Genomic DNA, 57671 nt, shown 5'->3' with positions numbered 1-57671 from the left:
CGGGGACGACCGCCGGTGGCACCAGCGTGACGATCACCGGCACCGCGCTGACGGGGGCGAGCGCGGTGACCTTCGGCGGCAACGCGGCGACCAGCTTCGTGGTCACCGGCGATACGCAGATTACGGCGGTAACCCCGGCGGGCGGCGCGGGTGCGACGTCGATCGCCGTCACCACGCCGGGCGGCACCGCCACGCTGGCGAACGGCTATAGCTATGTCGTGCTCAACCCGCCCGCCGTGACCACGCAGCCGGCTGGCCAGACGGTCGCGGTCGGTGCGACGGCCAGCTTCACCGCCGGCGCCTCGGGCAGTCCGTCGCCCAGCGTCCAGTGGCAGGTGTCGAGCGACAGCGGTGCCAGCTTCACCAACATCGCCGGCGCGACCGCCGCCACCTATACCACCCCCGCGACGACAGCGGGCGACAATGGCCGCCAGTACCGTGCGGTCTTCACCAACAGCCAGGGCAGCGCGACCAGCAGCGCCGCGACCCTCACCGTCATCCAGGCGCCGACCGCCAACGCGCAGAGCGTGACCGCCACCTTCAACACCGCGACCGCCGTGACGCTGACGGGCAGCGACCCGAACACGCCGGCCCGGACGCTGACCTATGCTATTATCGGCAGCCCGCCGACGCATGGCACGCTGAGCGGTGCTTTGCCCAACCTCACTTATACGCCGTCCGCCAATTATATCGGGGCGGACAGCTTCACCTTCACCGTCTCCAACGGTCTCGCGACCTCCAGCGCCGCGACGGTGACGATCACCGTGGCGGGGCCGCCTGCGCCGGCCGCGCCGGTGCTGACCAGCCCGGCCAACGGATCGACGCTCAATACGGCGACACCGGTCGTGACCGGCGTCACCGCGGGCGGCACGACCGTCCAGATCTTCATCGACGGCACGCTTAACGGTAACGCGACCGTTTCGGGCGGCAATTTCAGCTACCCCGTGGTGAGCGCGCTGGGCCAGGGATCGCACAGCGTCTATGCGGTCGCCTCGGCATCGGGGGTGGCGTCGCCGGCCTCGAGCAGCAATGTCTTCATCATCGACACGGTCGCGCCCGCCACGCCGATCATCACCGCGCCCGCCAATGGCGCGACGCTGGCCAATCGGCGGCCGGCGATCACCGGCACGGCGGAGAGCAATGCCAGCGTCGCGATCCGGATCAATGGGGCGGCGGCCGGAACGACCTCGGCGACGGCGGGCGGCACGTATAGCTATGCACCGACGGCCGATCTGCCGCTGGGGTCCAACACGGTGTCGGTCACCGCGACCGACGCGGCGGGCAATGTCTCGCCGAACGCGACCAACAGCTTCACCATCGTCGCGCTTCCCACGGTCAGCGGCGTGACCCCGGCCGAGGGCGGTACGGCGGGCGGCACGACGATCACCGTCACCGGCACCAACTTCACCAGCGGCAGCACCGTGACGGTCGGTGGTACGCCCGCGACCGGCGTGACGATCGCCAGCGCGACCAGCCTGACCGCCGTCACCCCGGCGGGCACTGCCGGCCCCGCGACGGTGCAGGTCACCAATGCCGCCGGCGTCGGCACCACGACCGGCAGCTTCACCTATGTCGGCGCACCGACCGCGAGTGCGCAGACCGTGTCGACCGCGTTCCAGACCGCGCGCGGCATCACCCTAGCGGGCACCGATTCCAACACGCCCGCGCGCGCGCTGAGCTATGCGATCACCGCCGCGCCGGCCCGGGGTACGCTCAGCGGCACCGCGCCGAACCTGACCTATACGCCGGCCGCCGGTGCGCGCGGCACCGACAGCTTCACCTACACCGCCAGCAATGGGGTCAGCACCTCCGCGCCCGCGACGGTAACCGTGACGATCGGTGACCCGACGCTGACCATCGCCGCGCCGCCCGCCAGCGGGACGGTGGGCACGGCCTATACCGCCACGCTCAGCACGACGGGCGGCACCGCGCCCTATCGCTATGCGGTGACGGCGGGTGCGCTGCCCGCCGGGCTGACGCTGGCGACGGGCGGTACGCTGTCGGGCACGCCGACGAGCGCGGGGGCGTTTGCCTTCACCGTTACCGCCGAGGACTCGACCGGCGGCAATCCGCCGGTGGCCCAGTCGCAGACCTTCACCATCACGATCGGGCGGGGGGCGCAGACCGTGCGCTTCACCTCGACCCCGCCGGCCGGCGCGATCGTCGGTGGCACCTATCTGGTCGCCGCGACCGCCAGCTCGGGGCTGACCCCGGTCATCGCCATCGATGCCGGCTCGCGCGCCATCTGCTCGATCACGGGCAACAGCGTGCGCTTCGACCAGGTCGGCACCTGCGTCGTCACCGCCAGCCAGGCGGGCGACACCAGCTTCGACCCCGCCACCCCGGTGCAGCAGAGCATCGCCATCGGCGCGCCGACGATCGCGCTCAGCCCCGCTACCTTGCCGACGCCGCAGGTCGGCATCGCCTATAGCCAGCGGCTCACCGCCAGCGGCGGCACCGCGCCTTACGCCTTCGCGGTGACGGCGGGCGCGCTGCCCACCGGGCTGACGCTGGCAAGCGACGGCACGCTCTCGGGCACGCCGAGCGCGGCCGGAAGCTTCACCTATACGATCACGGCGACCGACAGCGCGAGCGGCAGCGGCGCGCCCTTTGTCGGCCAGGCCAGCTATACGACCAGTGTCCAGCCGCCGGTGCTGACGCTGTCGCCCGCCGCGAACACGGCCACCGCGACCGCGCTGCCCGCCGCGACCGGCGGGACGGCGTACAGCCAGACGATCACCACCAGCGGCGGCATCGCGCCGTACGGCTACAGCGTCGTCGGCGGGGCGCTGCCGCCCGGGCTGACGCTGGCGAGCGGCGGGGTGATTTCGGGCACGCCGAGCGCGGCGGGGACGTTCACCTTCCGCGTCCGCGCGACCGACAGCGCGACGACGCCGTTCGGCGTCGAGGGGCTCTACGCCATCACCGTCGCCGCGCCGGCCATCGTCGTCACCCCGGCGACCCTGCCGTCCGCGACCGTCGGCCAGGCCTATGACCAGACCGTCACCGCCAGCGGTGCGGGGACCAGCTACAGCTATGCGGTGACCGCGGGCGCGCTGCCCCCCGGCGTCACGCTGGCCAGCGACGGCCGCCTGACGGGGACGCCGGGGGCGGGCGGCAGTTTCGCCTTCACGCTCACCGCGACGAACGCGGCGGGCTTTACGGGCGCGCGCGCCTATACGCTGAGCGTCACCGCCCCCACGCTGGCACTGTCGCCCGCGAGCCTGGCGACGGGGACGTCGGGCGTGGCCTATGGCCAGACGCTCTCGGCCTCGGGAGGGATCGCGCCTTACAGCTATGCGGTCACCACTGGCGCGCTGCCGGTGGGCGTCACCTTGGCGAGCAACGGCACGCTGGCGGGGACGCCGACGCAGTCGGGGAGCTTTACCTTCAGCGTCACCACGACGGACAGTTCGACCGGCTCGGGTCCGTACAGCGCGACGCGCAGCTATACGCTCAGCATCGCGGCACCGGCGTTGGCGCTCGATCCGGCGACATTGGCCAATGCGACGGTGGGTGCGGCGTATAGCCAGGCGCTGACCGCGAGTGGCGGAACGGCACCGTATAGTTATGCTGTCACGGCTGGTGCTTTGCCGGCGGGCGTGACGCTTGGCACCAATGGTACGCTGAGCGGTACGCCGACGGCTGGTGGCAGCTACAGCTTCACGGTTACCGCAACCGATGCGACCACGAGCGGCAATGGCGGGCCTTATACGGCCGCGCGTAGCTATACGCTGACGGTTGCAACCGCGACGGTTGCGTTGTCGCCAGCGAACCTTCCGGCGGGTACGTCGGGCGTGGCCTATGGCGAGACGCTGTCGGCGACCGGTGGCACCGCGCCTTATGCCTACACCGTGACCGCAGGCGCCTTGCCGGCGGGTGTGACCCTGTCGAGTAGCGGGACCTTGGCGGGGACGCCAACCCAGTCGGGGAGTTTCACCTTCAGCGTCACCGCAACGGACAGTTCGACCGGTTCGGGTCCATATAGCGCGACGCGCAGCTACACGCTGGTGATCGGTGCACCGGCGCTGACGCTGGCTCCGGCGACGCTGGCCAATGCGACGGTGGGTGCGGCGTATAGCCAGGCGCTGACCGCAAGCGGTGGCACAGCTCCGTACAGCTATGCCGTAACGGCAGGCGCATTGCCGGCAGGCGTGACGCTTGGCACCAACGGCACGTTGAGTGGGACGCCGACGGCCGGTGGCAGCTACAGCTTCACCGTGACCGCGAAGGATGCGACCACGACCGCCAATGGCGGGCCTTATACCGCTGCACGCAGCTACACGCTGACCGTCGCGACCGCGACGGTGGCGCTGTCGCCAACGAACCTGTCGGCGGGAACGTCCGGCGTGGCGTATAGTGAAACACTGTCGGCGACCGGTGGTACGGCGCCTTATGCTTACGCCGTGACGGCAGGGGCGTTGCCGGCGGGCGTGACTTTGTCGAGCAGCGGGACCCTGGCCGGCACGCCGACCCAGTCTGGCAGCTTCACCTTCAGCGTCACCGCGACCGACAGTTCGACGGGCTCGGGTCCGTACAGTGCGACGCGCAGCTACACGTTGGCGATTACGGCTCCGGCGCTGACGCTCGCGCCGTCGACGCTGGCGAATGCAACGGTGGGCTCGGCCTATAGCGAAACGCTGACCGCAAGCGGCGGGACCGCGCCGTACAGCTATGCCGTGACCGCAGGCGCGTTGCCGGCGGGCGTCACGCTTGGAACCAACGGCACGTTGAGTGGTACGCCGACTTCTGGTGGCAGCTACAGCTTCACCGTGACCGCAACGGATGCGACTACGAGCGCCAATGGCGGGCCCTACACCGCCTCGCGCAGCTATACGCTGACGGTTGCACGTGCGGCAGTGGTGCTGTCACCCGCCACGCTCCCGGCGGGGACGTCGGGCGTGGCATACAGCGAGGTACTGACGGCGACCGGTGGGACCGCGCCGTACGGCTATGCTGTAACGGCTGGCGGGCTGCCATCTGGGGTGACCTTGGCCAGCAATGGTACGCTAGCGGGGACGCCGACGCAGTCGGGGAACTTTACCTTCAGTATCACAGCGACCGACAGTTCGACCGGTTCGGGTCCGTATAACGCGACGCGCAGCTATACGCTGGTGATCGCGGCTCCAGCGCTGACGCTATCGCCATCGACATTGGCCAATGCGACGGTGGGGGCGGCCTATAGCCAGGCGCTCACCGCGAGCGGCGGGACCGCGCCCTACAGCTATGCCGTCACGGCCGGTGCGCTGCCGGCGGGCGTCACGCTTGGCATCAACGGTACGTTGAGCGGCACGCCCACCGCCGGCGGCAGCTACAGCTTCACCGTCACGGCGACCGACGCGACAGCGACTGGCAATGGTGGGCCTTATACGGCGAGCCGCAGCTATACGCTGAGTGTCGCGACCGCGACGGTGGCCTTTGGTCAGGCGAGCCTGCCGGCGGGCGTGTCGGACAAGGCCTTTAGCGAGATGCTGTCTGCCACCGGTGGCACCGCTCCTTACAGCTATGTGGTCACCGCTGGCGCGCTGCCGGCGGGTGTGACCTTGGCGAGCAATGGCACGCTGGCGGGGACGCCGACGCAGTCTGGCAGCTTCACCTTCAGCATCACCACGACCGACAGTTCGACGGGCTCGGGGCCCTATAGTGCGACTCACAGCTATACGCTGGTGATCGCAGCTCCGGCGCTGACGCTGGCCCCAACGACGCTCACCAATGCGACCGTGGGTGCGGCGTATAGTCAGGCGCTGACCGCGAGTGGCGGGACCGCACCGTACAGCTATGCCGTCACGGCCGGTGCGCTACCGGCAGGGGTGACGCTTGGTACCAACGGTACTCTGAGCGGCACGCCGACCGCTGGTGGCAGCTACAGCTTCACCGTTACGGCGACGGACGCGACCACGACTGCCAATGGCGGGCCTTACACCGCCGCACGCAGCTATACCCTGACGGTTGCGACCGCGACGGTGGCGCTGTCGCCGGCGAGCCTGCCGGCGGGAACGTCGGGCGTTGCCTATGGCGAAACGCTGTCGGCGACTGGTGGCACCGCGCCGTACAGCTATACCCTGACCGCCGGCGCCTTGCCGGCGGGTGTGACGCTGTCGAGCAGCGGGTCGCTTTCGGGGACGCCGACGCAGTCGGGTAGCTTTACCTTCAGCATCACCGCAACCGACAGTTCAACCGGCTCAGGGCCATATAGTGCGACCCGCAGCTACACGCTCAGCATCGCGGCGCCTGCGCTGGCGCTGGCACCGGCGTCACTGGCCAATGCGACGGTGGGGGCGGCCTATAGCCAGGCGCTCACCGCGAGCGGCGGGACCGCGCCCTACAGCTATGCCGTGACGGCGGGTGTGCTGCCGGCGGGCGTCACGCTTGGCACCAACGGTACGTTGAGCGGCACGCCGACCGCCGGTGGGAGCTACAGCTTCACCGTCACGGCGACCGACGCGACGACGAATGGCAATGGTGGGCCTTATACGGCGAGCCGCAGCTATACGCTGAGTGTCGCGACCGCGACGGTGGCCTTTGGTCAGGCGAGCCTGCCGGCGGGTGTGTCGGGCACGGCCTTTAGCGAGACGCTGTCTGCCACCGGTGGCACCGCGCCCTACAGCTATGCGGTCACCGCTGGCGCGCTGCCGGCGGGGGTGACCTTGGCGAGCAATGGCACGCTGGCGGGGACGCCGACGCAGTCGGGGAGCTTCACCTTCAGCATCACCACGACGGACAGTTCGACCGGCTCGGGTCCGTACAGCGCGACGCGCAGCTATACGCTCAGCATCGCGGCACCGGCGTTGGCGCTCGATCCGGCGACATTGGCCAATGCGACGGTGGGTGCGGCCTATAGCCAGGCGCTCACCGCGACTGGTGGGACGGCGCCCTATAGCTATGCCGTCACCGCAGGTGCGCTGCCGGCGGGCGTCACGCTTGGCACCAACGGCACGCTTAGCGGTACGCCGACCGCCGGTGGCAGCTATGGCTTCACCGTGACCGCGACCGATGCGACCGCGACCGGCAATGGCGGGCCTTATACCGCCGCGCGCGGCTATACCCTGGTCGTGGCGGGCGCGAGCGTGGCGGTCGGGCCGGCGAGCCTGCCCGATGGACGCTATGAGGCGGCCTATAGCCAGACGCTCACCGCATCGGGCGGCACCGCGCCCTATCGCTATGCGGTCACCGACGGCGCGTTGCCGGCGGGGGTGACGCTGGCGGCCGATGGCACGCTGAGCGGCACGCCGGGCGCGTTCGGGCGCTTCGCCTTCACCGTGACCGCGACCGACAGCTCGACGGGGGCGGGGCCCTATAGCGGGGCCAAGGCCTATAGCCTGGTCATCGCCGCACCCGACGTGCCGGTCGCGGCCAATGTCAGCCTGGCGGTCGGTTACAACGCGGCGGCCACGTCGGTTCCGCTGAAGGTGAGCGGCGGTGCGGCGACCGGTGTCGCCATCGCCACCGCGCCCGCGCACGGCACCGCGACGGTCAACGGCACCGCGATCAGCTATACGCCGGCGGCCGGCTATGCCGGGGCCGACAGCTTCACCTATACCGCGTCCAATGCGGGCGGCGCCTCGGCCCCCGCGACGGTCAGCATCACCGTCGCGCAGCCGAGCCTGGCGCTCACCCCGGCGACGCTGCCGGCGGGCCAGGAGGATGTCGCCTATAGCCAACAGCTGAGCACCAGCGGCGGCACCGCGCCCTATGCTTACGCGGTCACCGCCGGGCGGCTGCCGGCCGGGGTGACGCTGTCGACGGGCGGGTTGCTGGCGGGCACGCCGCAGGAGAGCGGGCGCTATACGGTCACCGTCACCGCGACCGACAGTTCGTCGGGCAACGGTCCCTTCACGGCGACCAATGCCTATACGCTGGAGATCGCGCTGCCCGCCCCGCCGGTCGCCCGGCCGGGTTCGGCCGCGACCGGCGCCGCCACCACGGCGCAGAACGGCGCGGTCGCGATCGATCTGTCGGCGCTGGTCACCGGCGACTATCGCCAGATCCGCATCACCACCCAGCCGCAGCACGGCACGGTATCGCTCGACGCGCGCCAGCAGGACGTGACCGAGACGAACCAGCGGATCACCGTCACCTATACGCCCGAGCCGGGCTATATCGGCGAGGACAGCTTCGGCTATGTCGCGATCGGCGCGGGCGGCACCTCCAACGAGGCGCGGGTCGCGGTGACGGTCAAGGGCAGCGCGCCCGTCGCGCCGGCGGTCAAGGCCAGCGTCACCAACGGCCAGACCCAGATCATCGACCTGACCGGTGGCGCGATCGGCGGGCCGTTCCTGGGGGCGAGCATCGTGTCGGTCACGCCGGCCGATGGGGTCGAGGCGACGCTGGTCGAGAGCGGCGGCACCGGCGATCGGCGCTACCAGCTGCGCATCACCCCGCGCGGCCGGTTCAGCGGCACGGCGACCGTCCGCTACACGCTGACCAACGCCTATGGCACCTCGGCGCCGGCCGCAGTCAGCGTCAGCGTGGTGCAGCGTGCCGACCCGTCGCAGGACGCGACCGTCACCGGCATCTCGGCCGCGCAGGCCGAGGCGACGCGCCGCTTCGCCCAGGCGCAGCTCGACAATTTCCAGCGCCGCAACGAGCAGTTGCACAATGGCGGTGCGGGCAGCGTCGGCCGGCCGATGGGGATCAGCATCGCGGGTGGCAACAGCTATGGTGCGCGTGATCCCAATGCCGGAATGGCGGCGACCGATCTGGCGATGCTGAAGTCGGACCATGCGACCGAAGTCATGGGCCGCGAGCGGGCGGCGGGCATGATGACCTATGACCGCGACGGCCGGGCCATGCCCGTGGCGGGGCTGGCGGGCGCGCGCAGCGACCGGGCGATGGGCCAGGCGATGCCGGGCGATCCGGCCGCGCGTGGCGGCACGGGCGAGGCCGGCGAGGCCGAGGCGATCGAGGGCACCGGCCGGTCGGTCGGGTCGACGGCGATCTGGTCGGGCGGTGCGATCGCGCTGGGCAGCGAGGATGCGGCGCGCGGGCGCGGCAAGCTGACCGTCTCGACCGGGGGGCTCAGCAGCGGCGTCGACGTGAAGCTGTCCGAAACGCTGACCGTCGGCATCGGCGGAGGCTATGGCGGCGAGCGGGCCAAGGTCGGCCAGGATAAGGGCCGGGTCGACAGCAATAGCTGGATGGGCGCGGTCTATGGCAGCGTCGCGCCGGCGGACGGGCTGTTCGTCGACGGTGTCGCGGGTGCCGGACGCCTGTCCTTCGATACGATCCGCAATGTGACGGGCAGCGACGCGGTCGCGCGCGGCCATCGTGGCGGGTCGATGCTGTTCGGCTCGCTGACCGGCGGGTTCGACCGGACCAGCGGCACGCATGCGCTGTCCGCCTATGGCCGGATCGACTATCTGTCGGCCGATCTGGACCGCTATGCGGAGACCGGGGCGGGCAATGCCAATCTGGTGTTCGACGGCCGCCGACTGACCTCGCTGTCGAGTGTGCTGGGCCTGCGCGGATCGTTCGTCACCGGGCGGTTCGTGCCCCGCGTGCGCGCCGAGTGGCGGCACGAGTTCAAGAATGGCGGTATCCAGGCGCTCGACTATGCCGATCTGGGCGGGTTCAACTATGCCATTCGCGGCGATGGCTGGACGCGCGACAATTATTCGATCGAGCTGGGCACCGACTATGTCTTCGACAATGGCTGGCGCATCGGCTTCGACCTGGGCGGCGCGCTGGGCCAGGGCAGCCGCTATGCGACCGAGCGGATTACCATCCGCAAGCAGTTCTGATCGGGGGAAGTATCAATCCTCCCCTGGAAGGGGAGGTGGCAGGCCGTCAGGCCTGACGGAGGGGTGTCGCCCTCTCGATAGCGGGACACCCCTCCGACGCGCTTCGCGCGCCACCTCCCCTTACAGGGGAGGAATGGGTTGGGGGCAGGGTTGCGCGTTCGCAAATGCCCCCGGACGGGGCAGGATCAGGGCGCGACCTGCACGATATAGGTGAACCAGCTCTCCGCCGCGTGATCGAACAGCTGGACCTGCTGCTCGGTGGTGCGGGCGGTGAAGTGGGTGCCGCTGCTGCGGTCATAGCCGCGGGCTTCGCCGTCCTCGATCGTCATGTTGATCGCCGCATCCGCCCCCAGGTCGCGCAGTTCGGGCAGGGTACCGCCGAATTTCGACGCGCGCTCGCCGTCATAGCCCTGGAGATGCGCGCCGCGCGCTTCGGCTGCGATGCGCAGATGCCGCTCGGCGTGATGGTCGTAAAGGCCGGCCACCTTGCGCCCGGTGAGGAGGGCATGGGCCGAGGCGGCGATGATCGCGCGGATATGGGGTTGCATGGATGCCCGCGTGGCACGGCGGGGGAGCGGGATCAACCGTCTCCGCTGGTGGACGGGCCTCGTAGGTCTCATCGGGATGGAGACGAAGCTACCCTCATTCCTCCCCTGCAAGGGGAGGGGGATCATCCGAAGGATGGTGGAGGGGTGTCACGCTCTCGATAGCGGGACACCCCTCCGTCAGGCCTGCGGCCTGCCACCTCCCCTTGCAGGGGAGGATAGATTGAATGCCACCCGGCCTTAGAAGTCGAAGCGGACCGAGGCGGCGATGGTGCGGCCGTTGATCGAACGCGCGCGGACCAGCTGGTTGGCCGGGATCGCGGCGTCTTCGGCTTCGGTGATGCCCTTGACGTTGAAGATGTTGTTGGCGTTCAGGTTGAAGCTGACATTGCTGGCGGCGCGCACCAGCAGGAAGCCGTTGACCTGGGTATAGGCGGGCATCTTCAGCTGGTTGACCGGCTGGGTATAGCTGGACGTCGTGCCGATCACGTTGGCGCCGAAGCTGACCGGGCCGAAGTCGAACTGCGGCGTCGCCTGATAGACGAAGGCGGCCTGACGCTGCGGGCGGTTGCCGTTCAGCGTCGCATCGGTCGCGTCGCTGGTGATCTTGGCATCGGTATAGGTGCCCGCCGCGCTCAGCGAGAAGGGACCCGCACGGAACCGGCCTTCCAGCTCGACACCGGTCGCCTCGTAACGGCGGCTGGTGAACTGCTGCTGCGAGAGCAGATAGTTGGTTTCCTCGGTCCGCGCGTTGAACACGGTGGCGAACAGGCCGACCGGGCCGGCCGAATATTTCAGGCCGCCCTCGGCCTGGCGCACGAAGTCATAGGGCTTGGCGCCATTGACCAGCCCGCCGGTCTGCAGGTTGATGGTCGGGCCGAACAGCAGGCGATCGGCATTGACGCGGCCGCCCCGGCTGTAGCGCGCGAACGCCGCCAGCGTCGGGCTCAGGCGATAATTGACACCCGCCGAATAGGACAGATAGCTGTAATCATAGTCGATGCCGGTGCGGTTGTTGGGCAGGAACGCCACGTTGCGCTCGGCCGCCGAGATGACGCCGTTGCCGTTGATGTCCTGCGCCCGGGTCGTCACCGCGCCGGGCAGGTCGCCCGCGATGCTGCCCTTGGCCGAGCCGAAGTCGTAGCGCAGGCTGCCGTCGATGTTCAGGCGGCCGATCTCGAAGCCCAGCTGCGCGAAGGGCGCGTTGGTCGTGTAGCGCATGTCATAGCTGCGGCGGCAGCAATTGCCGAAAAAGGCCGCCGAATAGAGCGTGCCGCCCGCCGTCTGCGACACGCCGGCCGCGTTGCGGATGTCGACCAGCACCGAGCGGCCATCGCCCTGCACGGTCTGGAAGAACGAGGTCCACAGCCAGTCGGTCTTCACGTCCTGGCGCGAATTATACATGCCCGCCGCGATCGACAGCTGGCCACCGCCCAGATCGACCTTGCCGTTGATGCGCAGATCATTGGTGATGTTGTTCAGGCTCTTGAGGTCGACATCGAACAGCACGACGCTGGCGAGCAGGCCGTTGCCGCCGAGCGCGCCCGGATTGGCGATACGCTGTCCCGAGAGCGGGCCGCTGGCGTAGAAGAGCTGCGCGCCCGCGCCGGCAAAGCCGTTGGCGGTGGTCTGCGCATCGCCGACCGAGGCGGGGAAGGGCGAGACGAAATCGCCCGAAATGTCCGAATAGCGGAACCGCTCGGTGACGTTCCAGCCATCGGCGATCTCATACTGCCCCTCGAAGCCGACCGACTTCACGTCCGGGTGCATGCCGTCGCCGATGTTGCGGCGCACGACATTGTTGTTGCCGTCGAGCGTCTGGACCGAGCGGATATAGCGGCTGTGCAGCGTGTCCTCGTTGATCGAGAAGCCGGGGATGTTGATATAGCTGGGGTCGCCGTTGCTGCCGGTCACGCGCACCGGGTTGGGCAGATAGGCGATGCTGCGATCGTCCAGATACTTGCCATAGACGCGGATATAGCCGCCCTCGAACTCGCGGGTGATGTTCGCCTTGATCTGGCCGCCGCGCATCGCGTCGTAGCCGACGTCGCGCGGGCCGTCGCCCAGCCGGTAGAAGCCGCTCAGCTCATAGCGGGTGTTGGCGTCGATGCGGCCGCCATAGGCGAAGTCGGCGCGATATTCGCGGTAGTCGATGCCCGACGACAGCTGGAACGAGCCGCCTTCCTGCTCGCCGGTCTTCGAGATGAAGTTGATGATGCCGCCCGGCGAGTTGCTGGCGAAGGTCGAGGCCGAGCCGCCACGCACCGACTCGATGCGCTCGAGCGACAGGTCGTTGCGGATGAAGATGTCGGCATTGCCGAAGATGATGTCGCCGAATTCCAGGACGGGCAGGCCGTCCTCCTGCAGCTGCAGGAACTTCGAGCCGCCCGACGCGACGGGCAGGCCGCGCACCGAGATATTGGCGTTGCCCTCGCCGCCCGAGGCCTCGACGCGCACGCCGGGCAGGTTGCGCAGGATCTCGGCGGTGTTGCGCGGCGGGATCTTGGTGGTGAGGTCGGCGTCGAGCGAGCTGACCGAGACCGAGGTGTCGAGGCGGTTGCGCCCCTGCGCCACGCCGGTGACGACGATATCCCCCGAAGCGGCGGCCTCGGACGCGTCGGCGGCCGGGGGCGACTCGGTGGTCTGGGGCGGGGCGACCTGCGCCTGGGCAGCGCTGGCGATCAGCAGCGCGGGGACGGAAGCGAGCAGATGAAAGCGCAGCGACATCACGAAACCTCTCCTGGACGGCCTCTCTTTGGATGGCCGGCAGGTTGCATATGGCCGTGTGCAAACCATTGCAATGGCAATCTGCAATCGTTTGTTATCGATCTTGTGCATCTCTGGCAGGGTGTTGCCCGTTCGCCACTATCTGTCGGCCGCTACCAATGGAGCGGCCACCAGTCGAAGGCGCCAAGGGTCGAGTGGCCGGTCCAGCGCCGGCACAGCCGGTCGAACGGGGCGATGGCGAAGCAGCCCAGCACGATGCCCGCGATGATGCCGGTCATGAACGGGCCGAAGCCCATGTCCGCGATCGTCGTGCCGGTGATCCGCGCGGTGATCGCCAGCGCAACGATGACGATGACGCCGAGCAGGATCATCCCGACCAGCAGGAAGAGGAGATAGAGCGGCGTCTGCCACCAGCGGCGCGCGGCGCGGCGCTCGCGGCGCTCGGTCTTGTGCGCGGTGCGCAGCCGCTGGCGCTGCGCCGGGGTCAGCCGATGCTGGAACCGCCAGCGGCGGATGGCGAGGAACAGGACGAGCATCAGTCCGGCGGTGGCGAAGGCGATGTAGAAGCCGGGCGGCTGGCGCGTGCCGACCGCCGCCATGAACAGTATCCAGAGCATCAGGACGAGGATGGTGCCATAGGAAGGCTGGGTCGCGTCGTCGGGATCGCGCGCGGGCGCGACCGGCCGGCGTCCGGCCAGCGCGCGGGCGGGCGCATCGGCGCGGTGACGCAGCGACAGGTGCAGCGCCAGCCCGATCAGCGCCAGTACGACCCCGAACAGCGCGGCGCGCGGGTTCGTGCCCCAGCCGGGCAGCAGCCGCGCGAGCAGCAGCCAGGCGAGCCAGCCGAAGACGGGCAGCGCCACCGCGTGCAGCAGCACGGCACGCACGCCCTCGCGCATGAAGCCGGCATGTTCGGCCTCGCTCAACGGCAAGGCGGGGCCATGGCCGTGGCGGCGGAACAGCCAGCCGTCCCGCGTGCCCTCGAACTGCGGTGGCAGGCCGGCGATCCGGTCGATGCCGATGCGGCGATGGGCGCTGCGATAGTCCAGGCGAAACGGCATGATGCTATCCTGTCAGTGAGCGGCCCTCGCGGCGGCCAGGCTTTCGCGGACGCGCGCCAGCGCGGCGGCTTCGGGATCGTGCTCGCCCATCGCCGCCCAGGAGCCGGTGACCGCGAAGACGCAGTGGCCATGGACGGTCGCGACCAGCGAGCGGGCGAGCGTGCCGAGCGCGGCGTCGATCGGCCGGTCGAGCGCGCGCGCCACTTCCGCCGCGACGATCCGCATCAGCCGGCCGCGCATCTCCTCCTGCGCGGGGCTCAGCGTCTCGCAGGCGGGGCGATGGTCATAGATCGCGGCCCAGCGGCGGGGATGCGCGCGGGCGAAGGCGAAATAGCCGTGCACCAGCGCGGCGATCCGGTCGCCATCCCCGCCGGTCTCGGCCGCACGCAGGCTGTCCGCCAGCGTCTCGGCCCAGTCGGCGAAGCTGCGCGTGTTGATCGCGGTGACCAGTCCGTCGACATTGCCGAAGACATTGTGGACGGTGCCGATGGTATAGCCGACCCGCTTGGCGACCTCCCGCGCGGAAAAGCCCGCAAAGCCGGTTTCGGCCATCAGGCCGGTGCCCGCTGCGATCATCAATTCGGTCAGTTCGTCGCGGCTATGGTCGGATCGTCTACCCATGGAATGGCGAGGCTTTCTGGAAAAGGGGGCGACGGCCGCCCGGAGCGAACGGCCGTCGAGGGTGTGTAAGCGGTCAGCGCACTCGGTGGAACAGGCGGCCGCGCGTCGGTGTCGCATCGCTGGCGGGCGTCATCGCCTCCAGCGTGGTCACGATCCCCGATCCGGTCCGCGTCATCCGGAACAGCCGGGTGCCCGAGGGGCCACGGCCGGGATCGGAGGGACGGAATTTGTAGAGCTTGATGATCACCGATCCCGGCTCGGGCGTGGCGGTGCACTTGATCTGCTGATAGGTCTGGAAGCCTTCGCTGTTCAGCCGGCAGCCCGTCGCGCCGGCGGCCGGCCCCAGCGTCAGCGTGCGGGTGACGAAGGCGGCGAACCCGTCGCTGCCATTGCCGCCGATCCGGCCGAGCGATTCTTCCCAGACATAGGTGCCGTGCCAGCTGGCGAGTCCCTGCGCCCGGGCGGGGGTGGCGGCGAGGGGGGCGAGCGTCGCGGCCAGCGCGGCGGTGGTGATGATCGACTTCAACATGACAAGTCTCCCATATGTCCAACGAGTAGAATGTTTCGCAGGCGGATTGGCTTCACCGTACCCAGAGCGGCATGCGGCCGGTCAGCGGTTGGATCGTATAGTCGCTGCCCCCGCGCGGCGACGGGCGCATCGCGATCCGGAAGCGTTGCTTGGCCGCGCAGGCATTGAGCGTCCAGATCTCTGTATGGCCGCCATCGGCGCGCTGGCTGTCGGGCACGATCCGCATGTCGGCCGAATAGATGAAGGAACAGCCGCCCGTCGTCTTGGAATAGCGCGCGATGTCGTTGAGGACATCGGCGGCCAGTTGCGGGCTGGCCATGGTGCGGCCGGTGGTGCGGATCTGATAGGCGGCCGCGGGCTGGCCGGCGACGCAGGCCGCTGCGACGATCGCGGTGGCGATCAGGGTCATGCGCTTCATGGTCGTTCTCCCATGCTTGGTTCCCGTCCCCGAAACGGTCCGGGTCGCGGCCGTCCATCGGCCACGGATCGATAAATAAGCATCGTTCAATTAATGACAAATGAACAGCGATCATTTATTCTCAAGTGGCGTTCGCGGCACGGCAATCGATACGATAGGGGAACGATCCCTCCGCCTCAGGCGTCATCTCCGGCAGACAAGGGAGAGACGGCGATGGCCTTTTGTAGCCAATGCGGCGCCGAACTGGCGCGGGATGCCCGTTTTTGCGGTCAGTGCGGCGCGGCGGTGTCGGGTACGACGGCCGGCGTGACCGCCGATCCGGTCGCGCCACCGCCAAGACCCAACCCCGTCGAGACCCAGTCCTTCGCGTCGCAGCCCGGCGCGAGAGGTGGACGCGGCTGGCTGCTCCCCGTGCTGCTGGTGATCGCGGTGCTGTCGATCGCCTATCTGCTGCTCGCCCCCGCCCGCACCCCGGCGCCGACGACGCGCACCGACACGCCCGAGGCGCAGGCAACCATTGCTGCGACCGAACCCGGTAGCGACGCCGCCCCGACTCGGACCGTCTCGGCCGCCAGTCTCGACTCGTCCTTCGTCAGCGATCCGCAGGGCGCGGCCGCGCGCTATGCCGGGCCGGTACGCGTGTCGGGCACGATCGCGACCATGGTCCAGCCGGGGCCGACCCCGTCGCTGTCGATGGAGGGGCGGACGCGCTTCAACTATGTCATCGTCAACTTCCCCGCCGGCTATCGCGAACGGCTGGCGCCGCTGGCCAAGGGGCAGGTCATCACCGTCGCGTGCGGCGGGGTCCGCGCGCTGGGCGGCACCACCATCCTGTCGGACTGCCGGCTCGACTGAGGCCCGGTCGCGACGGGGCGTGCGCATTGTCACCATGATCCGTCGGTGACATGGTGACCGCAGGGAGAATGCGATGGACCGGGTGCGCAAGGCTGGCTGGATCTATTTCCTCGGCTTCATGCTGGTCGTCGCGATCGGCTATGTGCCGGGTTTCCACGACGCGGACGGCAATTTGTTCGGGCTGTTCAAGCTCGACCTGTATGACGACAGCCTGCATTTCTTCTCCGGGCTGTGGGCCGGGATCGCCGCCTGGTGGTCATACGGCGCGGCGCGCACCTATTTCCGGCTGTTCGGGCCGCTCTACTTCGCCGACGGGGTGATGGGGCTGTTCCTGGGGAGCGGCTATCTGGACGGGGGCATCTTTCTCTACGGGCCGATCCGCCAGTCGCTCTATGCGCATGTCTTCGCCAACCTGCCGCATCTGGTGATCGGCGGGGTGGCGATCTGGATCGGCTATCGCTGGGCGCGTCGGCCGGCATGAGGCGGCGCTGGCGGGTCGCGCTGGCGCTGGGCGGCGCGCTCGCCGCGCTGGTGATCGTGCCAGTAGCGGGGATCGAGCTGGGATGCCGTGCGCCGCTGGCGGGGTTCGCGCCGCACGGCCCCTATCGGTCGGTCGCGGGGCCGGGGGCCGCCTCCGGCCCCGCCGCCCCGCGCGCGGAGGTGCGGACCTGGCTGACCTATCCCGAATGGCATATCGTCTATTCGGCTGACAGTTTGGGGCGCTGGCTGTCGGCGGGTCGGCCGCCCAGCGGTTATGGCTATGGCGGCGACATCGCCGGTTTCTGGCGCGGCTTCTGCGCGATCAACCGCGTCGCGCGCGGACAGCCCGGCGCGGGCGAGGCCAAGCTGATGATCTATACGATCGGCATCAGCTTCACCGTCGAGATGGCGGTCAAGGCGCTGTACGAGAACACTGCCGGGCGACTGTCCGAAGCGATCGGCGGCTGGACCAGCCCGCAGGACCGCTATGCCGCGGGCGTGCAGACGCGCTACGGCGCGTTCATCCACGAGGTGCCCTGGTATAAGTTCGCGTTCGGCGACGCGCTGCGCGGGCTGTGGCGGACGCCGGGCTGGGGCGCGCGGTCGATCGAGCGGCGCGGCGCACTGTCGGCGGAATATCTGGTCAAGGCCGGCTATGCCAGGGCGCTAGGCGCCGCCAGCGCGCGGAGCGGTCCGCCCGATGAGCGTTCTTTACGCTTCGTCGTGCGCGCGACCCCGGCCGAGGTGACGCGGATCGACCCCCGGCTGCGCCCCGTGCGGAGCGACAACGGCCTGACCGTGGTCGAGGCACCGCGCTATGCCCAGTTCACCGACCTGCTCGGCCGGCTGGCGACGGCGGACGTGCCGCTGGTCGAGATCGCCGGCAATGACGACATCTTCGTCACGCTGCTGGTCCCCGCCGGCACGCGGATGGCGGGGACGACGTTGCTCGATATGCCGATCGAGCGGGCGGGGTGGCGGCGCATCGGCACTTCGGTGCAGGTGCCTGCGCTCCCCGCCCTGATCCGCGACGCGCGCGCGTGCGGTGGCGTGGTCGAGCATGTCTATGACTATTAGGGCGGGGCTGAATACCGGCCTCCGCTTTTCCGCGCTGCTGGCGCTCGTGCTGGCGGGCTGGGCGCTGATCATGCTCGGCCTGCCCTTTGTCGGGCCGGCGGGGCGGCTGGTGGCGGTGGTCGGCGACGAGGGGCGTGCGGTTCGCGCCATCGCGGCGGCCGGGGGGCGGGTGGTCGAGGTGCGGCGCGGGGCGACGCTGGCGCGCGGCGACCGGGCGGGCTTCGTCGCCGCGCTCTATGCCGCCGGTGCGCCGCTGGTGATCGAGGGGCGGGTAGCGGCGGGCTGTTTGCCGGCCAGGGGTGCGTAGCGCGCATACCAGCTGTTGCTGAACAGCCCGTCCGGGTCCCATTGCCGCTTGGCCGCGAAGAAGGCACCGATCTCAGGGTAGGAGCGTACCAGCTGCTCAGGCGAATAATGCAGCTGATAGGGCAGGAAGAAGCGCCCGCCCTCCGCCAGCGTCAGGTCGATCAGCGCGCTCGTCAGCCGGCGCATCGCGGCGGTGCCGGCGTCGTCGGTCGGCTGGTTGAGATAGAGCACCACCGAGAAGGCGGGCGCGGGCGCATAGGACAGCGCATTGTCCTCATGCCCAACCGCGCGAATCGAGGCGTTGACCAGATTGGCCTTTTGGTCGCGCAATATGTCCCGCATGCCGTCGATGAAGGGGACGATCCGGTCGCGCGGCACGAAATATTCGTGGAGGATGTCGGTCTCGCCGGGCAGCTTGTTGAACAGATAGGCGACTGAATCGTGCATTGGGTCGTTGCGCGCGACCAGACAGGCCTCGCCCGATCCTTGCGCGGTGGCGCGGGTGATGGTGCACGCCTCCAGCCGGTGTTCGAGATGCTTCTCGCTCCACCATTTCATCGTCTTGAACAGATCGTTCTTCTTGGCGAGATTGACGGTCAGCCGGCGGACCTTGGTCGAGGGCACCTCGCCCAGCGGCGCGCGCGTCAGCGCCTGATCCTCGGGGAATTGGCGATATTGATAGACCAGTGCCTCGGTCAGCAGCGATCCCGGCGCGGTCGAGAGATGGACATAGGCGAGCCCCACCGACGGGTCGGCCGCGATCCGCTCGAAGGTGGCGGGAAAGGCGCGATAGTCGATCAGCGCGCGTTCCGAGCGGTAGATGGCGTTGGGCACGACATCGAGCGTCGCGGACAATATCACCCCGAACAGGCCATAGCCGCCGACGACATGGCGGAAGAGATCGGGATTCTCGGTGCGCGAGACGGTCACCACCCGCCCGTCGGCGAGCATCAGCCGGATGTTGCGCAGCGAGCCCATCACCGCGCCCGCCTGATGATCCATGCCATGCGCGTTGACCGAGATCGACCCGCCGACCGAGAAGATGTCGGTCGACTGCATCGCCTTGACCGCGAAATCGGGGTGGATCGCCTGCTGGATGGCGTGCCAGGTCGTGCCTGCGCCGACCGTGACGGTGCGCGCGTCGCGGTCGAGCGTGATGGCGTCCATGCCCCGCATGTCGAGCACGACCCCGCCGGCGCGAAACGCCTGCCCGCCCATCGAATGTTTCACGCCGGCGGCCGACACCGGCAATCCGGTGGCGCGCGCATAGGCCAGCGCCTGCGCCACCTCAGCCTCGCTGGTCGGGCGGACGACGCCCTTGACGGCGGTACGGCTGAGGCAGCTGGCGTCGTTGACGGTGCCGCCCCGCTGCGCCCATTGCGGTTCGGCGACCGAGGTGGGCGCATGGCCCGAGGGGGCGGGGAGCGGGGGCAGGACGTTGCCGCAATCCTTGATCCCGGCGGGATCGGCCATCAGCGGGGCGACATAGAGCGCCCCCGCACCACCCGCGAGCGCGATGGCGGAGACCCCGACCAACAGATACCGACCTCGTGACATGGATGATCCCGTCCGCTTGCCGCCTATTCCGATCCGCGACGCTAACAGATCACGTGTCCGGGAGCGAGGGCAGGACCGGCGCGGGTGAGTCGTTTCGCGTTAGCGCTAATTGTCGAACCTATTGATCCCCCGCCTAAAATTCTTTGATCATGCGGCAATGCGGGATGTTGCTGACTTGTAAGCGAATTTTGCGGAATGAAAACGGTCCGCTCAGAAGGGCATCAGATTCTTATTGTCAGTCTTAATAAGCGCGCTCAGGATGGGCGTAGCGGATGACGACAGGCTGACAAGGTCGCACCGCCACACTCGGAGAGGAGTTGAGCGATGGGCAGATTTCATGTCGTCCGCGCGGGCCTGGCGGCTTGCGCGTTGATGGGTTCGGCCGCGATCGGCCAGAATGTCGCCGTCAATAACGGATCGCTGTTCACCACCACGACCGGCGATGCGGTCCAGGCGCACGGCGCGGGCATCATCAAGGTCGGCAATTATTATTATATGCTCGGCGAGAACCGCGACGGCTGGTTGTTCAAGGCAGTGTCGATGTACCGCTCGACCGACCTGAAGAACTGGGAGTTCCGCCGCGACATCCTGACGCGCAATTCGGCAACCAGCCTGAACACCTCGAACATCGAACGGCCCAAGGTCATATATAACGCCGTGACCAGGAAATATGTGCTGTGGGCGCACAAGGAAAACGGCCAGGATTATGGCGAGGCGCGGGTCGTCGTCGCGACATCGGACACGGTCGACGGCAACTACACCTATCTCAGCGAGTTCCGGCCGTTGAATTACGAATCGCGCGACATGACGCTGTTCGCCGATACCGATGGCAATGCCTATCTGATCTCGGCCGCCGCCAGCAATTACGACCTGAACATCTACAAGCTCAATAGCAGCTATACCGGCATCGACTCGCTGGTCACCGTGCTGCAGGGCTATCACCGCGAGGCGCCCGCCGTCTTCAAGCGCAACGGCGTCTATTTCCTGATCACCTCGGCCGCGACCGGGTGGAACCCCAACCAGGCCGCCTATCAGACCGCCTCCAGCATGGCCGGGCCGTGGACGGCGCCGCAGGGTTTCGGCGATCCGCGCACCTATAATTCGCAGTCCACCTATGTGCAGCCGGTGCAGGGCAGCGGCGGCACCTCCTACCTGTATCTCGGCGATCGCTGGGGGCCGGCGACCGGGCAGCAGCCCAACGACTCCACCTATGTCTGGCTGCCGCTGACCTTCCCCAGCGCGACCTCGGTCGGCATGCCCACCTCGTCGCAGATCACGATCAACGCCAGCACCGGCGCGATCAGCAACGGCTATAGCGGCACGACGCTGGCGATGATGAAGGTCGCCTCGAGCGGGCTGTGCGCCAATGTCGCCAACCAGTCGCGCGATTACGAGGCCGGGATCATCCAGTGGGATTGCGACGGTGCGTCCAATGCCAAGGTGGAGCGGCGTCCGTCGGGCAACTACACCCAATATGTCTTCCAGCAGAGCAGGCTGTGCCTGGCGGAGGCGACCAATGGCAGCGACGTCGTGCAGACGACCTGCAATATCGGCACGCGCGCCGAATGGTCGGTGTCGGGCACCGCGATCGTCAATCGTGCCAGCGGGCGCTGCCTGAACGTGTCGGGGGACTCGCGCGATCGCGGCGGCAACCTGATCACCTGGCCGTGCAGCGGGGCGATCAACGAACGCTGGTCGTTCGTGTCATGACGGTGGCGCGTCGTTGGCCGTTGGCGCTGGGGGCGGCCGGGGTCGGCGTGGCGGCGCTGGCCGGGGGGCTGTGGCTGACCGGCGGGCCGGCGACGCCCCCCGGTCCGAGCGGAATCGCGGTGGTCGGGGGGGCGGCGCCCGCCGCCTCCGCGCCCGTGGTCGTCACCCGTGCGCCGGTGGTCGCGCCGGCTGCCCCGCCCGTCACCACGGCCGTGCGCAAGCCGCACGTCGCGAAGGCGCTGGCGCGTGCCGACTCCGACACGCAACACATCGCCGAACTGATGCAGCAACAGCCCCGCGACACACGCGGCGACGCAATCGAGGAGCGGGTGCGCACCGCGTTCAGCGGCCATTTCACCGGCCGCGTCCTGGGCGAGGTGAAGGTCGCCTGCACGATCACCTTGTGCGAGCTGTCGGGTACGGCGAACGGCGATCCCGAGGCGGCGCGGACCGCCTTCCGCGCGGCGGGGGTGCAACAGGCCTTCGCCGCGATCGGCTATTCGGGGGGCGAGGAGGTCGTCGCCGGCCATGACGGACAGACCGACTTCGTCTTCTACGTCAATCGCGAGGCGTAAGGGGGCTCCTACGTTCCGCCCGGATCAGCGCCGGGCGGAACAGTGGCGGGCGATGAAGTCGGCGTGTTCGGGCATATGCCCGGTCGCCGCCTGAGTCACCGCCGCGATCCGGCCGAGGCGCGCGCGGATCTCGTCCAGCGGCAGCCCCAGCGCCAGCGGATCATGGCCGCTGGCGACCAGCCCCTGTCCGTCCATCACCGCCAGCCAGCTGGTCTTGGTGAACAGCTCGTCCGCCTCGCGATAGACGCGCCCCGTGCGCGCATGGATCGCCAGCCGCTCGGCCAGCGTGTCGGGGATCGCCATGTCCGCCAACTCGCGCCAATAGGCGGTGTCGCGCCGCTCGGTCGCGTGGAAATGCAGGATCAGGAAGTCGCGGACGCTGTCGAACTCCGCCGCCATCAACCGGTTGTAGCGGCGCGTGTCCGCCGGCTCGAACGCCTGGGTTGGCAGCATCTCCAGCAGGCGCGCGATCCCCGCCTGGATCAGATGGATGCTGGTCGACTCGAGCGGTTCGAGAAAACCCCCGGCCAGCCCCAGTGCGACGCAATTGCCGATCCAGAAGCGGTCGCGCCGACCGGTGCGGAAGCGCAACGGGCGCGGATCGGCGAGCGGCGCGCCGTCGAGATGGCCGAGCAGCGTCGCGACCGCCTCGTCGTCGGACAGATGGCGGCTGGCATAGACCAGACCGTTGCCGGTGCGATGCTGTAGCGGGATGCGCCATTGCCAGCCCGCACCATGCGCGGTCGAGCGGGTGAAGGGCGTCGGCGGCCCGGCATTGGCGGTGGGCACCGCGACCGCGCGGTCATTGGGCAGCCAATGCCCCCAATCCTCGAACCCCGCGCCCATCGCGCCCTCGATCAACAGGCCGCGAAAGCCCGAGCAGTCGACGAACAGGTCCGCCGCGATCCGGCGGCCATCGGCGAGCACGACCGCCTCGATGAAGTCGCGTGGCCCGCCGCGCTCGACCGACACGACGCGGCCCTCCTCGCGCCGGACGCCGGCGGCCTCGGCATGGCCACGCAGGAAGCGGGCATAGAGCGCGGCGTCGAAGTGAAAGGCATAGCCGATATGCGCGAGCGGGGTGCCCCCCGGCTGGGGTCGCATGAACCGGCCGGCGCGCGCGGCGGCCGCGCAGATCGAATAGGCCTCGAGCGGCAGTGCCTCACCCGCCAGCCGCAGCCGCTGCCACATCGCCTCGAAGGGAATCGCGCCCTTGTCGATGCCATAGACGCCGAAGGGGTGGAAATAGCGGTGACCGGGGCGCAGCCAGTCGACGAACTCGATCCCCAGCTTGAACGTGCCTTGCGTCGCGCGGACGAAATCATCCTCGTCGATGCCGAGCAGCGCGGTGAAGGCCTGGATCGGCGGGATGGTCGCCTCGCCGACGCCGACGGTGCCGATCTCTTCGGACTCGACCAGCGTGATCGCGGGACCGTGCGGCCCCAGCACGCGGGCGAGCGCGGCGGCCGCCATCCAGCCGGCGGTGCCCCCGCCGACGATCGCGATCCGGCCGATGGGCGCGTCGTCGCTCATGCCGCCAGCCGGCATTGCAGGAACAGATTACCGGTCAGCCGCCCCGACCGGGGATCGTCGGGCCGCGTAGGCAGGCGGGTGATCCGCCCCGAATGGAGCAGGTTCGCGCGGTAGAGGATCAGCCGGTCGGGCCTGGCGGCAATCGCCGCGATCATCTCGAACGCGGCGTCGCCATCGGTGCAATAGCCGGGTGCTGGCGGCGGATCGCCGGCGCGCGCGGCGTGATAGGGGGCCAGGCGTTCGGCATCCAGCGTCTCGAAGTCGGTGGCGCGGTGGCGGAAAAAGGCGGTGCCGTCGTCGCTCTCGGACGACAGGAAATGGACGGTCGCGAATTGCAGCCGGTCGGCGGTATCGACATGCGGCACGCGCTGATCCGCGGTCAGCTCGGCGGGATCGGTGGTGACCAGCGAGAAATTGCCGCGTGCCCGGGCGGGGCGGACGGCCGCGCCGGTGAAGTGCGTCGCGATCAACGGCAGGACGCGGCGCACCATCGCATCGACATAGGCGAGCGGCGCGGGGCCGAGCAGACCGGGATAGGCGCTGCCCATTTCGGCAGCGGGCGCGAAGGCGGAGCGGGTCGCGGCGAAATCGCGCAAATGGTCGACCCATCCGGTCGCGCGGTCTAGGATCACCACCGGCTCGCGCTCATGCCCGATATGGCGGACGGTGGGGACGGCATCGGCCGCAAATTCCAGCGCGGGCGCGGTGGCCATGATCGTTCCTACCCCTGACGAAAAATTGCCGGCACGGTCCGATCAACAGACCATGCCGGCAGGCGGGGATCAATAGGTCGCGCGGATCGACAGGCCGAAGCGGCGGTCGTTCAGCTGATACTGAAGCGGCTGCCCCAGCGTGCCGATATACGTCACGTTCATGCGGTTGGTCAGGTTCACCGCATCGGCGGAAACCGCGATGTGGCTGTTCACATTGACGCTGACCGAGGCATCGAGCGACGCATAGGGCTTGGCATATTGCGGCTGGTTGGTGCCCGCGCCGAACGTCTGGTCGAGATAGCTCGACCGCCAGTTATAGGCGAGACGCGCGGTCAGCGGCCCCTTTTCGTACAGGCCGATCAGGTTGTAATTGTGCTTGGACAGCTTCTCCAGCGGCAGCTGGGTATTGCCCGATCCGGCGACCGCAAACGGGTTGGTGACGTTGGAGTCGACATAGGTGTAGTTCGCCTGCATGCCGAAGCCGCTGAGGATGCCCGGCAGGAAGTCGAAGAACTGCTGATAGCCGATCTCGGCACCCTTGACCGTGCCGCTGCCCGAGTTGAGCACGGTGTTGACGTCATAGGCACGGCCCTGAAAATTCTGGACGATCACGCCGCTGGCCAGGAAACCGTCGACCTTCTTGTAGAACAGGCCGCCGGTCAGCGAGCCGGTCGGTGCGAAATACCATTCCGCCGTCAGGTCGAAATTGTCCGACGCGATCGGCCGCAGGCGCGGATTGCCCGAATTGGCGCTGGGGCGGCCGGTGATCGGATTGATCTGATTGGGATTGTTCAGCGTCAGGTTGGTCGACAGCTGATCGAAGTTCGGCCGCGCCAGCCCCTTGGAATAGGCGAAGCGCATCTGGAATTCTTCGGTCAGCCGTGCGCGCAGGTTCACGCTGGGCAGCGCGCGGGTATAGCTGTTCTGGATCGCCAGCGGCGAGCTGGTGCCGTTGGAATTGAACTGCGTACCGAAGGAGGTCAGGTCGGTCTTGACCAGCCGCACGCCGACGCCGCCATCGAAGCGGACATCACCCGCCGCGAATTCATAATCGGCCGCACCCCAGACGGTATAGGTCTTCTCGGTCTGCGAATTGAGGTCGCCCGCGGTGAAGGCGTCCTTGGTCTTGGCACCGAACAGCGCGTAGAGCGCCTTGGTCTGCGCCCAGACCCCGTCGCCGGCGGGGAAGGCCGGATAGAGGAAGCCGCCGGTGACCGTGCGCCCGTCGAAGAAATTCTTGGACGGCCCCGGCATCGCCAGCTGCGGATTGCGGCTGAGCGGGATCAGCGGGGTGCCGTCCTTGGCCGAGCAGGAGGGATCGGGCCCGGTCGCATAGAGGCAGACGCCGTTCCAGGTGCCGCGCAGGTCGATCGAATTGTCCGAATAGCGCGCACCGCCGCGCAGCTTCTGGAGGAAACCGCCCTCCAGATCATATTCGATGTCATAGGCCAGCGCGAGCGTGTCGGCGTCGTTGCGCTGGAGCGCATCGGCGATGAACGGCGTGGTGTAGTTGGCCGGGTTGCTCAGCAGCGCCTTGTCGCGCACGTCCCATTGCGGCCGCTTGCCGCGCAGGTCGAAGTCGATGATCGAGGGATGCGGCGACCCGGTCGGCGTGTTCTGCCCGGCCGCGGTGAACAGCGACAGGACATGGCCGTTGCGGTCGGCGTTATAATAGCTCTTCAGATACTGCGCGTCGAAATGGACCTTGGCGCGGTCGGTCGCCTGCCATTCGGCGGCCAGGGTGAAGTTCTGGCTCTGGCTCCACAGCTGCTGGTCGAAGCGGCCGGTCTCGAAATTCTGCTGCCGCAGCGAGCCCGAGGTCGCATAGCCTTCCTTGTTGAAGGTGAAGGCCGCGCCGGGCAGCGGGTTGGACTCGCTGCCGCCATTGACCGTATAGTAATAGGCGCCGCGCCGGTTGAACCAGTATTTGGCGAGCTGATACTGGCCGGTGATCAGCAGATTGTCGGCCGCCTGCCACTGGATCGCGCTGGCGATACCCAGACGCCGGCGATCGCCGAGATCGTCATAGACCTGCAGACCCATCGGCGCGCGGGCATTGGCGGGGGCACCCGAGATGCTGCCGGCCGGGATCGGGTTCTGCGGGTTGGAGAGGATGCCGTCCTGGCGGTAATGCGCGGTCGAATAGACGGCGTTGAACAGCACGCCGACCTCACCGATGCCGGTGTCGAAGCGGTTGCTGTACAGGCCCGAGGCGGAATAACCGAACTTGTCAACGCGGTCGTAATAGTTGCCGCGCAGCGTGGCGCTGATCGTCTGGCCGGGCTGGTCGAAGGGCAGGCGGGTGCGTAGATTGACCGCGGCGCCGACGCCGCCCTCGATGATGTTGGCGGGCGCGTTCTTATAGACGTCGATACCGCCCAGCAGTTCGGGCGGAATCCCCTCCAGGTCGAAGGCGCGGCCACCCGACGCCGAATAGATGGCGCGGCCGTCGAGGAAGTTCTGCACCTGGGTCAGGCCGCGCACGGTGATGGCGGGCGAGGTGCGGTGGTCGAAGTCGGTCGCGCCTTCACCGTAGCGGCGCTGGATCTGGACGCCGGTGATGCGCTGCAACGCCTCGGTCGTATTGGCGTCGGGCAGCTTGCCGATGTCCTGCGCCTGCACCGAGTCGATGATCTGATTGGCGTTGCGCTTGAGCGCCTGCGCCGAGCGCAGCGACTCGCGCACGCCGGTGACGACGATGTCCTGATCCGAAACGCCCTGCTCGGCCACCTGCGTCGCGTTCAGCGCGCCGGTCGGCTGGCTGGGATCGCGGCCCTGCTCGACGCGAAGCTCGGCGCCGCGCTTCGGCGGCGTGACGGCGGTCTGTGCGTTGGCGATGTTATGAATGCCACCGGTCGCGATCGCAACGATGGACGCGCCGAACAGCCAGCGCGATGCAATATCTCGCATATATCCTCCCCCCAAAATGTCCGTCCGCTATCGTGCGGCTCATGCTCTACATGGCATAAGCCCAAATGCCTGACAAATGAATTTGGAGGAAAAGACCGTTATTTGCGTCTGTTTTGTAACATAATGATTTTGCTGAAATCTTTTTGTAACGACCGGTGCCTTAGTTGTTGTGCGCCACAGCATGAAAAATGGACCGGCGTGGTGAGGCGTTGCATTATCACGCCTATTATCAATGTCTTGAGTGACAGGTGGCGCGGACCGATCTTTAAAAGGTCAGTATGGATGACCATGCCGCGTCGATGCACAATTGTGCCACTTTGCACCGGCCGTAAACGAATTCGGAAGGCTCGGTCGGATGCTGAGATCAACCGGGATTCCTGACGCGCGCTGACGCCACATTCGGTGTGGTAAAGCCATGAAGTCGGACAAGTGGACGGGAGAGGTGAGCCCCTCCCGTCCCGTCGCTTCACTCCGCGTGGCGCAGCGATGCCGCGTCGAGATCGACCGCCAGTTCGCGCGGCCAGTGGCGCAGCGCACGGCATGTCGTGACGAAGCCCTTGGCCTGTTTCGCCTTGGCCAGCGTGACGAAGCCCTCGTCACGTTCCGTCACGCCGGCGGCCTCGAACAGCCGCTCGGCCGCGGCATTATGGCCGATGAACTTGGCATGGGCGAAGGCGTCGGCGACGAAGTCCTTGGCGGTGGCGTCCTTGGCGAGCATCGCCACGCCGGTCTCGGAGGGCAGGACCGCGACCGCGTCGTACAGCACCGAGGGGCCGCCATCGATCTTCTGCCGCGCGGCGACCTTCGTCCCGTCGTCCAGCGTCACGCCCCCGATCTTGGGCGCGACGACCTCCCACAGCGCGCCCTCGGCCTCCAGCGCCTTGGTCAGCGCCTGGAACAGCTCGGCGCTGCTGTCGTCGGTCAGCAATATGCCCATCTTGCGCCCCTTGAAGCTGTCCGGCCCGTTGGCGAGGATGCTGAGCTTGGCCGAGGGGGGCAGGTCGCGCGTCGGCTTGGCGGCCTGCGCCGGTTCGGGCAGGTCGAGGCCCAGCCCGTCGGCGACCGTCGCCGCGAGGCCCTCGTCGATCAGCCGCAGGTGCGAGACGGCGCGCGCGCGAATGTCGACCCGCTCGACCTTGGACAGCTCGAACACCAGCGCGTCGCCGATATGCTTCTGTTCGATGGGCTGCTGGCTGACGAAGAATTGCCGCGCCTGGCTGTAATGGTCGGCGAAGGTCTCGGCACGCAGCCGCTGCTTGGTGCCCTGCACCTCGGCGGGGAAGCTGCGATAGCCGATCGTCGGGTTCTCGCGCGGGCCGCCATCGGGGCCCCAGCTGTTCGGCTCGTAATTGGCGCGCCCCTTGGGGTTGTGCATCGCCATATGGCCGTCCTGCTGGAAGTTCATCACCGGGCAGCGCGGCGCATTGACCGGGATATGGGTGAAGTTCGGCCCGCCCAGCCGCTTCAGCTGGGTATCCAGATAGGAGAAGTTGCGCCCATGGAGCAGCGGATCGTCCGAAAAGTCGATGCCCGGCACGACATTCTGGGTGCAGAAGGCGACCTGTTCGGTGGCGGCGAAGAAATTGTCGACATTGCGGTTGAGGGTCAGCGTGCCGACGATGCGGACCGGCACCTCCTCCTCGGGGATCAGCTTGGTCGAATCGAGATGGTCGAAGGGCAGGCGGTCGGCGGTTTCCTGGTCGAACAGCTGGACGCCCAGATCCCATTGCGGGAAGTCGCCGCCCTCGATCGCGGTCCACAGGTCGCGGCGATGGAAATCGGGATCGGCGCCGTTGATCTTGACCGCCTCGTTCCACAGCACTGATTGCAGGCCCTGACGCGGCTTCCAGTGGAATTTGACGAAGGTCGACTTGCCCTCGGCATTGACCAGCCGGAAGCTGTGGACGCCGAAGCCCTCCATGGTGCGGAACGAGCGCGGGATCGTCCGATCGGACATCTGCCACATGACCATGTGCCACGCCTCGGGGCTGAGGCTCGCAAAGTCCCAGTAATTGTCGTGCGCCGACTGGGCCTGCGGAAAGGCGCGGTCGGGCTCCTGCTTCACCGCATGGACCAGATCGGGGAATTTGATCGGGTCCTGGATGAAGAAGACGGGGATGTTGTTGCCGACAATGTCCCAGTTACCCTGCCTGGTATAGAATTTGACCGCGAAGCCGCGCACGTCGCGCGCCAGGTCCATCGATCCCTTGTTGCCCGCCACCGTCGAGAAGCGGACGAACACCTCGGTCTGCTGCCCGACCGTGCTCAGCACATCGGCCTGGGTGTAATCGGACAGGCTGTCGGTCAGTTCGAACACGCCGTGCGCGCCGTAACCCCGCGCATGGACGACGCGCTCGGGGATGCGCTCATGGTCGAAGTGGAAGATCTTCTCGCGCAGGATGAAGTCTTCGAGCAGCGTGGGCCCACGCGCGCCCGCCTTCAGGCTGTTCTGGTCGTCGGCGATCGGCACGCCCTGCTGCGTGGTCATGGTGTTGGCCACGTCGTCGGTCGTCTGATGCGTCTCGCCGCCATGGCCCTGGGGTTCGGCATAATAAGTGGGCGCATCCGCGCCGGCGGGGACGAGCGGGGCGGTGGCGGGGGTCTCGCCCTTGGTCTTGCCCGCGCCGGTCTTGGTCTTGCTGGCCATCGTCATGCCTTCCGTCTGTGATGGGGGATCGCCCTTTCCAACGCGCGGGATCGCCATTCGTCCGGGGACTAAGTGCTTGATGTTCATCAAGGCGCAGGGTGCATGACTGGCCTAGACATGGGTCATTGATCGGCATTCCGAAGACCCACGGAGCGGAGAATGGCCCTGCCCGACGACGCGCCCACGGTCCTTTGCATACCCGCCCGCGACGAGGCGGCGATGCTGCCCGGCCTGTTGGCGGCGATCGCCGGCCAGTCGGTTCCGCTTACGACGCTGCGTGTCTGTATCTATCTCGACGATTGCCGTGACGGCAGCGCGCATCTGCTCGAACGGATCGGCCCCGACCTGCCTTTCCCGCTGATCGTGGCGCAAGGTCCGTGTGCGTCCGCACCCAATGCCGGGGCGGCGCGGCGCGCGGCGCTGGCCCTGGGGCTGGCGCTGCTGGAGGGGGGCGAGGGGATGGTCTTCACCACCGACGCCGACAGCCGGCCGCAGCGCGACTGGATCGCGGCGGGGCGCAAGGCCCTGGCCGTGGCGGACATCGTCGCCGGGCGCATCCTGCGCATCGATGCGGCGGCCGATCCGCTCCAGGGGCGGATCGAGGCCTATTACGACCGGCTCCACCGCTATCGCCGGATCGTCGATCCCGTGGCGTGGGAGGCGCGCGACACGCATCATTTCAGCGGGGGCGCTAATATCGCGCTCCGGGCGTCGGCCTATCGCGACGTCGGCGGCTTTCTGCCGCTGCCCTGCGGCGAGGATGCGCGATTGCTGGACGATGCCGCGCGGGCGGGGCTTCGCGTGCGCCGCGACGGGGCGATGCGGGTCGAGACGTCGTCGCGCCGGCAGGGGCGGATCGCGGGCGGGCTGGCGGGGCAGCTGCGCGCGCTGGACGAAGGCGCGGCCCCGATGATGGCCGATCCGCGCGGCGCCGCCTGGCAATGGCGGGCGCAGGCCGCCGCGCGGCGGGCGTTTGCGGCGATCGACCGCGTCGATGCGCGGGCCGCGCTGGGCCGGCGGCTGGGGCTGACGGCGGATCATGTGCTGGGCGTGGCGCGCGACTGTCCCAATGCGGAGGCCTTCGCGATGCGCGTGGTGCCCGCACCGCGCGATCATGCCGGGTCGGTGACGCTGGCCGAAGCGGAGGACGGGGTGTCGATATTGGAGCGCGAATGGTGCGAGATCGCGGCATGACCGACATGGCCACCGCCCTGCGCGATGCGATCGCCGCTGCGGGCTGGGCGCAGCATCCCCCCGGCGATCCACACACCGCCGAGGACTATATTGCGCTGCTCCGCCCGCTCTACGAGATCGGCCGCCGCGACCTGCCGCTCGCGCGGCTGGTCGAGGGGCATGTCGATGCGGTGCAGATCGTCCAGCGTTATGGGTCGGCCGCGCAGGTTGCCGCCTTGCGGACCGCATTAGCGAAGGGGGCGACGCTGGGCGTGTGGAATGCCGGGCTGGCGGGCGAGCCGTTGCGGCTGGAGGGCGGCTCTTTAAGCGGCGGCAAGAGCTATGCCTCGGGCGCGGGCGTGCTCAGCCATGCGCTGGTCACCGCCGATGGGCCGGCGGGGGTGCAATTGCTGCTGCTCGATCTGGCGCGGGTCGTGCCGGCGATCGATCGCGGCTGGTGGCGCGTGACGGGGATGCAGCGCTCAGAAACGCATCAGGTCCGCTGGCAGGGGGCCGAGGTTGCCGATGCCGACCGCATCGGCGCGCCCGACCTTTATGCCGGCGAGCCCTTTTTCAGCGGCGGGGCGCTGCGTTTCGTGGCCGTCCATGCCGGGGGTGTGGCGGGGATTTGCGACCTGACGCGCGCGCATCTCGTCGCGACGGGGCGCGCCGACGATCCCTTCCAAGCCGCGCGGCTGGCCGACCTGTTTGGGCTGGCGGAGATGGCGGCGGCCATCGTCCGGCGGACCGCAAGGGCTTGGGGCGAGGACCCGAATGACAGCGGCTATGCGGCGCGGGTGGCGGCGGCCCGACTGGCGGTGACCGATGCGGCCGAACGCGCCATCGTCATCGCGCGCGAGGCGGTGGGGCTGGCGGGGCAGTTCCTGACGCACCCGCTGTCGGCGATGCTCGCCGATCTGTCGGTCTATCTGCGCCAGCCCGTGCCCGATGCGCAGCGGCTGCGCGTCGGCGCGGCGGTGGGGCAGGGGCTGCTGGCCCCGTCGCTATGACCTGGGGCCTGCGGAGCGTTCGCCGGGCGGTGGTCGTCGCGCCGCATCCCGATGACGAGGTCATCGGCGCGGCCGCGCTGATCGGGCACCTGCGGCGACAGGGTGGCGACGTGCGCGTGATCGTGGTCAGCGACGGTGCCGCATCGCACCCGAACAGCATGGCGTGGCCGCGCCAGCGCCTTGTCGCCGCGCGCGAGCGGGAGAGCCTGCACGCGCTCCGCCGGCTGGGGGTAGTGCGGGGGCAGGTGACGTTCCTGCGCCTGCCCGATGGCGGGCTGTCGGCGGGATGCCGGGGGGCGTTGCACCGCGCGCTGCGCCGCTACCCCGCCATCGATCTGATCGTCGGGCCGGCGATCGACGACGCGCATCCCGATCACCGCGCGGTCGCCGAGGCGCTGCGGGACTATCGCTTTGCCGGGCGCCGCCTGACCTACCGCGTCTGGCCGCCCGAGCGGCCGATGGCGGCGCGGGGGACCCGCGTGACGATGCCGGGGGGTGCGGCGGCCAAGCGGTCGCTGATCCGCGTGCACCGGACGCAGCTGGGCGCGATCACCGACGATCCGCACGGCTTCGCCATCGCGCGGCACGAGCTGGCGGTCTTTGCCCACCCCGTCGAGCGCTTTGCCACGGTGAGGCGATGACGCCGATCGACCTCAGCGGCTTTGCCGAGAAATTCGCGGGCGATGACGATCCCTGGCGCACCTTTTCCAACCATGACGAGGCGGTGAAGCGCGCCGCCATCCTCCACGCGCTGGGGCCGGGGCCATGGGGGCGGGTGCTGGAGCTGGGCAGCGGCAACGGTTCGAACAGCCGCGCCGTCGCCCCGCGCGCGCGGTGGCTGGATGCGACCGAGGGCACGGTCGAGGGCACCCGGCTAACCGCGCGCGCGGTGGCCGGCTGGCCGCGTGCGCGGGCGATCACGCTGGCGCTGCCCGACCGCCTGCCGGGCCGCGTCTATGACGCGGTCGTCATCGCCGAGCTGCTCTATTATCTGCCGCCGCTGGCGATGGCGCAGGTCGCGCGCGCGGTCGCGCAGGCGCTGCGGCCCGGCGGGCGGCTGGTGCTGGCGCATCACCGCGTCGATTATTACGACTTCGCGCAACATGCCGCCGGCATCCATATGCGCTTCCTGCGGGCGACCGGCCGGCGCTGGCGGGTGGCGACGGTGCGTCGCCGTGCGCGCTGGCACGTCATCGTCGCGCAAGCGATCGACGATGGGGATTTTCATGGGCCTCAGAAGCGCCTAGAGCGCGCGCACCCCGGGGGACCGCTGATGCGCGGTTGAGAGGTGGGCAGCAGCCCATGACCCGCCGAACCTGATCCGGATCATACCGGCGTAGGGAGGGTTGGCGGCGCTCTTCCGTCCTCCCTCCATGAAAGTGGACAAGAGGACGATGCCGGTTGTGACCAAGCGTGATCAGCGGATGATCCGCCCTGCTGCCCTGTTGCTGTCGGCCGCCTGGGCGCTGCTGCCCCTGGCGGCTGAGGCGCAGACGGTGACGGATGCCCCGCCGGCGGACATCCGTGTGCTGGGTCAGCGCGATCCCGCCGGGCTGCTCCCCGACCAGACCGAGCCCAAGGCGGTCAGCGCCATCTCCGCCGACTTCATCGTCAAGCAGGCGCCGACCCTGAACGCCTTTCAGCTGGTCAATCTGCTGCCCGGCGCAACGGTGGCGTCCGCCGACCCGTACGGTCTGTCGACCAGTTCGAGCCTGACTCTGCGCGGGCTGGGGCAGGATGAGATCGGCGTGTTGATGGAGGGCGCGCCGCAGAACGACATCGGCTATTACTACGCCTATCCGTCGCAATTCGCCGATCCGGGCAACATCCGCCAGATCGCGCTGGCGCAAGGCTCGGTCGATCTGGACTCGCCGACGGTGGCGGGGGCGGGCGGATTGCTGTCGCTGACCCTCGACGATCCCAAGGCGACGACGCAGGTGCGCGGCGATCTGTCGCTGGGGTCGCACGCCCTGCGCCGCATGTTCGTGCGGGTCGATACGGGGACGCTCGGCGACAGCGGGGTGAAGGCGTTCCTGTCCTATTCGCATACCCAGGCGGATAACTGGCGTGGGCCGGGCTATGACCTGCGCCAGCATGTCGATGCCAAGCTGCTGCGCGAATGGGGGCAGGGCAACCGTGCCAGCCTGGCGCTGTCGTACAACGACGCCAATTCGTCGAGCTATCCCAGCCCGACTTTGCTTGAGTGGCAGGCGCAGGGGCGCGGGTTCAACTTCGATCCGCGCTACACGCCCGGCAGCAGCAGCTATTGGCGGCTGTACCGCGCTCCGTTCCGCAACCTCTATGCCTCCGCGCCGGTGCATGTGTCGCTGAGCGATCGGTTGACGCTCGACACCACCAGCTATCTGCAATTCGGCTATGGCAACTCGCCCTATGGCACCCAATTGGCGACCACCGGCAATTTCCTCGGCAATGAGGAGCTGACCGCGCCGATCGCTTTGCCGAACGCGGTCGACGGGGTGGCGACGGTGCTCGGCAATTATACCGGCGACCAGCGGCGGCTGGGGCAGGTCGTCAAGCTGACGCGGATGGCGGGCATCCACCGGATCACCGCCGGGCTGTGGTTCGATTACGGCATCGACCGCGTGACCCAGACCTATACGGCGGTCGGCCCCGACGGCCAGCCCGCCGATCGCTGGGGCTATCGCAGCCGGGCGATCCGCACCGCCGACGGGCGGCTGCTCGCCTATGAGAACCAGCGCACGATCACCGTCATCAAGAGCCTGTTTGTCGCGGACAGCATCGCGCTGACCCCGCAGCTGACCGTCGATCTGGGCATCAAGGGCATCAACATGCTCCGCAGCGGCCGCAACTATCTGCCCGGCCCGCAACAGGCGGTGCGGCGCGAGAGCAATATCGCGCTGCCGCGTGCGGCGGTGCGCTATGCGATCGACGACCGGCAGCAAATCTTCGCCAACATCACCACCAATTTCCGCACGCCCAACGAGTTCACGTTGTATGACAGCTATATCGGCGGGCAGGTCACGACGCGCGGCACCGATACGCTGAAGAACGAATATTCGGTGTCGCAGGAACTGGGCTATCGCTTCATCGGCAGCCGCCTGTCCGCCTCGGTGACCGGTTTCCATTACCGTTTCCGCAACCGCCAGCTCGCGACCGTGGTCGACAATGGCGGGGCGCTGGTCAACTCCACGCTGAATGCCGGCGGGCAATCCTCGTACGGCGTCGATGCCGAGATCGACTATCGTCCGGTGGCGGGCCTCAGCCTCTATGCCTCGGGCGAATATCTGCGCGCGCGGATCAGCGACGATCTGCCGGTCGGCAACGACCTACTCCCGACGCGCGGCAAGCGTGCCGTGTCCAGCCCGACCTGGCAGTTCGGCGCGGGCAGCATCTATGACGACGGGCGTCTGTTCGGCAGTATCGCGGGCAAATATGTCGGCCGCCAATATGCGACCTTCGTGAATGACGAGAGCATTCCCGGCTATGCCACGCTCGACCTGTCGATCGGGGTGCATCTGGCCGACTGGCTGGACGGCAAGCGCACCGATCTGCGGCTGAACGCGATCAACGTCACCGATCCGCATGTGCTGGCCGGCGTGCAGGCGGTGACCACCAATGCGCGCGATGTGGTCGGGCGTGGCGGTACGGTCATTACGGGCAATGCGCCGGCCTATTATATCGCGGGCGGGGCGGCGGTGGTCGCCACCCTGTCGCGCAGCTTCTGATCGTGCAGGGCGAAGGCCACCGCGTCCACGGCATGGGGCTGGCGCTGGAGGCGCCGACCTGGCCCGCGATCACGGACGGTGAGGCGGCGGCCGTGCTGGCGCATTTCCCGCTGGTCGCCCCGATCACCACCTTAAGCTGGCATTCGCCACGCCCCTTTTCCGCCGCCACGCTGATCGACACGGCGGACGGCGCGCTGCTGCTCAAGCGGCATCACCACCAGGTGCGCAGCGTCGCGGGGCTGGCGGCGGAGCATGGCTTCATCGCGCATCTCGCGACGGCCGGCCTGTCGGTGCCCGAGGTCCTGCGCACCGCCGAGGGGGCGAGCGCGGTGGGCCTGGGCGAGGGGACCTATGAGCTGCATCGCCGGTCGCCGGGCGCGGATCTGTACCGCGACCACCCGTCCTGGACTCCGTTCCAGTCGTACGATCACGCCCATGCGGCGGGTTATGCGCTGGCCAGGATGCACCAGGCCGCGCGCGGGTTCAACGCGCCGGCGCGCACCGCCCAGCCGCTGGTCGCCAGCTTCACCATCCTGCCCGCGCATGATCCGATGGCGGCTATGGATGCCTATATCGCCGCGCGGCCCGCACTGGCCGCGTTCCTGTCTGCGCGGAACTGGCGCAGCCCGTTGGCCGCGCTGTTCGCGGATGGGGCGAGCGGACTGGCCCCGCGTCTCGTCCGCCAGCCGTCGCTCTGGACGCATAACGACTGGCACCCGTCCAACCTGCTCTGGGCGGCGGACGGCGGGGTCGCGACGGTGTTCGACTTCGGGCTGGCCGACCGTACGTGCGCCGCGCACGACCTGGCCACCGCGATCGAGCGCACCGCCTTCGCCTGGCTGGAGCTGGGGACGAAGCCCGATCACGCCATCGCCGACCTGCGTGCGGCGCGTGCCTTGATCGCGGGCTATGCTTCGGCCGGGCCGCTGTCGCCCGACCTGATCGAGACGGCCATCCGCCTGCTGCCGCTGGTTCATATCGAGTTCGCGCTGTCCGAGATCGATTATTTCGCCGGGATCGTCGGCGACGAGGATGCCACGCTGCTGGCGTGGGAGGGCTATCTGCTGGGTCATGCCGACTGGTTCCTGTCGGGGGCGGGGCGGGGGTTTCTGGCGGACCTGCGCGAAGAGGCCGGCCGATGATGACGCCGCTGGAGATCGCGGCGGTCGCGATCAGCGTTCTGGCGATCTGGCTGACGGCGCGGCGCAACATGCTGTGCTGGCCGCTGAACCTCCTCGCCTGTGCGCTCTATTTCAAGCTGTTCCTCGATGTGCGGCTCTATGCCGACATGGCGTTGCAGGCGGTGTTTGCGCTTGGCATCCTTTATGGCTGGATCACATGGCAGCGCGACCGGGAAAGCACCGGCGCGGTGGTCGTCATGCCGCTGTCGCGCGGCGCAGGGCTGGGCGGACTGGCCATGGGCGGGCTGGCGGCGCTGGCGATCGGGTGGTTCACCAGCCGGCATACCGACGCGGCATTGCCCTGGCTCGATGCGACGCTCAGCAGCTTCAGCCTGGTCGCGCAATATTGGACCGCGCGCCGGCACCGCGAAAGCTGGCTGCTCTGGATCGCGGTCGACATCGTCTATGTCGGCATGTTCGTCGCCAAGGGATTGCTGCCCACCGCCGGGCTGTATGCGGTGATGATCGGGCTGGCGGTGATCGGCTATCGCGACTGGCGGCGCTGACCCTGTCCTTTCCTCCCCTGTAAGGGGAGGTGGCAGGCCGTAAGGCCTGACGGAGGGGTGTCACCGGTCGTGAGATGGGGCGACCTCGCCACCGGGACACCCCTCCACCATGCTGCGCATGGTCCCCCTCCCCTTGCAGGGGAGGAAAAGGGTGGGGCTACGCCTCGACCAACGGCATCAGGAAGTCGCGCATCAGGTCGGCGGTGCGACGCTGGCGCAGGATCAGGCGGTCGCGCTGGTCTTCGTCATCCTCCTCCAGCGTGTCGGCCTCGAACCGGGCGACCGCGACCGGGCCGTCGCGCCGATAGGATTGATCGGGGTCGGGATCGGTGAAGCGCACCCCCAGCCGGTCGAGGGCAAGCCGCACCACCGCGCCGTGCGGGCCGCTCAGCGCCGCCCGGAACGCGTCCCGTGCCGCGGCGAGGCCGCCGTCATGATGTTCCAGGCAATAGACGAGGTCGTGCGCGTCCTTCGGCTCGTGTCGCTGGTCATAGGCGAAGGCCTTCAGACAGGTGAAGCTGACGATGTCGGCGTGGCGGACCTCCTCGGTCGTGCGGCCTCCGCCGTTCAGCAGCTCGGCGGTGATCGCGGTGACGCGGTGATGGTCGAACACCATCGACGCGTGCGGGATGTTGATCGCGGTGACGTTGCCCTCGGTCGGCAGCTCGGTGACGCGGCCCCCGCTCAATGCGGGCGCGTCGGCGAGGAATTCGAGGATCATGACCGCGCCGCCCTCGATCGCCGCCTTCCAGCGCCAGGACTGTTTCTGGCCGCGATCATTCTCGGCGCGTTCGAACCCCATCGCGCGCAGATTGTCCTCCAGCGATCTGTACGCCTCGGTATCGGTCAGGATGGTGAAGTCGACGACGACATCGACATCGCCGGTCCCGGCATGGCGCGGCACCTGCGGCGGACGCGCGGTGACCAGATAGCGTGGTGCCAGCCCGCCGATCAGATAGACCGACTCCTTCCACGGCCCCAGCCCGCGCAGCAGCGTGACGAGCACGCGTTCGCACGCGTCGGTGACCTGGGCGGTATAGCCGTCAATGCTCCGGGGCTTGCTCATGCCCGCTCCAGCCGTTCGGCGCGCAGATGCGCCGCCATGTCCCTGGCGCGGCCCGACCCTTGTAGCAGGTCGAGATAGACCTGAAGCGCGGGTGCCAGCGTAATGCCGTCGATGCGGGGGCCGACGATCACGTCGCCGGGGCTACGGGTTTCGAGGACACCCAGATTCCAGCCCTCCTTGACCCGCCGCGCGTCCAGTTCGGCGAGCGCGGCGTCGTGCGCCGGGCCGGGTGCGATGCGGCAGCGAAGCTGTGAGATGCTCGACAGATGCGGGGCATAGGCCTGGGCCGCGACCTCGGACGTCACCGCATAAACGGCGTCAGCCTGGGTGCAGGCCGCGTCCAGCCGCCGTGCCAGCGCGCCGACATCGCCGACAGGCACATAATAGCGGGTAAGCGCGGGCGGCTTGCGCTCGGCGATCGCACTGGCCCAAGCGTCGATCACCGGTGCGGGATCGCGCAGCCGGCGCAATTTGGCGGGGCCGGCGCCCTCCACCTCGACCCATTCACGCCGCTCCATTTCGGACAGCGTCGCCGAGGCGGTGGCGGGCGAGACCCCGGTCGCCTCCGCCACGCCCTTGACGCCCAGCCATTCGGGGCGTCGCTCGACGACCTCCATGACCACGCGCGCGCGCTGGCCCTGGAAGATCCGGTCGAGATTCCTGGCGGCCGCAGGGGGCGGGGGGCGATCGATGAGAATGAAGGCGTGGTTCGCCGGGATGAAGAGCGAGCCGCCCAGATCGTAAAAGCCGATCCGCTCCTCACGCAGCAGATCGCGCGCGCCCGGCGAGATGCTGTTGGCCATGAAAAAGGGCACCAGTTCATGGACGTCGCTCGCGGGCAGCTGGGCGATATAGTGGCGCAGCTGATAGATGGCCTGACGCACATCGCGCGGATAGGCCTGACGCTTCGCCTCGACCACCAGCCGGAGAGGCCGGCCGTCGATCGTCACATCGACCAGCGCGTCGATCAGCGCCTGCGGACCGACGCGAACCTCGCGTTCATCGACCCAAACCTTCGCGCCCGGCAAAAGGCCGATCATGTCTGTCAGCCCATGAAACAGGAGCTGCTCTTCATTATCGTATTTCAGCATCTTTCCTGCTCAGCGAATAATGCATCCATATCGAATATTCGAATATATGGCCATATTTACTGAACAGAAATTATATGCCTCCGTCGCGCCTCTTTCCATTCCTCCCTGCAAGGGGAGGTGGCAGACCGAAGGCCTGACGGAGGGGTATCCCCCTCTCGATCGTCAGCCTGAACCACGACCGCTCGCACCCCCTCACCATGCTCCGCACACCCTCTCCCACAGACGCGGATAAGCATCCTTGCCGATATTGATGTCCGCCCGATTTGTGCGCAAGGCCGCTGGGCGCGCCGCGTCGGGGCGTCGGGTGACGGAGACAGGGGCGATGGGCGTCGCATTCACACGGTCGGCGACGGCATGGCTGCGCCAGCGGCTGCGTGCGAGCGAGGCGGTGCTCATCCTGCTGGCGGTCGTGATCGGGGGCGCGGCGGGGCTGTTGAGCGTGGTGCAGGGCGCGGTCGCGCATCTGATCCAGCATCTGCTGTTCGCCCTGCCCATCGGCCAGCGGCTGAGCGCGACGCCGGCGATCCCGGTCCTCGCGCTGCTCGCCCTGCCGCTGGGCGGGGGTGCGCTCGTCCTGTTCTCCTGGCTGACCAGGGCGCGGTCGCGGCACATGGTCGACGCGGTCGAGGCCAATGCGCTGCATGGCGGGCGCATGTCGTGGAGCGACAGCCTGGTCATTTCGGGCCAGACGATCCTGTCGAACGGTTTCGGCGCATCGGTGGGGCTGGAGGCGGCCTATGCGCAGCTGGGCGGGGTCGTCGCCTCGGTGGCGGGCGGGTGGTTCCGGCTGCGTCGCGCCGACCTGCGCATCCTGGTCGGCGCCGGCACGGGGGCCGCGATCGCCGGGGCGTTCGGCGCGCCGCTGACGGGCGCCTTCTATGCGTTCGAGATTGTCATCGGCGCCTATACCCCCGCCGCGATCGCGCCGGTGGCGGCGGCCTCCTTGTCCGGCGTGTTCGTCGCGCAGGCGCTGGGCGCGCCATCCTATCTGGTCGATGCCACGGTCGGCGAGCAGGTGCGCACCCATCATTATCTGCTCTACGCCGGGCTGGGCGCGCTGGCGGCGGGCATCGGCATCGTCCTGATGCGCGCGGTCGCCGAGGTCGAGACGCTCAGCCGACGCCTGCCGCTGCGCGCGTCGTGGCGGCCGATCCTGGGCGGCGTGCTGCTGATGCCGCTCGCCTGGCTGACGCCGCAGGTCCTGTCGGCGGGGCATGGCGCGCTGCACATGGACCTGGAATATGGCGTGCCGCTCAGCTTTCTGGCGGCGATCTTCGTGATGAAGAGCGCGGCGTCGATCGTCTCGCTGGGCTTCGGCTTTCGCGGCGGGCTGTTCTTCGCCTCGCTGTTCCTGGGCAGCCTGCTGGGCCAGCTTTATGCCGGCGGCCTGGGATGGATCGCCGGCCAGTCGCTGATCGCGCCCGACAATGCCGCGCTGGTCGGCATGGCGGCGCTGGCGGTCGCGGTGATCGGCGGGCCGATGACGATGGCGATGCTGGTGCTGGAAGCGACGCACGATTTTGCGCTGGCGGGCGCGACGATCGCGGCCGCGCTGGTCGCCTCGACCATCGTGCGCGAGACGTTCGGCTATTCCTTCTCCACCTGGCGGCTGCATCTGCGCGGCGAGACGATCAAGAGCGCGCGCGATGTCGGCTGGGTGCGCACGCTGACCGCCGGGCGGATGATGCGCAAAGTCGAGCGCGCCACGCCGGCCGCGATGACCGTCGCCGAATTCCGCCGATCCTTCCCGCTGGGCTCGACCAGCCGCATCGTGCTGGTCGACGACGAGGGCCGCTATGCCGGGATCGTCCAGACCGCCAGCGCCTTTGCCGAGGGTGCGACGCCGAGCGACCCGGTCGGCACGCTGGCGATCCACCGCGACCAGGCGCTGGCCCCCGATGCCGACATCAAGACGGTGATGGCGGCCTTCGACAAGGCGGGCGCGGACGAGATGGCGGTGGTCACGGGCGGCGGCCATGTCCTGGGCATCCTGTCCGAATCCTATGTCCGACGCCGCTATGCCGAGGAACTGGACAAGGCTCAGCAGGAGATGTTCGGCGAAGCCTGATCCCGCCAGCGCAGCCGGTCGATCAGCACGCGCAGCGCCGGGCTGACGCGGCGATCGGGATAATAGAGGTGGCATCCCGGATAGGGGGTGCAGTGGTCGGACAGCACCTGCACCAATCGGCCATCGGCGATCTCGTCGGCGACATCATGCTCCATCACATAGCCCAGCCCCGCGCCGGCACGCATCGCAGCGCCGGCCAGCACCTCGTCATTGACGATCAACTGCCCCGACACCCGCATGCGGACGTCACGCCCGTCGATGCAGAATTCCCAGGGCAGCAGCCCGCCGCCCCCGAGCAGCCGGTAGTTGATGCAGACATGATCGGCCAGATCGTCGGGCGTCCGCGGCATGCCGTGCTGCGCGAAATAGCCCGGCGTGCCGACCACCACGGTGCGCAGCGACGGGCCGACCGGCACCGCCACCATGTCACGCTGCACCGTCTCGCCCAGGCGAATGCCCGCATCGAACCCGCCGGCGATCAGGTCGATCAGGCGATCCTCGACGATCACCTCGACCGCGATATCGGGATGATCGCGCAGGAAATCGGGCAGGCGCGGGGCCAGGATGGTCCGCGCCGCATAGCCGAAGGTCGTCAGCCGGATCGTCCCCGACGGCGCGTCGCGCCAGTCGGCCAGTGCGGCCAGTGCGGCCGCCACCTGCGTCAATGCCGGGTCGACCGAACGCAACAGCAATTCGCCGGCCGCCGTCGGGGCCACCGAGCGCGTCGTGCGCGCGAGCAGCCGAACGCCCAGCCGCGTCTCCAGCGCCTTCATCGCGTGGCTCAGCGCCGAGGGCGAAAGGCCGAGTTCGGCCGCTGCGCGCGTGAAGCTGCGCACCCGTGCGACGGTCGCGAACGCCGCCAGATCGTCGAGGTCGCCACGCCGCATTGTTGCATCATGCTCACAAGCCTTTGCGGGCGGCAACCGCTAATCACGGGCGCGTGCGGTCCTTAATTCGGGTGTCGAACACGGGAGACACGAACCATGGACCTGACCCATTATCGCACGCTCGGCCGATCGGGCCTGGCCGTCAGCCCGCTGGCGCTGGGGACGATGACCTTCGGCGCGGGCCGCTGGGGTGCGGACGACGCCGCCTCACGCCGAATCTTCGACGCCTATGCCGATGCGGGCGGCAATTTCGTCGATACCGCCGATGTCTATTCGGGGGGCGAGAGCGAGGCGATGCTCGGCCGCTTCCTGCGCGACAGCGGCATGCGCGATCGCATGGTCGTCGCGACCAAATCGGGTTTCCCGCGCGGCGAGGGCAATCCGCTGGCGGGGGGCAATTCGGCGCGCAACATCCGCGACGGGCTGGAAGGCTCGTTGCGCCGGCTCGGCACCGGTCATATCGACATGTACTGGACGCATGTCTGGGACCGCACGACCCCGGTGGAGGAAGTGTTGCGCGCGTTGACCGACGCAGTGCGGCGCGGGGACATCCTCTATTACGGCTTTTCCAACGCTCCGGCCTGGTACACCGCGCAGGTCGCGACGCTGGCGCGCGCGCATGGCCTGCCCGAACCGGTCGGCCTGCAATACAGCTATTCGCTGATCGATCGCGGGGTCGAGCTGGACCTGGTGCCCGCCGGCCAGGCGCTGGGCATGGGGCTGGTGGCGTGGAGCCCGCTGGGCTTCGGGATGCTGACCGGCAAATATGGCCGCGAGAAGCTCGCCGATTTCGGCCCCGCCGGCAGCGTCCCGAACAAGGGCGGCGACACCGGCAACGGTGATAGCGACGGCCGCCTGAACGGCGACAATCCCTATGGCGGGATGTTGTTCACCGAGGCCAATTTCCACATCGTCGACGAACTGCGCGCGGTGGCGGGCGAACTGGACCGGCCGATGGCGCAGGTCGCCCTCGCCTGGGTCGTGTCGCGGCCGGGCGTCTCATCGGTGCTGATGGGTGCGAGCCGGGCCGAGCAGGTGATCGAGAACATGGCCTCGCTCGACATCGCGTTCTCGCCCGAGCAGCAGGCCCGGCTGGACGCGGCGGGCGCACCACCGATGCTCAATCCCTATTTCATCTTCCAGCTGCCGCGCGCGCAGATCTTCGGCGGCAGCCAGGTCGCGCCATGGACCGGCCGCTAGGGTGAAGCCGGCGTCCGCCCGCGCCGTCAGACGGCGCGGGCGCGTTCCTCGACGATCCGCTCCAGCATCGACAGCGGCATCGCGCCAGCCTCCAGCACGTCGTGGAAATGCTTCAGGTCGAAACGGTCGCCCGCGATCGCCTTGGCCCGTTCGCGCGCGCGCAGCCAGGCGGCGTGGCCGATCTTGTAGCTGCACGCCTGGCCCGGCGACACGCAATAGCGCTCGACCTCGCGCTGCGAGCGGCCGGGGGCGAAGCCGACCGTGTCGACGAGGTATTTGGTCGCCTGCGCATGCGTCCAGCGCTTGGTGTGGATGCCGGTGTCGACCACCAGCCGCGCCGCGCGGAACAGGAAGGATTGCAGATAGCCGGCGCGCTCGACCGGCGAGGCATAGCCGCCCAGTTCGTCGGCCAGCTGTTCGGCATAGAGCGCCCAGCCTTCGAGATAGGCGTTGAAGAAGGCGATCTTGCGCAAGGGATGGGTGGGGGCGCGCTGCGCGGTCGAGATCTGCAGGTGATGGCCCGGCACGCCCTCATGATAGGTCAGGCTGGGCAGCGTGTATTTGGGCCAGTCGTGCACGCTCTTCAGGTTGATCCAGTAGATTGCGGCGCGCGAGCCATCGAGCGGCGCGCGGAAATAATAGCCATTGGGCGCGCCGTCCTGAATCTCGGGCGCGACGCGGCGGATTTCGAGCGCGGCGTTGGGCGGGTTGCTGAACGCCTGCGGCAGCCGCGCCTGCATCGCCTGTGCACTGGCGTTGAGGCTCGCGAGCAGCTCGGCCCGGCCGGCATCGGTGTCGGCGAAGAGCTGTGCCGGCAGCCGGTTGAGCTGGTCGAGCCGCGCGCCGACGCTGCCTTGCGTCAGGCCCTGGCTGCGCAGGATCGGATCGAGCTGCGCGGTGAGCTCGGCCACCTGTTGCAGGCCCATGCGGTGGACCTCGTCGGGCGACAAGGTGGTCGTCGTCGCCTGCGCCAGCGCGGCGGCATAGAGCGCGTCGCCGCCCGGCAAGGCCCAAACGCCCGCCGCGCTGCGTGCCGAGGGGCGCAACGAGCGCAACAGCGCGATCTGGCGGTCGAGCGCGGGATAGACCTGATCGGCGACGATTTTTGTCGCGCGTGCCTGCCAGTCCCCGGCGATGTTCGCCGCGCTCGTCCGGCTGGTCAGCGCCTTGACCAGCTGGCTGTCGGCGGGGGCGGGCGCGCGCAGCTTGGCCATCTGGCCCAGCGCCAGGTCGAGCGAGAAGTCGGGGGCCAGCCGGCCCTTTGCCGCCTCGCGCCGCTGGACCTCGGTCTCATTGTCGAGCTGACGGCCCATCAGCGACAGGCGGTCGAGATAGGCCTGCGCATCGCCGGCGGTCTTGACCGGGTGGGTCGAGGCGAGGAAGTCGGGCAGCGAGAAATAGACGCCGTCCTGCTGCGAGATCGGATAGGGCCCCTGCGGCGAGGACAGGCCGAACTTTTCCGGGCCGATCATGTTCGACTGGATATTGTAGAGCACGACCTCGCGATCGATCCGCGCTTGGGGCGACAGCGTGGCGGGGTCGACCGCGCGGACCAGCGCCTGCGCCTTGCGGCTGCGCGCCAGATCCTTGGCGATCGCGCCATAGCTGTTGTCGCCCAGCTTGTGGCGGAGATCGGCGTTCTTGCCGGTGTCGAAGCCGAGCGAGGTGGCGAATTCGGGCGACTCGCGCACCGTCTCGGCCAGCACCTGATCGAACACCGCGTTCAGCCTCGCGTCGCCGGGGGCGGGTGCCGTCCCCGACGCCGCCTGCGCGAAGGCGGGAAGGGCGGGCAGCATGGTCGCGCCGGCGGTCGCCGCACTGGACAGGAGGAAGGTGCGACGATCCATGCTGATTTTTCCCCGATTATGGAAGGCTTTGCCCCACGCTAGGCGACAGCGGGGGCAAAGCGCAAGCCACCGATGGTCAGCGCAGGATGATGTCCGCGCCGTGCTTGTGGGCGCGGATTTCCTCCTCGGTCAGCCCGTTGATCTCGTGCGGGAAGATCAGCCAGTCGTTCGTCTCGTGGACGAAGAAGTCGGGCTTCAGGTCGGTGACATTGCGCGACGGCTTGTAATAGACGGTCGCGACCTTCACCTCGTTGGGGATGTTGTTGCGGCACCGCGCCTTCAACTCCTTGAGCAGCGCGCGGATCGAACGCCCGGAATCGAAGACATCGTCGATCAGCAGCAGCCGATCCTCGGGGTTGAGGACATCGACCAGATGACCCAGCCCATAGATGCGCACCTGCGGCTCCTGCTGGTCGATGCCGGTATAGGAAGCGGTGCGGATGGCGATATGATCGCTATGCACCCCGCGATATTCGAGCAGTTCCTGCACCGCGATCCCGACCGGCGCCCCTCCGCGCCAGATGCCGACGATATGGGTCGGGCGAAAACCGGCGTCGAAGACCAGATTGGCCAGACGGAAGGAATCCTCCAGCAGGCGGTCGGCGGAGAGGTAGATTTTGGTGGTCACGACATCGTCCATCACATTTGCGGGGCGGGGCGTACAGCCACGCGCACCCGGAGAGACGGACCGCTTTGCGCCCGCACTGTCGGGAGCGCAACCTTGGCGTGATGGGCGGGGTGGCGGGTGTCACGAAGGCCAAGTTTGAAACTGGCTATCATAACGCATGACATCGCAAGCCTTGAAACACGTAATATCTTATCGGATGCGCTGATGGGGAAGCGAGGGGTCATCTTCGAGCAGAATAAAGCCAGCATCTCCCGGGCTAGGATTTTGATCCATTCCGGGTGTTAATCTGGGCTATCATGCGGAAGAACCGCACTTATACGGCCCCGTCCGCATGGCGTTGTTCAAACGCCTATGCGCACCGGGGGAAAATACATATGTTAAGAATACGGCAATTTGCCATGTCGGGCAGCATATCCTTGGCCGTGCTGCTGGCGGCCTGCGGGGGCGGCGACAATGGGGGTGGCGGGGACATTCCGGTCGTGACCGCACCGACCCCGACACCCACGCCGACGGGCACACCCACGCCCACGGCGACCAATACCGCGCCGGTCGCCAATCCGGGCGCCAATCAGAACGTCTTGACCAAGACGTCGGTGACCCTGGACGCGAGCGCCAGCGTCGATGCCAATGGCGATCCGCTGACCTATAAATGGGTCCTGAAGTCGCGGCCATCGGGCAGCGCGGCGGTGCTGTCGTCGCTGACGGACGCGAAGCCGACATTCACGGCCGATGTCGCCGGTACCTATGTCGCCACGCTGATCGTCAATGACGGCAAGGTGGACAGCGCGCCGGTCGACGTCACCGTGACGGCCGCCGTTGCCAATGCCGCGCCCGTCGCCAATGCCGGCCCCGACCAGAAGGTCACCAACGGCGCCCGGGTCACGCTGGACGGCAGCGCGAGCAGCGATGCCAATGGCGATGCGCTCTCCTATGCCTGGACGATGGATGCCCGCCCTTCGGGAAGCACCGCCGCACTGTCCTCGACCACCGTCGTCAATCCGAGCTTTACGCCTGACGTCGCCGGCAATTACATCCTGTCGCTGATCGTCAGCGACGGCGCGCTGAAGAGCGTGGCCGACAGCGTGACGATCACGTCGAGCCGGGCGAACGCCGCGCCGGTGGCCAATGCGGGCAAGGACCAGAACGTGCCCACGCGGTCGAGCGTCACGCTGGACGGACGTGGCAGCAGCGACGCCAATGGCGATCCGCTGACCTATGAATGGACTTTGACCTCGAAGCCCGCCGGCAGCAATGCGTCCCTGTCGGCCAAGACGCAGGCGGTTACCAACTTCACCGCCGATGTGGCCGGCACCTATGTCGCGACGCTGATCGTCAACGACGGCACCGTCGACAGCGCACCCACGACCGTCGCGATCACGGCGGTCGCGCCCAATCTGTCGCTGTACCGGGTGGACAGCCTGGGCCGGGACGAGTTGCTGAAGCTGCCCTATACCACCTCCGCCTCGATCCAGACGTCGCAGACCTGTGCCGGCACCAGCTGCCCGACGACGGTCACGATCGACCGGTTCAGGATCATGGCCAATGGCGACCGCTTCACGATCCAGGATGTCACCGCGACCAACCTGACGACCGGCTCGCCCGTCGCCGCATCGTTCCGCGGCATCGGCAACGGCACGGTCATATCGAGCGGTCAGGCGATCGGCTTCAGCCTGGAGTCCGGGTTCACCCGGGGGCAGAGCGTCAACCTGCGCTATGAGTTCACGATCAAGGAAACGGGCGACAAATTCTCCTACACGGTCGAGCTCAAGACGAACTGAGAGCAGCGACGAACACCTCGATAAGGCGGGATTTTTCCCGCCTTATCTTTTGGCCGTGCCGCCCGCCGGCGCGGCCATTTTCCACCTCACGGCATCGGCAGCGCCGCCTGCTGGTCCTTGATCTTCCACTCCGCCGCGCGCAGCGCGACGTAATCGCGCAGCAACTGCACCCGGCGGGGGCGGAAGCTGGTCGTGCCGCGCATGAGCGTATCGATCCGCGCGACCTCGAAGGTGCGATAGCCCTGTCGCAACAGGCACCAGGCGACCAGCATCAGCGTCCTGGGGCTGTAGGACATGCCGAGCGGCAGGATCTCGCGTTCGCTGCGACGGTCGTGCGCGTCGCGATAGGTGATGCGGACGCTGAATTCGTCCCAGCAAGCCTGGCGCAACAGGTCCAGCGCGATCGTGATGGGCGCGCGCGGCTCGGTCGGTCGCCAGGACCGCATCGTCGCATGCGCCGCTTGCCGCGCCTGCCGGTCGGGCAGGGTGGCGACGATACGGGCGAGCGCGTTGCGGCCCGCGATCGTCAGCGCGGCATCGCCCAGATCGCCCAGGCTGGCGACGCCCAGCATCAGCGCCTCGATCTCCAGCCGCGAGAAGCTCTGCGGCGGCAGGGTCGGGTCCTCGGTCAGCGTATAGCCATAGCCCGCCGTGCCATCGACCAGCACGCCGCCTGCGCGCAGCGTCGCGATGTCGCGGTAGAGCTGGCGCGTCGAAATCTCGGTTTCCGCCGCCAGACGCGCGGCCGTCACCGGTTGCGGCAGGCGCCGCAACGTGTCGAGCAAGCGCATCAGTCGATCCGATCGTGCCATCCCTGCTGCCCGAAACTGTCAGGAGGCCCTTCGTAAGGTGCCCGCATCATTCCACGCAAGGAGCATCCCGATGCGCACGCTATATTATTCTCCCCAATCGCGGTCCGACACGGTCGTCGCGCTCGCCCGCATGCTGTCGGCGGACATCACCTATCGCGAGGTCAGCATCCCGCGTCAGGACGGGACGGGCCAGCGCGATCCGGCCAATCCGCATCCCGAGGGCAAGGTGCCCTATCTCACCGATGGCACGGATACGGTGCGTGAGCGGGGTGCGATCATGCTCTATCTGACCGACGCCTATCCCTCCGCCGGCCTCGGCCCGCTGCCGGGTGAGGCGGCGCGTGGCGCCTATCTGTCATGGCTATTCTATTATCAGGGCGTCATGGAGCCGCTGCTGATCCTGAACTGGGCCGGGGTGAGCCATCCGGCGATCACCGCCGGCTTGCGCGACTATGACACGATGATCGAGCGGCTCGCCGAGACGCTGCGGCGCGGCCCCTGGCTGCTCGGCGACCGGTTTTCGGCGGCCGACATGCTGTGCAGCTCGCCCTTCGCCTGGTTCGCCGACATGATGCCCGCCGAACCGGTGATCCGCGACTGGGTCGCCCGTTGCACGGCGCGGGTGGAGGCGGGGATGGCCTGATCGGGGCACCTCCCATGGTACCGTCAACCGGGGGGAAGCTGCCCCGCATGGGCGCGCGCCGTCCGATCCTCGGGCGACAGCGCCGCAAAGCGTCGGTCGAAGTCCGCCGCGATGTCGGCCAGGGTCACATCGGCCAGGCGGCGCAGCAGCAGAGCCTCCGCCTCTTGCAAGGCGTCCTCGAGCGAGCCGTTGACCGCCCGCTCCACCAGGCAGACGGGATCGGGATCGGCCGGTCCGAGCGCGAAAATGCGGTTCTCGCCCAGCGCGCGGTGGACGTCGAGCATCGTGATGCCGTCGAGCCCGCGCGTCAGCGACCAGCCGCCGCCATGGCCCTTGACCGAGCGGACATAGCCCGCATCGCGCAGCCCCGCCATCGTTCGGCGGATCACGACCGGGTTCGTCCCCAACATCGTGGCGGCGGCCTCCGACGTCAGGGGGCCCTCCATCCGGCCCATATGGATCAGCAGATGCAGCATTCGTGAAAGGCGTGCGTCCACTTTCAGTCTCCAACCGACGCTACGGCTTATCACGTCACATTTGATGTTGCAAAAGAGAGCGTGCGACATCATGTAACTATCACTGTTATATGAAGGGTGAGCGGATGTACGAAGTGATCGTGATCGGCGGGAGTTTCGCGGGCCTGTCCGCCGCCATGCAACTGGCGCGTGCGCGTCAGAAGGTTCTGGTCATCGACGCCGGGGCGCCGCGCAACCGTTTCGCGGACGAAGCGCATGGCTTTCTGGGGCAGGATGGACGGACGCCTGCCATCATCATGCGCGACGCCCGACGCCAGTTGCTGCGCTATCCTACGGTGGACATCCTGTCCGGTGAGGCGGTGGGCGCCAAGGCTGTGGACGGAGGCTTTACCGTCGATCTGTCGGGTGGCGACGAACGCCGGGCGCGGCGTCTGATCCTGGCAACGGGCGTCTCGGACGAACTGCCCGCGATCCCGGGCATGGCCGAGCGCTGGGGCGAGTCCGTGCTCCATTGCCCCTATTGCCATGGCTATGAGGTGCGCGACCTGCCGCTGGGCGTGATCGCGGCGCATCCCCTGTCGGCGCATCAGGCGTTGCTGATCCCCGACTGGGGACCGACCACCTATTTCACCCAAGGCCAGTTCGAGCCCGAGCCCGACGAGCTTGAGGCGTTCGCCTCGCGCGGGATCACCGTGGAGCGGACCCCAGTGGTCGAATTACTCGGCGCGGCGCCGATGCTGGAGGGCGTCCGCCTGGCGGATGGACGCGTCGTCGCGGTGGGCGCGGTCTTTACCGCACCCCGCACCAGACCCGCCACGGCGCTGGCGGCGATGCTGGGCTGTGCGCACGAGGACGGGCCGACAGGACCGTACGTCAAGGTCGACTCCTGGGGCGCGACATCGGTGCCCAGCGTGTGGGCGGCGGGGGATGCCGCGACGCCGATGCACAATGCCACACTTGCATCGGCGGCCGGCGTGCTGGCGGGCATCGGCGCCCATCAGGCGTCGGTGCGCGCCAGGGCGGCATGAAGGTGATGCAGGCGGTGTACGTGCACCGTTATCCTGGCCGCGTCGCATCGCGACAGCGCCGCGTGACCGACCATCGGTCAGGATGCCGGTCCACCACCATCCCTATTGATGACGGTGGGTCTTCTCGAAGCCCTCATTCGCCTTGGTCATCTTGGCGAGCTTGCGCAGATAGCTGCGGACATGGCGTTCGAACCGGACATCGTCATTCACGCCGGTGGCGGGATACTCGTCTTGCGCGATCAGTTCCTTGAGGCGGGCGGCGAAGGCGGCCTGATCATCCACACAGTCGGCGTTCTTCAGCGTGCGGCACGCCCATTCCTCGGCCGCCGCCTTGTCGAAATCGTCGCGGGCCTCATAGCCGGCGCGGTCCGCCGCGGCCTGATCCAGCCGCGATGCCGCGTAACGGCGTTCCAGCCATCGGCGGACGAGTGCCGCGTCCCAGGGTTTCAACGAATCCGCCATCATGTTTCCCGATCGGTACGCGACATTTAACGCTGCTGGCCGCCGGCCATAGGCGGCACCGGGTCGCTTTGCTACAGACCGGGGCCGTAGAGACAGATAGATTGCGCCATGGCCAGACGTTCGAAACATGACCCCTATGATCATCTTCCGCAGGAGGAGGAGGCCCCGGCCGCACCGGTGCCGTGCTGGCTATGCGGTCGGCCGACCGGCAAGATCATCGTCTGGCACCATCCCGTGCCCATGAGTCGCGGCGGCCGCGATGTCGTGCCGATGCATCCGATCTGTCAGCAGACCCTGACCGCCAATTTCACCAATTCCGAGTTGCAGCGACATGGCATGGACGTGTCGGGCCTGCTCGATAATCCCAATATCCGCAAATTCGTCGACTGGGTGGCGAAGAAGGACCCCGACTTCACCGCCGCGATCACCAAGAAGCAGCGCTGAGCGCTGCCGTCCGGTCACGGGGGCCGGACGGCAGGCCCCGACCGGGTCCGGTCAGCGAGCGCTGACCGTGCCGGGTGATGTCGGAACGGGCTGCTTCGGCTTGACGTAGCGGTCGAGCCAGTCGGTCATCTGCCAGAGCGTCTCCTCGGTCGATTCCAGCGCGCGATAGCCGTGCGGCTCGTTGGGCAGAACGACATAGCGGACGGTCGCGCCATTGCCCTTCAGCGCGGCGTACATACGCTCCGACTGGATCGGGAAAGTGCCGCTATTATCGTCGGCACCGCCATGGATCAGCAGGATGGGCGCCTTGATCCGGTCGGCATAGGTGAAGGGGCTCATCTCGGTATAGGTCGGCGTCGCCTGCCAATAGGTGCGCTGTTCGGCTTGGAAACCGAACGGTGTCAGCGTGCGGTTGTACGCGCCAGACCGCGCGATACCGGCGCGGAACAGGTCGGTATGCGCCAGCAGATTGGCGGTCATGAACGCGCCGTAGCTGTGTCCGCCGACCGCGATGCGGGTCCGGTCGGCGACGCCCAGCTTCACCACCGCATCGACCGCGGCCTGCGCATCCTCGCGCAGCTGTTTGACGTATGTGTCGTTCGCCTCCGCGCCACCCTCGCCAATGATCGGCATCGCCGGATTGTCGAGGATCGCATAGCCCTGGGTCAGCAGGAACAGATGGCTGATACCGCGCGGTCGCACGAAGCGGTTGCCCCGGTCGACCGTCTGCCCGGCGACCTTGGCATCGGTATATTCCGCCGGATAGGCCCAGAGCAGGGTCGGCAGCGGCCCGTCGCGCTTCGCGTCATAGCCGGCGGGCAGATAGAGCGTACCCGACAGCGGCACGCCGTCCGCGCGGCTATAGGTGATCGTCCGCTGGGTGACGCCCGCGAAGACGGGGGCGGGGTCGGCAAAGGCGGTAATCGCCTTCGCGCTGCCGCCCTTGGTGCTGCGGATGACATAATTGGGGGCGAGCGTAGCGCTCTCGCGCCGCGTCAGGATGCGCTGGCCCCTATCGTCGAGCATAGCGACGACTGACTCGTAATAAGGCGGTTTGGCGGCCCATAGGCGTGTCGACGTTTCGCCGGTGAGTGGCATGGTGGCCAGAAACGGAAATGCGCCCGTCTTGCTCGCGCCTTCCCCCGAGACGAAGACGCCGTCATGCGCGGGCGTGAAGCGCATCACCGGCTTGCCGGCGGCATTCTCTTCTAGGATCGGATCGCCCGGATCGCCATATTGATCCTGATAATTGCGGGTCAGCAGCATCCGCGTCTTTCCCGGCCGCGCGGGCGCGACTGCCAGCCGGTGTTCGGTACGGCTGCGCCATTCGCGGTCGACGATCATGGCAAAGCCGTCATCCCCCCACATCGTCGTCGCATAGCGCGCCGAGGTCCGCGCCAGTTCGACGGGGGCGGCGTCGAAGGGGGCGGCCTGCATCATCACCTTGTCGCGGAAGGCGATCTTGGTGCGCGGGTTGCCGCCGTCCAGTGCCTCGGCCCAGACGAGGGTCGCGGGCGCATCCGACCGCCACTCCGCCTCGCGCGGCCCCTTCACCGTCGCATCGAAATCGACCGGCAGGTCGTCGGCGAGCGGGCGGTCGACCAACGTCCTGACCGGTTGCCCGTCGATGGTCGAGACCGCGATCTCGGTCGGGAAGAAGCGTGCGGGCAGCAGATAGGAATAGGGGCGCTTCAACCGCTCGGTCAGCAGATAGCGGCCATCGGGCGAAACGCTGAACCCGCTGATCAGGCCCGGCGTGCCGATCGGTCGGGTCGCACCGTCGTCGAGGCCGATGCGGACGAGCTGGCCGGTGAAATAATGATCGAACAGCGCCTCGTCATGTGCATCGCCGAGCAGATCCTCATAGGTGCGTGCGGCTGAGGTGCGACCGCTGCTTTCCTGCACGATCGGCCCGGTCGGGGTCGCGGCCTGGGCGGGGCGCGCGCCCCGACCGGCGGGGACGGTATAGGCGACCAGCGACCGGCTGTCCGGCATCCAGACGAAGGGCGTGCCGAACGCGCCGTTCAGCCCATGGGCGACGACGCGCGCGCGGCCGTCACGCTCGGAGACCCAGAGCGACAGGCCATCGGCATCCTGCGCGTAGAAGGCGACCCGGCCGCCGTCGGGTGACCAGTCGGGTGCGGCGAAGCGCAGGCCGGCGGGCAGCTGCACCGCGATCGTCCGGCCGCTGGCGATGTCCTTGAAGCTCAAGGCGTTCAGCCACTGGACGCGCACCTCGGCCTGGCCGTTGGTCGCAGGGTCGATCCGGTATCCGCCCAGCCGCAGGATCGGCTTCGACAGATTGGCGATCGTCGGCAGATTCTCGCGGCCGAAAATGGCGAGCGTGCGGTGATCGGGGCTGACGCCGACGGCCGGGGTCGGTGGGGTTTCGAGGGCTTTGGCGATCGCGTCGGGCGCACGGTGATAGGCGGTGCCGGGCGTTTGCGCGGTCGCGGTGGAGGCAAGCAGGAGAGCGATCAGGCAGGCACCGGTGCGCATTCATAACCCCTTGTGATGACGGACCGTTCATGTGCCACGGCCCGACCGCACCGACCAGCGGCTTTTGGCATCGACCGGTCGGCCACGCGGCAACCTATCCGCGCTTGCCCCGCCCCCAGCCGTCACGCGCGGCGAACAGCGCCTGCATCTCGGCCATATTCTCGGTGCCCCAGGCGCATAACGGCTCCAGCGCGCGCGCCAGGCTCTGGCCCATTTCGGTCAGCGTATAATCGACGCGCGGCGGGACCTCGCGATAGTCGTTACGGGTCAACACGCCGTCCGCCTCCAGCTCCTTGAGCTGCTGGATCAGGACCTTGTCGCTGACATCGCGCACAGCGCGCTTGAGTTCGCCGTAGCGGGTCGGTCCGCGCAGCAGGAAATAGAGGATCAACGGCTTCCACTTGCCCGAGATGACCTTGAGCGTGGCGTCGAGCCCGCAGGTGAAAGCGGGGGTGTCGAGAATGGCGGCATCGGACATTTTTCGGGTACTTACAAAAAGGTGTATACTTGCCTCTAGGTATGCGTGGAACCAGCTATGTGCAACCCTATGAATGGAGGCACATATGACACGATTGGAAGGCAGGACCGCGATTATCACCGGCGGTGGCACCGGCATCGGGTTGGCGACCGCCCGGCGGTTCGTGGCGGAAGGGGCGTTCGTCTATTTGTTTGGACGGCGCGCGGACAAGCTGGAGGCGGCGGTCGCGATGTTGGGCGGCAATGTGCGCGCGGTCGCGGGATCGGTGACCGAGGCGGCGGATCTGGACCGGCTGTTCGACACGGTGCGGCAGGAGCGCGGCTCGCTCGACATCCTGTTCGCCAATGCCGGCACCGGCGCGCTGATGCCGCTGGCGGAGATCACGCCCGAGCATGTCGACGACACGTTCGACGTCAATGTGAAGGGCACGATCTTCACCGTGCAGAAGGGGCTGAAACTGATGGCGGCAGGGGGCTCGATCATCCTCACCGGCTCGACCACCGGCGTCATGGGGACGCCCGCGTTCAGCGTCTATAGCGCGTCCAAGGCGGCGGTGCGCAACCTGGCGCGCAGCTGGGCACAGGATTTGCGGGGTACGGGCATCCGCGTCAACGTCCTGTCGCCGGGGCCAACGCTCACCGAACTGGCCGCCGAGGTCGTCGGCCATGATGCGATGATCGCAATGGGGGCGACGACCCCGATCGGGCATATCGGCGACCCGTCCGAAGTCGCCGCGGCGGCCGCTTTCCTGGCATCGTCGGACAGCAGCTTCATGACGGGCAGCGAGCTGTTCACCGATGGGGGGCTGGCGCAGATCTGAGGAACGCCGCCAGCTGGCCTCATGTCAGCTGGCGGACGTCGCCGCCTTGTCGTCGCCCGCTGTCCCGGGCACGGCCCAGGGGTCCGGTCCGCAGACCCGGTCCCGCCAGCGCGCCCTTCGGTCCCAGCATGCTGCGTCCAGCCGGGGGAGCGTGACGGTTTCGCGCTTCTGGCGCATGTCGAAACGCTGTTCGCCGCGATAGATCAGGCTGCTGCGCAACTCGTTCATCCGCGCGCCCGCCACCACCGCGAGCTGGGCGCGCGGCGAGAAGAGGATTTCCTGCCCGATCGAGCCGGCGACGCGACAGAATTCATATTGCGCCCGCACCGTCGAAAAGCGGGAATAGAGCCGCGTCCCATAGCGATCGAGCGCGGCCTCTCCCTCGCGGGGCGTCGGGCTGACGCGCGCGAAATACATGCCGAGCAGCGTCCAGGCCGCCGCCAGTTCCTCGACATGATCGGTCAGCATCGCGTTGTAATTGGTGTCGGTCAGCAGCGTCGGCTCGAACTGGCATTGCAGCGCCGCGACGTTGAGCGCGGCGCGCATCGTCCAGATCAGCGCCGCGTCATTCTCGCCATCGGTCGCGCCGGGCAGCGGCTCGACCGCCTCGGGCAGCTTGTCGGGGGAGAGCACGGCGGCATGATCGTAATGCTCCAGGTAGAATTGCGCCGATGCGGGCTGCGCCACGCCGACGAGCATCGCGAAGACCATCCCGATGGCGGCCGACCGGATCATATCCGTCAATGTCTTTCCTCGTAACCGATGGACCAAGCGCGGCTCCGTCTATCAAAACCACCAATATGCGGAATGAATGAGGCCGGGCCGGAGGGGCCGGGGTCGACACGGTATGGCTTTGTAATGTCACGCTTCACCGTTTCGCGGGGCGAGCCTTGGCGCAACGCCGCATTGATACCATGGGCGGGTCCGCGTCACGATCGCGACCATCACCAGCGCTGCGCCGGATTGGCGGCGGATTAGTAGCACCAAGGTCGCCAGGAGCGAGGTCAGCGATAGCGAATCGAGCCGGCCGAACCGCGTGGCAATCGCCGGCCCTTTTCATCTCATCCCAAATCAGGCGGGTCAGCCTGGTTGCGACGCGCCTCCCCCGGAATGGCGACGCTGCCATTCGTCCTTCATTCGCGCCTTGAACGACACATAGTCGTCGTCGGAATTGGGATCGAAATTGGCGATCTTCGCCTTGGCGAGATAATCGAAATAGGGCCAGTGGACTTCGTTGGTCTCGGCATAAAGATAGCATTGGATGGTAATGCACGGCTCGTCAGTCCCGCGATTGATCAGCTTGTGGACCTGATTGAGGCGTGACGAGATCCATGCGACATCGTCCTTCTCGAAGACGGCGGTCGCGAAGGGGGCCTGATGATAGGGCGATAGCATACGGTAGAGATCAACATTGATCTCGCCGTGCAGCACCTTGATCACCGCCTCCGCGCCGCCATGATTGTGGATGGGCGAGTAATGGCCGACCGGCCAGATCTCCATGACGAAGGGCACGCCGGGTGAATCGCCCTGATTCTGCCCGAGCGTGATGCGCAGATAGGTTTTGTCGGGATCGGGCGCGCCGAACTCCTCCGCCTTGCGCGCCAGCGTCCCGTGGCACCAGCCATTCGGATCGGCGATGCTCTCCTTGATCGCCTGGGCGAATTCGGGAAAGTCGGGCGTGTCGAGCCGGAACATCTCGCTCGCGACATTGTCGTAGAGCTGGCGGCAGGTCGACGTCAGATTGCCCGGCACGGTGGCCTGGCCTTGCGCTGTGGATCGGCGTGGAAAAGGGACCCCGGTAGCGGGGTGATCGGCGTGGAAAAGGGACCCCTCATCCCGTTGGTCTAGGCTGTTCGCTTGGCG

44 protein-coding genes and 1 riboswitch (1 of these 45 running past the window's edge) are annotated in these 57671 nt (G+C 68.2%); of the genes, 21 read left to right on the top strand and 23 right to left on the bottom strand.

Annotation, left to right across the window (positions count from 1 at the left end; all coding sequences use genetic code 11):
• On the top strand, nt 1-9740 hold the 3' portion of the coding sequence (locus tag GGR48_RS10945; protein ID WP_183951949.1) for a putative Ig domain-containing protein. 1570 nt of this gene lie to the left of the window's left edge; the window shows 9740 of its 11310 coding nt (coding positions 1571-11310); its start codon lies beyond the left edge, outside the window; the stop codon is at nt 9738-9740.
• Between the two features lie 185 nt (nt 9741-9925).
• On the opposite strand, the gene GGR48_RS10940 is transcribed toward GGR48_RS10945, so the two are convergent.
• The 6 genes from GGR48_RS10940 to GGR48_RS10915 all read right to left on the bottom strand — a co-directional run bounded on the left by GGR48_RS10940 (nt 9926) and on the right by GGR48_RS10915 (nt 15641).
• Complete coding sequence (locus GGR48_RS10940) at nt 9926-10288, bottom strand: hypothetical protein (RefSeq protein ID WP_183951948.1); 363 nt, start codon at nt 10286-10288, stop codon at nt 9926-9928.
• A 237-nt stretch (nt 10289-10525) separates the two neighbouring features.
• Nucleotides 10526-13012 carry a TonB-dependent receptor domain-containing protein gene (locus GGR48_RS10935; protein ID WP_183951947.1) on the bottom strand — a complete coding sequence of 829 codons (2487 nt, stop codon included), beginning with the start codon at nt 13010-13012 and terminating at the stop codon, nt 10526-10528.
• Nucleotides 13013-13164: 152 nt separating this feature from the next.
• A complete protein-coding gene (locus GGR48_RS10930) occupies nt 13165-14073 on the bottom strand; it encodes a hypothetical protein (RefSeq protein ID WP_183951946.1) in 909 nt (302 codons plus the stop codon).
• Between the two features lie 12 nt (nt 14074-14085).
• Nucleotides 14086-14694: a TetR/AcrR family transcriptional regulator gene (locus tag GGR48_RS10925; RefSeq protein ID WP_183951945.1), complete on the bottom strand. Its 609-nt coding sequence runs from the start codon at nt 14692-14694 to the stop codon at nt 14086-14088.
• Between the two features lie 73 nt (nt 14695-14767).
• Nucleotides 14768-15223 carry a DUF5991 domain-containing protein gene (locus GGR48_RS10920; RefSeq protein WP_183951944.1) on the bottom strand — a complete coding sequence of 152 codons (456 nt, stop codon included), beginning with the start codon at nt 15221-15223 and terminating at the stop codon, nt 14768-14770.
• A gap of 52 nt (nt 15224-15275) precedes the next feature.
• Nucleotides 15276-15641: a hypothetical protein gene (locus GGR48_RS10915; protein WP_183951943.1), complete on the bottom strand. Its 366-nt coding sequence runs from the start codon at nt 15639-15641 to the stop codon at nt 15276-15278.
• Nucleotides 15642-15854: 213 nt separating this feature from the next.
• Between GGR48_RS10915 and GGR48_RS10910 the strand changes: the two genes are divergently transcribed.
• The 4 genes from GGR48_RS10910 to GGR48_RS10895 all read left to right on the top strand — a co-directional run bounded on the left by GGR48_RS10910 (nt 15855) and on the right by GGR48_RS10895 (nt 18360).
• Nucleotides 15855-16496 (top strand): OB-fold protein, encoded by a 642-nt coding sequence (locus tag GGR48_RS10910; RefSeq protein ID WP_183952016.1) that lies wholly within the window; start codon nt 15855-15857, stop codon nt 16494-16496.
• 73 nt (nt 16497-16569) lie between these two features.
• Nucleotides 16570-16977, top strand: coding sequence for a DUF4383 domain-containing protein (locus tag GGR48_RS10905; protein WP_183951942.1), 408 nt, complete (start codon nt 16570-16572; stop codon nt 16975-16977).
• Nucleotides 16974-18053, top strand: a complete 1080-nt coding sequence (locus GGR48_RS10900; protein ID WP_183951941.1) for a hypothetical protein — start codon at nt 16974-16976, stop codon at nt 18051-18053. The genes GGR48_RS10905 and GGR48_RS10900 overlap by 4 nt, the downstream gene beginning before the upstream one ends.
• The gene (locus tag GGR48_RS10895) at nt 18037-18360 is read left to right on the top strand and encodes a hypothetical protein (RefSeq protein WP_240456061.1); all 324 of its coding nucleotides are present in this window, start codon (nt 18037-18039) and stop codon (nt 18358-18360) included. Before GGR48_RS10900 ends, GGR48_RS10895 begins: the two co-directional genes overlap by 17 nt.
• On the opposite strand, the gene GGR48_RS10890 is transcribed toward GGR48_RS10895, so the two are convergent.
• Nucleotides 18288-19916 carry an FAD-binding oxidoreductase gene (locus GGR48_RS10890; protein ID WP_183951940.1) on the bottom strand — a complete coding sequence of 543 codons (1629 nt, stop codon included), beginning with the start codon at nt 19914-19916 and terminating at the stop codon, nt 18288-18290. The genes GGR48_RS10895 and GGR48_RS10890 overlap by 73 nt on opposite strands.
• Nucleotides 19917-20240: 324 nt before the next feature.
• Here GGR48_RS10890 and GGR48_RS10885 point away from each other — a divergent pair, with 324 nt between their 5' ends.
• Together GGR48_RS10885 and GGR48_RS10880 are read left to right on the top strand one after the other, a co-directional pair.
• On the top strand, nt 20241-21626 hold the full coding sequence (locus GGR48_RS10885) for a family 43 glycosylhydrolase (protein WP_183951939.1): 1386 nt from the start codon (nt 20241-20243) through the stop codon (nt 21624-21626).
• 2 nt (nt 21627-21628) lie between these two features.
• Nucleotides 21629-22201, top strand: a complete 573-nt coding sequence (locus tag GGR48_RS10880) for a hypothetical protein (protein WP_183951938.1) — start codon at nt 21629-21631, stop codon at nt 22199-22201.
• A gap of 24 nt (nt 22202-22225) precedes the next feature.
• Here the strand turns inward: GGR48_RS10880 and GGR48_RS10875 are convergent, their stop codons facing one another.
• The 4 genes from GGR48_RS10875 to GGR48_RS10860 all read right to left on the bottom strand — a co-directional run bounded on the left by GGR48_RS10875 (nt 22226) and on the right by GGR48_RS10860 (nt 30004).
• On the bottom strand, nt 22226-23734 hold the full coding sequence (locus tag GGR48_RS10875; RefSeq protein ID WP_183951937.1) for a tryptophan halogenase family protein: 1509 nt from the start codon (nt 23732-23734) through the stop codon (nt 22226-22228).
• The gene (locus GGR48_RS10870; RefSeq protein WP_183951936.1) at nt 23731-24447 is read right to left on the bottom strand and encodes a DUF6445 family protein; all 717 of its coding nucleotides are present in this window, start codon (nt 24445-24447) and stop codon (nt 23731-23733) included. Before GGR48_RS10870 ends, GGR48_RS10875 begins: the two co-directional genes overlap by 4 nt.
• 69 nt (nt 24448-24516) lie before the next feature.
• A complete protein-coding gene (locus GGR48_RS10865) occupies nt 24517-27357 on the bottom strand; it encodes a TonB-dependent receptor (protein ID WP_183951935.1) in 2841 nt (946 codons plus the stop codon).
• 466 nt (nt 27358-27823) lie between these two features.
• Complete coding sequence (locus GGR48_RS10860; RefSeq protein ID WP_183951934.1) at nt 27824-30004, bottom strand: catalase; 2181 nt, start codon at nt 30002-30004, stop codon at nt 27824-27826.
• A gap of 159 nt (nt 30005-30163) precedes the next feature.
• On the opposite strand from GGR48_RS10860, the gene GGR48_RS18135 reads away from it, so the two are divergent.
• From GGR48_RS18135 to pnuC, 7 genes are all read left to right on the top strand, one after another.
• Nucleotides 30164-31198: a glycosyltransferase family 2 protein gene (locus GGR48_RS18135; protein ID WP_240456062.1), complete on the top strand. Its 1035-nt coding sequence runs from the start codon at nt 30164-30166 to the stop codon at nt 31196-31198.
• Entirely contained in the window at nt 31177-32187 is a 1011-nt protein-coding gene (locus tag GGR48_RS10850; protein ID WP_240456063.1) for an acyl-CoA dehydrogenase, read from the top strand. Before GGR48_RS18135 ends, GGR48_RS10850 begins: the two co-directional genes overlap by 22 nt.
• Nucleotides 32184-32828 (top strand): PIG-L deacetylase family protein, encoded by a 645-nt coding sequence (locus tag GGR48_RS10845; RefSeq protein WP_183951933.1) that lies wholly within the window; start codon nt 32184-32186, stop codon nt 32826-32828. Before GGR48_RS10850 ends, GGR48_RS10845 begins: the two co-directional genes overlap by 4 nt.
• Nucleotides 32825-33472 (top strand): class I SAM-dependent methyltransferase, encoded by a 648-nt coding sequence (locus GGR48_RS10840; protein ID WP_183951932.1) that lies wholly within the window; start codon nt 32825-32827, stop codon nt 33470-33472. The genes GGR48_RS10845 and GGR48_RS10840 overlap by 4 nt, the downstream gene beginning before the upstream one ends.
• Nucleotides 33438-33547, top strand: a riboswitch (TPP riboswitch). (Overlaps the previous gene by 35 nt.)
• A 64-nt stretch (nt 33548-33611) precedes the next feature.
• Nucleotides 33612-35894, top strand: coding sequence for a TonB-dependent receptor (locus tag GGR48_RS10835; RefSeq protein ID WP_183952012.1), 2283 nt, complete (start codon nt 33612-33614; stop codon nt 35892-35894).
• 32 nt (nt 35895-35926) lie between these two features.
• Nucleotides 35927-37036: a phosphotransferase enzyme family protein gene (locus tag GGR48_RS10830; RefSeq protein WP_183952011.1), complete on the top strand. Its 1110-nt coding sequence runs from the start codon at nt 35927-35929 to the stop codon at nt 37034-37036.
• Nucleotides 37036-37581 (top strand): nicotinamide riboside transporter PnuC, encoded by a 546-nt coding sequence (pnuC, locus tag GGR48_RS10825; protein WP_183952010.1) that lies wholly within the window; start codon nt 37036-37038, stop codon nt 37579-37581. The genes GGR48_RS10830 and pnuC overlap by 1 nt, the downstream gene beginning before the upstream one ends.
• 157 nt (nt 37582-37738) lie before the next feature.
• Here the strand turns inward: pnuC and GGR48_RS10820 are convergent, their stop codons facing one another.
• The gene (locus GGR48_RS10820; protein ID WP_183951931.1) at nt 37739-38647 is read right to left on the bottom strand and encodes a nucleotidyl transferase AbiEii/AbiGii toxin family protein; all 909 of its coding nucleotides are present in this window, start codon (nt 38645-38647) and stop codon (nt 37739-37741) included.
• Nucleotides 38644-39687, bottom strand: coding sequence for a helix-turn-helix domain-containing protein (locus GGR48_RS10815; RefSeq protein ID WP_240456064.1), 1044 nt, complete (start codon nt 39685-39687; stop codon nt 38644-38646). The genes GGR48_RS10820 and GGR48_RS10815 overlap by 4 nt, the downstream gene beginning before the upstream one ends.
• Before the next feature lie 373 nt (nt 39688-40060).
• On the opposite strand from GGR48_RS10815, the gene GGR48_RS10810 reads away from it, so the two are divergent.
• A complete protein-coding gene (locus GGR48_RS10810; protein WP_183951929.1) occupies nt 40061-41806 on the top strand; it encodes a chloride channel protein in 1746 nt (581 codons plus the stop codon).
• Here the strand turns inward: GGR48_RS10810 and GGR48_RS10805 are convergent.
• Nucleotides 41779-42693: a LysR family transcriptional regulator gene (locus GGR48_RS10805; RefSeq protein WP_183951928.1), complete on the bottom strand. Its 915-nt coding sequence runs from the start codon at nt 42691-42693 to the stop codon at nt 41779-41781. The genes GGR48_RS10810 and GGR48_RS10805 overlap by 28 nt on opposite strands.
• Before the next feature lie 96 nt (nt 42694-42789).
• Between GGR48_RS10805 and GGR48_RS10800 the strand changes: the two genes are divergently transcribed.
• Nucleotides 42790-43893 carry an aldo/keto reductase gene (locus GGR48_RS10800; RefSeq protein WP_183951927.1) on the top strand — a complete coding sequence of 368 codons (1104 nt, stop codon included), beginning with the start codon at nt 42790-42792 and terminating at the stop codon, nt 43891-43893.
• A 26-nt stretch (nt 43894-43919) separates the two neighbouring features.
• Here GGR48_RS10800 and GGR48_RS10795 read toward each other — a convergent pair whose 3' ends face one another.
• Both GGR48_RS10795 and GGR48_RS10790 read right to left on the bottom strand, forming a co-directional pair.
• On the bottom strand, nt 43920-45740 hold the full coding sequence (locus tag GGR48_RS10795; protein WP_183951926.1) for a DUF885 domain-containing protein: 1821 nt from the start codon (nt 45738-45740) through the stop codon (nt 43920-43922).
• Nucleotides 45741-45816: 76 nt separating this feature from the next.
• Entirely contained in the window at nt 45817-46380 is a 564-nt protein-coding gene (locus tag GGR48_RS10790) for a phosphoribosyltransferase (RefSeq protein ID WP_183951925.1), read from the bottom strand.
• 410 nt (nt 46381-46790) lie between these two features.
• Here GGR48_RS10790 and GGR48_RS10785 point away from each other — a divergent pair, with 410 nt between their 5' ends.
• On the top strand, nt 46791-48146 hold the full coding sequence (locus tag GGR48_RS10785; RefSeq protein ID WP_342354551.1) for a PKD domain-containing protein: 1356 nt from the start codon (nt 46791-46793) through the stop codon (nt 48144-48146).
• A gap of 86 nt (nt 48147-48232) precedes the next feature.
• On the opposite strand, the gene GGR48_RS10780 is transcribed toward GGR48_RS10785, so the two are convergent.
• Nucleotides 48233-48937 carry a helix-turn-helix transcriptional regulator gene (locus GGR48_RS10780; RefSeq protein ID WP_206362498.1) on the bottom strand — a complete coding sequence of 235 codons (705 nt, stop codon included), beginning with the start codon at nt 48935-48937 and terminating at the stop codon, nt 48233-48235.
• 91 nt (nt 48938-49028) lie between these two features.
• Here GGR48_RS10780 and GGR48_RS10775 point away from each other — a divergent pair, with 91 nt between their 5' ends.
• On the top strand, nt 49029-49601 hold the full coding sequence (locus GGR48_RS10775; RefSeq protein WP_183951922.1) for a glutathione S-transferase family protein: 573 nt from the start codon (nt 49029-49031) through the stop codon (nt 49599-49601).
• Nucleotides 49602-49624: 23 nt separating this feature from the next.
• Here GGR48_RS10775 and GGR48_RS10770 read toward each other — a convergent pair whose 3' ends face one another.
• On the bottom strand, nt 49625-50104 hold the full coding sequence (locus tag GGR48_RS10770) for an RrF2 family transcriptional regulator (RefSeq protein WP_183952009.1): 480 nt from the start codon (nt 50102-50104) through the stop codon (nt 49625-49627).
• Between the two features lie 98 nt (nt 50105-50202).
• Between GGR48_RS10770 and GGR48_RS10765 the strand changes: the two genes are divergently transcribed.
• Nucleotides 50203-51105 (top strand): NAD(P)/FAD-dependent oxidoreductase, encoded by a 903-nt coding sequence (locus GGR48_RS10765; protein ID WP_183951921.1) that lies wholly within the window; start codon nt 50203-50205, stop codon nt 51103-51105.
• 102 nt (nt 51106-51207) lie between these two features.
• Here the strand turns inward: GGR48_RS10765 and GGR48_RS10760 are convergent, their stop codons facing one another.
• A complete protein-coding gene (locus GGR48_RS10760; protein WP_183951920.1) occupies nt 51208-51567 on the bottom strand; it encodes a hypothetical protein in 360 nt (119 codons plus the stop codon).
• A gap of 108 nt (nt 51568-51675) precedes the next feature.
• Here GGR48_RS10760 and GGR48_RS10755 point away from each other — a divergent pair, with 108 nt between their 5' ends.
• Nucleotides 51676-52011, top strand: a complete 336-nt coding sequence (locus GGR48_RS10755) for a hypothetical protein (RefSeq protein ID WP_183951919.1) — start codon at nt 51676-51678, stop codon at nt 52009-52011.
• A gap of 51 nt (nt 52012-52062) precedes the next feature.
• Here GGR48_RS10755 and GGR48_RS10750 read toward each other — a convergent pair whose 3' ends face one another.
• Entirely contained in the window at nt 52063-54510 is a 2448-nt protein-coding gene (locus tag GGR48_RS10750; RefSeq protein WP_183951918.1) for an alpha/beta hydrolase family protein, read from the bottom strand.
• A gap of 94 nt (nt 54511-54604) precedes the next feature.
• Nucleotides 54605-54988, bottom strand: a complete 384-nt coding sequence (locus GGR48_RS10745) for a winged helix-turn-helix transcriptional regulator (RefSeq protein ID WP_183951917.1) — start codon at nt 54986-54988, stop codon at nt 54605-54607.
• A gap of 85 nt (nt 54989-55073) precedes the next feature.
• On the opposite strand from GGR48_RS10745, the gene GGR48_RS10740 reads away from it, so the two are divergent.
• The gene (locus GGR48_RS10740; RefSeq protein ID WP_183951916.1) at nt 55074-55808 is read left to right on the top strand and encodes an SDR family NAD(P)-dependent oxidoreductase; all 735 of its coding nucleotides are present in this window, start codon (nt 55074-55076) and stop codon (nt 55806-55808) included.
• A gap of 24 nt (nt 55809-55832) precedes the next feature.
• On the opposite strand, the gene GGR48_RS10735 is transcribed toward GGR48_RS10740, so the two are convergent.
• Both GGR48_RS10735 and GGR48_RS18385 read right to left on the bottom strand, forming a co-directional pair.
• A complete protein-coding gene (locus tag GGR48_RS10735) occupies nt 55833-56543 on the bottom strand; it encodes a hypothetical protein (protein WP_240456072.1) in 711 nt (236 codons plus the stop codon).
• Between the two features lie 345 nt (nt 56544-56888).
• Nucleotides 56889-57560, bottom strand: coding sequence for a cupin domain-containing protein (locus GGR48_RS18385; protein ID WP_183951914.1), 672 nt, complete (start codon nt 57558-57560; stop codon nt 56889-56891).
• Nucleotides 57561-57671 lie beyond the last annotated feature (111 nt).

The organism is Sphingomonas pseudosanguinis, from assembly GCF_014196255.1.
GTDB lineage: Bacteria > Pseudomonadota > Alphaproteobacteria > Sphingomonadales > Sphingomonadaceae > Sphingomonas > Sphingomonas pseudosanguinis.
This window is presented reverse-complemented; position numbering and strand designations above follow the sequence as displayed.

Coding starts and splice junctions, on each gene's coding strand:
- GGR48_RS10940 (WP_183951948.1), bottom strand. CDS start 10,288: ATGCAACCCCATATCCGCGCGATCATCGCCGCCTCGGCCCATGCCCTC.
- GGR48_RS10935 (WP_183951947.1), bottom strand. CDS start 13,012: ATGTCGCTGCGCTTTCATCTGCTCGCTTCCGTCCCCGCGCTGCTGATC.
- GGR48_RS10930 (WP_183951946.1), bottom strand. CDS start 14,073: ATGCCGTTTCGCCTGGACTATCGCAGCGCCCATCGCCGCATCGGCATC.
- GGR48_RS10925 (WP_183951945.1), bottom strand. CDS start 14,694: ATGGGTAGACGATCCGACCATAGCCGCGACGAACTGACCGAATTGATG.
- GGR48_RS10920 (WP_183951944.1), bottom strand. CDS start 15,223: ATGTTGAAGTCGATCATCACCACCGCCGCGCTGGCCGCGACGCTCGCC.
- GGR48_RS10915 (WP_183951943.1), bottom strand. CDS start 15,641: ATGAAGCGCATGACCCTGATCGCCACCGCGATCGTCGCAGCGGCCTGC.
- GGR48_RS10910 (WP_183952016.1), top strand. CDS start 15,855: ATGGCCTTTTGTAGCCAATGCGGCGCCGAACTGGCGCGGGATGCCCGT.
- GGR48_RS10905 (WP_183951942.1), top strand. CDS start 16,570: ATGGACCGGGTGCGCAAGGCTGGCTGGATCTATTTCCTCGGCTTCATG.
- GGR48_RS10900 (WP_183951941.1), top strand. CDS start 16,974: ATGAGGCGGCGCTGGCGGGTCGCGCTGGCGCTGGGCGGCGCGCTCGCC.
- GGR48_RS10895 (WP_240456061.1), top strand. CDS start 18,037: ATGTCTATGACTATTAGGGCGGGGCTGAATACCGGCCTCCGCTTTTCC.
- GGR48_RS10890 (WP_183951940.1), bottom strand. CDS start 19,916: ATGTCACGAGGTCGGTATCTGTTGGTCGGGGTCTCCGCCATCGCGCTC.
- GGR48_RS10885 (WP_183951939.1), top strand. CDS start 20,241: ATGGGCAGATTTCATGTCGTCCGCGCGGGCCTGGCGGCTTGCGCGTTG.
- GGR48_RS10875 (WP_183951937.1), bottom strand. CDS start 23,734: ATGAGCGACGACGCGCCCATCGGCCGGATCGCGATCGTCGGCGGGGGC.
- GGR48_RS10870 (WP_183951936.1), bottom strand. CDS start 24,447: ATGGCCACCGCGCCCGCGCTGGAATTTGCGGCCGATGCCGTCCCCACC.
- GGR48_RS10865 (WP_183951935.1), bottom strand. CDS start 27,357: ATGCGAGATATTGCATCGCGCTGGCTGTTCGGCGCGTCCATCGTTGCG.
- GGR48_RS10860 (WP_183951934.1), bottom strand. CDS start 30,004: ATGGCCAGCAAGACCAAGACCGGCGCGGGCAAGACCAAGGGCGAGACC.
- GGR48_RS18135 (WP_240456062.1), top strand. CDS start 30,164: ATGGCCCTGCCCGACGACGCGCCCACGGTCCTTTGCATACCCGCCCGC.
- GGR48_RS10850 (WP_240456063.1), top strand. CDS start 31,177: ATGGTGCGAGATCGCGGCATGACCGACATGGCCACCGCCCTGCGCGAT.
- GGR48_RS10845 (WP_183951933.1), top strand. CDS start 32,184: ATGACCTGGGGCCTGCGGAGCGTTCGCCGGGCGGTGGTCGTCGCGCCG.
- GGR48_RS10840 (WP_183951932.1), top strand. CDS start 32,825: ATGACGCCGATCGACCTCAGCGGCTTTGCCGAGAAATTCGCGGGCGAT.
- GGR48_RS10835 (WP_183952012.1), top strand. CDS start 33,612: ATGATCCGCCCTGCTGCCCTGTTGCTGTCGGCCGCCTGGGCGCTGCTG.
- GGR48_RS10830 (WP_183952011.1), top strand. CDS start 35,927: ATGGGGCTGGCGCTGGAGGCGCCGACCTGGCCCGCGATCACGGACGGT.
- pnuC (WP_183952010.1), top strand. CDS start 37,036: ATGACGCCGCTGGAGATCGCGGCGGTCGCGATCAGCGTTCTGGCGATC.
- GGR48_RS10820 (WP_183951931.1), bottom strand. CDS start 38,647: ATGAGCAAGCCCCGGAGCATTGACGGCTATACCGCCCAGGTCACCGAC.
- GGR48_RS10815 (WP_240456064.1), bottom strand. CDS start 39,687: ATGATCGGCCTTTTGCCGGGCGCGAAGGTTTGGGTCGATGAACGCGAG.
- GGR48_RS10810 (WP_183951929.1), top strand. CDS start 40,061: ATGGGCGTCGCATTCACACGGTCGGCGACGGCATGGCTGCGCCAGCGG.
- GGR48_RS10805 (WP_183951928.1), bottom strand. CDS start 42,693: ATGCGGCGTGGCGACCTCGACGATCTGGCGGCGTTCGCGACCGTCGCA.
- GGR48_RS10800 (WP_183951927.1), top strand. CDS start 42,790: ATGGACCTGACCCATTATCGCACGCTCGGCCGATCGGGCCTGGCCGTC.
- GGR48_RS10795 (WP_183951926.1), bottom strand. CDS start 45,740: ATGGATCGTCGCACCTTCCTCCTGTCCAGTGCGGCGACCGCCGGCGCG.
- GGR48_RS10790 (WP_183951925.1), bottom strand. CDS start 46,380: ATGGACGATGTCGTGACCACCAAAATCTACCTCTCCGCCGACCGCCTG.
- GGR48_RS10780 (WP_206362498.1), bottom strand. CDS start 48,937: ATGCGCTTGCTCGACACGTTGCGGCGCCTGCCGCAACCGGTGACGGCC.
- GGR48_RS10775 (WP_183951922.1), top strand. CDS start 49,029: ATGCGCACGCTATATTATTCTCCCCAATCGCGGTCCGACACGGTCGTC.
- GGR48_RS10765 (WP_183951921.1), top strand. CDS start 50,203: ATGTACGAAGTGATCGTGATCGGCGGGAGTTTCGCGGGCCTGTCCGCC.
- GGR48_RS10760 (WP_183951920.1), bottom strand. CDS start 51,567: ATGGCGGATTCGTTGAAACCCTGGGACGCGGCACTCGTCCGCCGATGG.
- GGR48_RS10755 (WP_183951919.1), top strand. CDS start 51,676: ATGGCCAGACGTTCGAAACATGACCCCTATGATCATCTTCCGCAGGAG.
- GGR48_RS10750 (WP_183951918.1), bottom strand. CDS start 54,510: ATGCGCACCGGTGCCTGCCTGATCGCTCTCCTGCTTGCCTCCACCGCG.
- GGR48_RS10745 (WP_183951917.1), bottom strand. CDS start 54,988: ATGTCCGATGCCGCCATTCTCGACACCCCCGCTTTCACCTGCGGGCTC.
- GGR48_RS10740 (WP_183951916.1), top strand. CDS start 55,074: ATGACACGATTGGAAGGCAGGACCGCGATTATCACCGGCGGTGGCACC.
- GGR48_RS10735 (WP_240456072.1), bottom strand. CDS start 56,543: ATGATCCGGTCGGCCGCCATCGGGATGGTCTTCGCGATGCTCGTCGGC.